This window comes from Pseudomonas sp. BAV 4579, from assembly GCF_009765395.1.
In the GTDB taxonomy this organism is placed as follows: domain Bacteria; phylum Pseudomonadota; class Gammaproteobacteria; order Pseudomonadales; family Pseudomonadaceae; genus Chryseomonas; species Chryseomonas aestiva.
In genome coordinates this window covers 1-55,266 of sequence record NZ_WHOV01000047.1, presented here as the reverse complement: position 1 = coordinate 55,266, position 55,266 = coordinate 1, and the positions used below count along the sequence as shown (strand labels likewise).

Below are 55,266 nucleotides of genomic sequence, written 5' to 3'. Positions count from 1 at the left end.
CACGACCGGAGCGCATCGAGGTCGGGTACTTGAGGTCGTCGTAGTTGACCGGAGCACCTTCCTGACGGGCCGCGGCCAGGGTCTGAGCGGTGTTGTCCACCACCTTGACCGGCTTCTCGATGCGCGCACCCAGGCCGGTGGCGACCACGGTGACGTGCAGCTCGTCGCGCATTTCCGGATCGATCACCGCGCCGACCTTGACGGTGGCGTGTTCGGACGCAAAGTCCTCGATGATCTCGCCGACGGCGGCGTATTCACCCAGGGACAGATCCAGGCCAGCGGTGATGTTGACCAGGATGCCGCGGGCGCCGTGCAGGTTGACGTCTTCCAGCAACGGGTTGCGGATGGCGGCTTCGGTGGCTTCGCGCGCACGGTTCGGACCGCTGGCGTGGCCAGTACCCATCATGGCCATGCCCATCTCGCCCATCACGGTCTTGACGTCGGCGAAGTCGACGTTCATCAGGCCGGGACGCTGCATGATGTCGGAGATACCGCGAACGGCGCCGGCGAGGACGTCGTCAGCCTTGGCGAAGGCGGCCAGCAGGCTGGCGTCCTTGCCCAGGATGGTCAGCAGCTTCTCGTTGGGGATGGTGATCAGCGAGTCGACGCATTCGGACAGGGAGCGAATGCCTTCGTCGGCGACCTGCATGCGCTTGCGGCCTTCGAAGGGGAACGGACGGGTGACCACGGCAACGGTCAGGATACCCATCTCCTTGGCCACCTCGGCGATGATCGGCGCGGCACCGGTACCGGTGCCACCGCCCATGCCGGTGGTGATGAAGACCATGTCGGCGCCTTCGAGGACTTCGGCGATGCGCTCACGATCTTCCATGGCCGCCTGGCGGCCGATTTCCGGATTGGTGCCCGCACCAAGACCCTTGGTGACGCCCGGGCCGAGTTGCAGCACGGTACGGGATGTGACGTTCTTCAGGGCTTGGGCGTCGGTATTTGCACAGATGAATTCGACGCCTTCAACACCGCTTTTGACCATGTGGTTGACGGCATTGCCACCGCCACCGCCCACGCCGATGACTTTGATCACGGCGCTTTGTGGAATGTTGTCTACGAGTTCGAACATGGTCCCCTCTCTTCCTTTCGGATCTTCGCCTACTGCCGCGGTTTAATTGTGAATTACAAGTTGCCCTGGACCCAACGCTTCATGCGTTCCAGGACTGTGGATTTGGTTTCGCTGCTATATCCGCCAGAAACAACCGGCAAGGGATCGGTCTGCTTTTGCAAACCATAGAGCAACAGGCCGACGCCTGTGGAATAGATCGGGTTGCTGATTACGTCAGTCAGACCCTTGACCGTCTGGGGCACCCCCAGGCGTACCGGCATATGGAAAATCTCTTCCGCCAGTTCGACCGCGCCTTCCATCTTCGCGGTACCACCGGTGAGTACGATCCCTGCGGGGATCAGATCCTCGTAACCACTGCGGCGCAGTTCCGCTTGCACCAGTGTGAATAGCTCATCGTAACGGGGCTCGACCACTTCCGCGAGGGCCTGACGCGACAATTCTCGCGGCGGACGGTCACCCACGCTGGGCACCTTGATGGTTTCGCCCGGTCCAGCCAGTTTCGCCAAGGCACAAGCATACCGAATCTTGATTTCTTCGGCATATTGCGTTGGGGTTCTCAAGGCCATGGCAATGTCATTTGTGACTTGGTCGCCAGCAATGGGTATTACCGCCGTATGGCGGATGGCGCCCTCGGTAAAGATGGCTATGTCGGTAGTGCCGCCGCCAACATCCACCAGGCAGACGCCCAGTTCCTTTTCATCGTCGGTCAGCACCGAATAGGCCGACGCCAACTGCTCGAGAATGATGTCGTCGACTTCCAGACCGCAACGACGAACACATTTCTCAATGTTCTGCGCGGCGTTGACGGCGCAGGTAACGACATGGACCTTGGCTTCCAGACGCACGCCGGACATGCCCAGGGGCTCGCGCACCCCTTCCTGGTTGTCGATGACATAGTCCTGGGCCAGGGTGTGCAGCACGCGCTGGTCGGCGGGAATGGCCACCGCCTGGGCGGCATCGAGCACCCGCTCGATGTCCGCAGGGCTCACTTCACGATCGCGGATCGCCACGATGCCGTGGGAATTCAGACTGCGAATGTGATTGCCGGCAATGCCGACGAAGGCCGAATGGATCCGGCAACCGGCCATCAGCTGGGCTTCTTCGATGGCCCGCTGGATGGAGGCGACGGTGGATTCGATGTTGACCACCACGCCCTTCTTGAGCCCGCGCGACGGATGGGTGCCGATCCCGACGATCTCGATCTGACCATCGGAAGACACCTCGCCGACCAGAGCCACGACCTTGGAAGTGCCGATGTCGAGGCCGACGATCATCTTGCCGCTTTGCACGCTTGCCATAGTAAAAAACTTCTCCTCAATGCTTGGCCGGTTCGGTCACGGGGGTGGCGGCGACAGCGGGATCACGCCAGGCCACGGCCAGACCGTTCGGATAACGCAGATCGATCCGCGCGATATTGTCCATCTGTGCCTTGAGCACCTGATCGTACAGGCGCATGAAGCGCCGCATCTTTTCCACCAGCTGGTCGCGGCCGAACACCAGTTCCAGGCCCTGACCGGTGGTGAGGTACCAGCTGCCACGCTCGTGCATTTCCAGGCGCGACACGGTGTAACCGAGCGGCCGGAGCATCTGGCTGAACATCTGGTACTGCTGCATCACCTGCTGCTGGGCCCGTTTGGGGCCGTACAGCCGCGGTAGATTGTCATAGTTGGCCAGATCCTGCGGGGCAAAAGCCTCACCCTGGTTGTTCAGCAGCGCCTCGTCGCCCCAGCGGGCGATGGGCATCTGCTCTTCCAGGCGGATGCTGATCTCGTCCGGCCAGACCCGGCGGACCTCGGCGTGGGCGATCCACGGCATGGTTTCCAGTTCGTGGCGCATGTCGGCCAGGTCCACCTGGAAGAAGGTGGTGCCGACAAAGGGCGCGATCCGCTGCTGCACCGCGGCCTGGCTGATGTAGGAGAGATCGCCCTTGACGCTGACCTTGGCGATCGGCCGGTCGGCATAGGGCAGCAATTTCTGGGCGCCTTCGTAGGTGCCGAAGCCCAGGCCCAGCAGCAGGAACGGCCAGAGGATGCGCTTGAGCAGGCCCAGGCTGGGGCGTGGCAGGCGTGTCGATAGCGGCTCTTCGGCGACCAGGCGACTGGCGCCCCGTTGTTCGACGTTGCGTGACCGACCGAAGCCGGGCTGGTTGTGACGTAGGGTGGCGACCAAGGTTCAGCCCTCCACGTGCGCGCCGGCAACAGTGGTTGCCGGCAAGGGGTTGTACGGATGGCGGCTCATGCCGAACTCCCGGTGGTCGCGGCAGTGGCGAACAGCGGATGGTTGAGCAGTTGCGGCGCCAGCGCGCCGATGTCGCCCGCTCCCTGGCAGAGCAGGATGTCGCCCGGGCGCAGCAGTGGCTTGACCAGCGGCGCGATGTTGCTGCCGCGCTCGACATAGATGGGATCGAGCTGACCGCGCTGGCGGATGCTGTGGCAGAGCTGGCGGCTGTCGGCGCCGGGAATGGGTTCTTCGCCGGCCGGATAGACTTCCATCAGCAAAAGGACGTTGGCATCGGCCAGCACCTGGACGAAGTCTTCGTAGAGATCGCGGGTGCGACTGAAGCGGTGCGGCTGATAGACCATCACCAGCCGGCGCTCGGGCCAACCGCCGCGCACGGCCTTAATCACCGCGGCGACTTCACGGGGATGGTGACCGTAGTCGTCCACCAGCATGACGCTGCCACCGGCGACCGGCAGTTCGCCATAGACCTGGAAGCGCCGCCCTACCCCCTGGAAGCCGGACAGGCCATTGAGGATGGCCTCGTCACTGACGCCTTCGTCGGTGGCGATGGCAATGGTCGCCAGGGCGTTGAGCACGTTGTGCACGCCCGGCATGTTGACCGAGACCGCCAGCGGCGCGCGGCCCTCGCGCAGCACGGTGAAATAGGTGCGCATGCCGTCCTGGCGGATGTCCACGGCACGGACGTCGGCGTCTTCGGCGGTGCCGTAGGTGACGGTGGGCCGGGCGACCTGGGGAATGATCTCGCGCACCACCGGATCGTCGACGCAGAGCACCGCCAGGCCATAGAACGGCAGGTTGTGCAGGAAATCGACGAAGGTGCGCTTGAGCCGGTTGAAGTCACCTTCGTAGGTGCTCATGTGGTCGGCGTCGATATTGGTGACCACGGCAACCATGGGCTGCAGGTGCAGGAAGCTGGCGTCGCTCTCGTCGGCCTCGGCGATCAGGTAGCGGCTGGTGCCGAGCTGGGCATTGGTACCGGCGGCATTGAGGCGACCGCCGATGACGAAGGTCGGGTCCAGGCCTTCGGCGGCGAACACCGAGGCGATCAGACTGGTGGTGGTGGTCTTGCCATGGGTACCGGCGACGGCGATGCCGTGGCGATAGCGCATCAGCTCGGAGAGCATCTCGGCGCGGGGCACCACGGGAATGCGCTGCTCGAGGGCGGCGGAGACTTCCGGATTGGATCTGTTGATGGCACTGGACACAACCAGCACGTCGACCTGATCCAGGTTCTCGGCGCGGTGGCCGATGTAGATGCGCGCGCCGAATTGCTGCAGGCGCGCGGTCACCGCGGATTCCTTGAGGTCCGAACCCGAGACTTCGTAGCCCAGGTTCAGCAGCACCTCGGCGATGCCGCACATACCGACGCCGCCGATACCGACGAAATGGATGCGCCGGATGCTGCGCATGCGCCGAACTTCGGCCTGAATGGCACTTTGCGACTTAACCACGGGCAACCTCCAGACAGGCGTCGACGACTGCACGGGTGGCATCGGGTTTGGCCAGGGCACGGCTGCGAGCGGCCATGCCGGCAAGACGTTCGGGATGCATCAGGACCTCGGTAAGCTGCGCGGCGAGATCCGCCGGGCGAGTGGAATGTTGCGGCAGCACCACACCGGCACCGGCGCGCTCCAGGAAGCGCGCATTGCTGGTCTGGTGGTCGTCGATGGCGTGCGGCAGGGGGATCAGCAGCGCCGGCAGACCGGTGGCGGTCAGCTCGGCGACGGTCAGGGCACCGGCCCGGCAGATCACCAGATCGGCCCAGGCATAGGCGGCGGCCATGTCGGCGATGAAGGGCTGCACATCGGCCTCCACGGCGACGTTGGCGTAGCGCTCGGCCGTCACCTCGGCATGCTGGCGACCGGCCTGGTGGCGCACATTGGGTCGCAGGCCCGCGGGCAGCTGGGCCAGGGCGTCGGGCAGCAGCTTGTTGAGCGGCTCGGCGCCGAGGCTGCCGCCCAGTACCAGCAGATTGGCGGCGCGCTCTTCCAGTGGCGCGCGGGTCACCGGGGCGAAGAGTTCGGCGCGCACCGGATTGCCGGTGGACAGGCGCTTGGCGGACGCCGGGAAGGTGTCGGCGAAGCCTTCGCAGACCCGTGCGGCCATGGGCACCAGCAGGCGGTTGGCAGTGCCGGCATGGGCATTCTGTTCGTGGATCACCAGCGGGATGTTGCACAGCCTGGTGGCCAGGCCACCGGGACCGGTGACGAAGCCGCCCAGGCCCAGCACGCAGACCGGCTTGAGCCGGCGCATGAGACCCATGGCCTGCATGAGCGCTCCGCTGAGTTGCAGCGGCGCCTTCACCAGGGAGCGCACGCCCTTGCCTCTCAGGCCGGTGACCGGAATGTGGTGCAGGGTGATGCCGGCCTTGGGCACCACATCGTTCTCGATGCCGCGCGGGGTACCCAGCCAGTGCACGGTATAGCCGCGGGCTTCGAATTCACGAGCGCAGGCCAGGGCCGGAAAGACGTGCCCGCCGGTACCGCCGGCCATGATGAGGACGTTAGCGGACATCGGCGAAATCCTCTTCGGTGAATTCCACATCCTCGGTATCCACCAGGGTGCGTCTCTCCCACTCGATGCGCAGCAGCAGGCCCATGCTCACGCAGCAGATCACCAGGGAGCTGCCGCCGTAGCTGAGGAACGGCAGGGTCAGGCCCTTGGTCGGCAGCAGGCCGACGTTCACGCCGATGTTGATCAGGAACTGGCCGATCCAGAGCATCGACAGGCCGTAGGCCACATAGGCCGAAAAGAACTGCTTAGACTGCTCGGCCCAGTGACCGATGAACAGCCCGCGCACGCAGACGAAGAGGAACAGGCCGACGGTGGCCATGGCCCCGATCAGGCCGAGTTCTTCGGCCAGCACGGCGAAGAGGAAGTCGGTATGGGCTTCGGGCAGGTAGAACTGCTTCTGGATGCTGTTGCCCAGGCCGAGACCGGTCCAGCCGCCACGACCGAAGGCGATCAGCGCCTGGGTCAGCTGGTAGCCGGAGCCGAACTGGTCGGCCCAGGGATCGGTGAAGGTGATCAGCCGCTGCATCCGGTAGGACTGGGTCTGCACCAGCACGAACACCGCCAGCACGGCCAGGGCGACCATCATCAGGAAGCGGAACAGGCCGACGCCGCCAAGGAACAGCATAGCACCGGCGGCACCCATCATCACCACGGTGGCACCGAAGTCGGGTTCGCGCAGCAGCAGCATGGCCATCGGCAGGAGCACGATGAAGGGCTTGAAGAAGCCGGCCCAGGTGTGGCGCACCTCATGCTGACGACGAACCAGGTAACCGGCCAGATAGAGCACCACGAAGACCTTGGCGATCTCCGAGGGCTGCACGTTGAAGATGCCGAAGCCGATCCAGCGCAGGGAACCGTTCACCTCGCGGCCGATGCCGGGGACCAGCACCGCCACCAGCAGCAGGAAGGCGATGATCAGCAACGGAAAGCCGAAGCGCTGCCAGGTGGCCATGGGGATCAGCATCACCACGCCGCAGGAGACGAAACCGATCGCCAGATAGACCAGATGGCGGTACATGAAGTACAGCGGATTGCCCGACTGGGCGGCGGCCACCTCGGAGGACGCCGAGGTCACCATCACCAGGCCGAGGCCGAGCAGCAGCAGACAGCCCGCCAGCAGCGGGAAGTCCAGGTCGATGCCGTGGCGGCTGGCCAGCGGCGAGGGATAGGGGCGCAGGAAGCTGAGGATCATGCCAAGGCTCCCACGGCCTGGGCGAACAGCCGCCCGCGTTCTTCGAAGTTGCGGAACATGTCGAGACTGGCGCAGGCCGGCGACAGCAGCACGGCGTCGCCTGGCTGGGCTAGCCGGCGGCTCTCGGCCACGGCTTCTTCCAGGGTGGCGACACGCACCTGTTGCACGGTGGCCGGCAGGATCTCGGCGATCCGTGCCGCATCGCGCCCCAGCAGCACCACGGCGCGACAGTGACGCGCGATGGGCTCGCGCAGGGCACTGAAATCGGCGCCCTTGCCGTCGCCACCGGCGATCAGCACCAACTGGCCGGCGATGTCATCACCCAGGCCTTCGACCGCGGCCAGGGCGGCGCCGACGTTGGTCGCCTTGGAATCGTTGTAGTAGTTGACGCCCGCGACCTCGCCGACCCACTGGCAGCGATGCTCCAGACCCGGGAAGGCGCGCAGGGCCTCCAGCATGGGTGCCAGCGGCAGACCGGCGGCCTGGCCCAGGGCCAGCGCGGCCAGGGCATTGCTGTGGTTATGGGTACCGCGGATCTTGAGTTCCTCGACATCCAGCAGGTTGTCGAAGGCCAGCGCCAGATAGCGACGGCCCTCCTCCTCGCGAATGCCGAAGGCACGGAAATCGGGCCGTCCCAGGCCGAAGGTCAGGCGCGGCACGTCATCGCCGATCAGCGGCCGCGACAGGGCATCGTCGCGATTGACCACCACCTGGCGGGCGCCTCGGAAGATGCGGTGCTTGGCCTGGTGATAGGCCGGCATGCCGGTGTAGCGATCCATGTGGTCTTCGCTGAGGTTGAGCACCGTGGCCACCTCGGCGTCGAGTCGCTCGCAGGTCTCCAGCTGGAAGCTCGACAGCTCCAGCACATAGAGTTCGACGTCATCGGCCAGCAGGTCCAGCGCCGGGGTACCGAGGTTGCCCCCCACGGCCACCCGCTTGCCGGCGCGCAGCGCCATGTCACCCACCAGGGTGGTGACGGTGCTCTTGGCGTTGGAACCGGTGATGGCGACGATGGGTGCCCGGGCCTGGCGCGCGAACAGCTCGATATCGCCGGACAGCCGCACGCCACGGGCGGCGGCTTCCTGCAGCGCCAGCGTTTCCAGGGCCAGGCCGGGACTCACATAGAGCTCGGCCGCGCGGGCGAGGAAGTCGACATCCAGCTCGCCGCAGCGCACCTCGACCTGGGGATACTGGGTTCTCAGGGTCGCAAGTTCCGGCGGCTGTTCCCGCGTGTCGGCCACGGCGAAGGGCACGCCCCGGCGCGCGAGAAAGCGCACCAGCGACATGCCACTCTTGCCGAGGCCGACGACGATACGGAACTGGTCGGAAGCGATGAGCACTGCGATTACCTCAGTTTCAGGGTGGCGAGACCGAACAGCACCAGGATCACGGTGATGATCCAGAAGCGCACGATGACCCGCGGTTCGGGCCAGCCCTTCAATTCGAAATGGTGGTGGATCGGCGCCATGCGGAAGACGCGCTTGCCGGTCAGCTTGAAGGAGGCGACCTGGATGACCACCGAGAGGGTCTCCATGACGAAGACGCCACCCATGATGAACAGCACCACTTCCTGGCGGACGATGACGGCGATGGTGCCCAGGGCGGCGCCCAGCGCCAGGGCGCCGACGTCACCCATGAACACCATGGCGGGATAGGTGTTGAACCAGAGGAAGCCCAGGCCCGCCCCGATCAGGGCGCCGCAGAAGACGATCAGTTCGCCGGAGCCTTCCACATAGGGAATCAGCAGGTAGTCGGCGAATTTAACGTTGCCCGACAGGTAGCAGAAGATGCCCAGGGCGCCGCCGACCATCACGGTGGGCATGATCGCCAGGCCGTCGAGGCCATCGGTGAGGTTGACCGCGTTGCTGGAGCCGACGATGACGAAGTAGGTCAGCACAACGAAGAAAATCCCCAGCGGGATCTCGATGTTCTTCAGCAGGGGCAGGATCAGCGTGGTTTCGATCGGCGCCTTGGCCGTGACATAGAGGAAGATCGCCGCCCCCAGGCCGAATACCGATTGCCAGAAGTACTTCCAGCGACTGGGCAGACCGCGGGAATTCTTCTCGATCACCTTGCGATAGTCGTCGACCCAGCCGATGGCGCCGAACAGGAAGGTCACCGCCAGCACGGTCCAGACGTAACGGTTGTGCAGATCGGCCCACAGCAGGGTGCTGATGCCGATAGTGGTCAGGATCAGGGCGCCGCCCATGGTGGGGGTGCCGGATTTGGACAGGTGCGACTGGGGGCCATCGTTGCGCACGGCCTGGCCGATCTGGCGGATCTGCAGGGTGCGGATCATCCAGGGGCCGAGCCACAACGACAGCAACAGGGCGGTCAGAACGCCCAGAATGCCGCGCAGGCTGAGGTATTGGAAGACGGCGAAGCCCTTGTAGAACTGTTGCAGGAACTCCGCCAACAGCAGCAGCATCAGTGTTTCTCCTCGGTGTTGATAGCGCAGAGCGCGGCGACGACCTTGTCCATCGCGGCGCTGCGGGATCCCTTGATCAGCAGGGTGGTTCCGGCCCGGTCCTCGTCCGCCAGGGCCTCGATCAGGTGTTCGCGATCGGCGAAATGCCGAGCCTCGGCGCCATAGGCGCTGGCCGCATGGGCCATCGAGGGACCGACGCTGTAGAAGGCATCCACCTTGCCGCGGGCGTGCTCGCCCACTTCGCGATGGCCCTGCTCGGTCCACTCACCCAGCTCGGCGATGTCGCCCAGGACCACCACCCGGCGGCCCGGCAGGGCACCCAGCAGGTCGATCCCGGCCTTCACCGACGCGGGGTTGGCGTTGTAGCTGTCGTCGATGACCTGGGCGCCGCGCTGGCTGATGCGGGTCAGGGTGCGGCCCTGGACCGGTGCCGCGGCGGCGAGGCCACGGGCGATGGTGGCCAGCTCCAGCCCCAGGCTGAGCGCTGCGGCCGCGGCGGCCAGGGCATTGCCGACGTTGTGGGCACCCAGCAGCTGTAGGGTGACCGGCGCCTCGCCCTGGGCGGTGTGCAAGAGGAAGCTCGGGCGGCCCTGGTCATCCAGGGTCACCTCGCTGGCGCGGACGTCGGCGCGGGCATCCAGGCCGAAGGCGACGACGGTGCGACCGGCCGCGCGGCGCTGCCAGGTCGCGAAGGCGGCGTCATCGCGGTTGAGCACCACGGTGCCCGCCTCGCCCACGCCTTCGATGATCTCGCCCTTGGCCTCGACGATACGATCGACGCCGCCGAACTCGCCCACATGGGCCTGGCCGGCGTTGGTAATGATAACGACATCCGGGCGTGTCAGGCTCACGGTATAGGCGATGTCACCGACGTGGGAAGCACCGAGCTCGATGACGCCATAGGCGTGCTCGGCGGCCAGTTGCAGCAGGGTTAGAGGCGCGCCGAGGTCGTTGTTCAGATTGCCCTGAGTGGCCAGGGTGGCGCCCTGCTGACGCAGGATGGCGGCGAGCAGCTCCTTCACCGTGGTCTTGCCACTGGAGCCGGTCACGGCGGCGAGTCTGCCCTGGAACAGATCCCGATTGAAGGCGCCCAGACGCCCCAGCGCCAGGCGGGTATCGGCCACCACCAGCTGGGGCAGCTGGACCTCGGGCACGGCCCGCTCCACCAGGGCTGCCGCGGCACCCTGGGCGGCCACGTCGGCCAGATAGGCATGACCATCGAAGCGCGGCCCGCTCAGGGCGACGAAGAGCTGCCCGGCCACGGCCTTGCGACTGTCGGTGCCGACGCCGTCGAACAGGGCATCGGAACCCAGCAGGTTGCCGGTCAGGGCCTCGGCCACTTCGGTGAGGGTGAAGGTTCTAAGCATGCTGTCGCTCCCAGGCGGTCAGGGCCCGCTCGGCCTGGTCGAGATCGGAAAAGGGATGACGGACACCGGCGATTTCCTGGTAGGGCTCATGGCCCTTGCCGGCCAGCACCACGATGTCCTGGGCGGTCGCCGCGGCCACGGCCTGGGCGATGGCCGCCTCACGCCGGCCGGCGAAGCTCACCTGCTCGGGATGCGCGAAGCCGGCGCGGATATCGGCAACGATGGCAGCCGGATCTTCCGTACGGGGGTTGTCGTCGGTCACCACCACCTGATCGGCCAGGCGCTCGGCCACCGCGGCCATCTCCGGCCGCTTGCCGCGATCGCGATCGCCACCACAGCCGAACACGCAGACCAGGCGACCCAGGGCACCGACATGGGGCCGCAGGGCGGTGAGCACCTTGTCCAGGGCATCGGGGGAGTGGGCGTAGTCCACCACCACCAGCGGTCGCCCGGCGCCGCCCAGGCGCTGCATGCGTCCGGCCGGGCCCTGCAGCTGCGGGAGGATGGCGAGGATGTCGGCCAGCGCATGACCGAGCCCCAGCAGGGCACCGATGGCGGCAAGCAGGTTGCTCAGGTTGAAGCGTCCGATCAGCTGGCTGCGCAGCTCACCGGTACCCTGGGCGGTGACCAGCCGGGCGCGCACGCCGTGGTCGTCGAACTGGATGGCCTGGCAATGGAGGCTGGCGGCCGGATCGCTCAGGCTGTAGGTCAGGGTCGCGGCCGGGCTGGGGCGAGCCGCCAGCTCGCGGCCAAAGGCGTCATCCAGATTGAGGACGCGGGCGCCGAGCCCCGGCCAGGCGAACAGCTGGGCCTTGGCTTCGCCATAGGCGGCCATGGTCCCGTGATAATCGAGGTGATCGCGAGACAGGTTGGTGAAGACCGCGACCTTGAAGGCCAGCGCCGCCACCCGACCCTGGGCCAGGCCATGGGAAGAGACCTCCATGGCGACGGCGGTGGCGCCGTCCTCGGCCAGTTCCGCCAGGGTCGCCTGCAGCTTGAGGGCATCCGGGGTGGTGTGACGGCCTTCGGCGACGGCGCCATGGAAGCCGCTACCCAGGGTGCCGACGATGCCGCAACGCTGACCGAGCAGGTCACAGGCCTGGGCGATCAACTGGCTGATACTGGTCTTGCCATTGGTACCGGTGATGCCGACCAGCGCCAGGCGCCGGCTCGGCTCGCCATGGAAACGACCGGCGATGGCGGACAGCTGCGCGGCCAGGCCCTCGACGGCGACCAGGGGGATGTCCAGGGCCGGCAGTGCGGGAGCGTCCTTCGTCTCATAGGCAATAGCCGCGGCGCCGCGCTCGGCAGCGCTGGCAATATGGGCGCGGCCGTCGCTGTGCAGACCGGGAATGGCCAGGAACAGCGAGCCCGGGCGGACCTCGCGGCTGTCCAGCGCCAAGCCACCAATGTCGACGGCAGTGGCAGCTTTAGGCAGGAGGTCGGTCAGCAGGCGGCTCATCGATCACGCTCCCCGACCAGCAGCGGCTTGCCCGCCTGGGCCTGCTGCACCGGCAGCGGCTGGAGGTTATCCGGCTGGATGTTCATTAGGCGCAGGGCGCCGGACATCACGCGGCTGAACACCGGGGCCGAGACCACGCCACCGTAGTAGCCGCCCTTGCTCGGACGATCGATCACCACCACCGCGGCCAGGCGCGGATTGCTGGTGGGGCCGAAGCCGGCGAACAGCGAGCGATAGGAATTCTCGGCATAGCCACGGGTGCCGGTGCTGGTCTTGCGCGCGGTCCCGCTCTTGCCGGCGACGTGGTAGCCCGGCACCTGGGCGCGGAAGGCCCCGCCCGGGGCTTCCACGACCTGCTGCAGCATGCCCTGCAAGGTCTTGGCAACGCGCTCTTCCACCGCCTGATCGCTGGCCGGGGCCTTGTCCAGGCGCACCATGGACAGCGGCACCGAGCGACCGTCGTTGGCCAGCACCGAATAGGCATGGGCCAGTTGCACGGCGGTTACCGCCAGGCCATAGCCATAGGACAGGGTCGCGGTCTCGGCCGGACGCCAGTTGCGATGGTTGGGCAGATTGCCGACCCGCTCGCCGGGAAAGCCCAGACCGGTGTCCTGGCCGAGGCCCACGGCGCGCATGGCGTTGTAGATGTTCTCGCCACCGACGTCGAAGGCGATCTTGCTCATGCCGACGTTGCTGGACTTGATGAGGATGCCGGTCAGGTCCAGGGCGCCGTCGCTGTGGGAGACGTCCTTGATGGTGTAGCGACCGATCTGCAGCGAACCGGGATAGACGTTGACCTTGTCGGTGGGCTTCCAGCGACCGCTGGCGAGCGCCGCGGTCATGGAAATCGGCTTCATCACCGAGCCGGGCTCCATGACGTCGATCATCGCCCGGTTGCGCATGGCGGCCGGTTCGAGACTGCGGCGATTGTTGGGGTTGTAGGTGGGCATGTTGACCATCGCCAGGACTTCGCCGGTCTTGACGTCGACGATGGTCAGGCTGCCGGCCTCGGCTTCGAACTGGGTCAGGGCATTGCGCAGTTCGCGCGCGGCGAGATACTGCAGCCGCAGGTCGATGGACAGCGCCAGGGTATTGCCCGGCTTGGCGTTCTTGGCGACCTGGACATCGCGGATCAGCCGACCGCGGCGATCCTTGACCACCTGGCGACGACCCGGCACGCCGGACAGCCACTCGTTGAAGGCCAGTTCGATGCCTTCGCGGCCGTGGTCGTCGATGTCGGTGAAGCCGACCACATGGGCCGCCACCTCACCCGCCGGATAGAAACGCCGAAATTCCTCGATGTCGTAGACCCCGGGAATCTTGTGCGCCTTGACCTGGCTCATCACCGCCTCGCCCTGCTCGGGCGTCAGGCCACGGGCCAGGTAGAGGAATTCCTTGCTGGCGTTCTGCTCGATGCGCTTGGCCAATTCCGCACGCGGCTGGCCGACGGCATCGGCCAGGGTCGCCCAGCGATCCTCGGCGCCCAGCAGTTCCTTGGGATTGATCCACAGGGTGGTGACCGGCGTACTCACGGCCAGGGGCTCGCCGTTGCGATCGGTGATCAGGCCACGGTGCGCGGGAATGGGGATGGTGCGCACGCTGCGCGCATCGCCCTGCCCCTTCAGAAAGGCCCGGTCGATCACGTGCAGATCGACGATGCGCCAGATGATGGTGCCGACCATGACCAGCAACAGCCCGATAATGAGGCTGAAGCGCCATGGCAGGCGCGCGATCAGGCCTTTCACGGATTGACCATCCAGATTTCGGTCGGATCGGGAATGCGCATCTGCAATTGGCCGCTGGCTAGGGCCTCGACGCGACTGTGGGCGGTCCAGGTGCTCTGCTCCAGCAGCAGCCGACCGTATTCGGCCTGGGCCTTGTCGCGGATGGCCATCTCGCCATAGAGGGTGTTGAGCAGTTGGCGATTCCAGTGGGCGCTATAGGCCACGGCTACCGCCGACAGCAGTACACCGACGAACAGCACCAGCATGACGCTGCTGCCCAGGGGCAGTTTCTTGACGAAGAGCCGGCTCATTTCAGCTTCTCGGCAACGCGCATCACGGCGCTGCGGGCGCGGGGATTGGCGGCCAGTTCGGCTTCGCTGGCATAGGCCGGCTTGCCCAGCAGGCGCAGCGAGGGCTCGAAGACCGTGGCGCGGATCGGCAGGTCGCGCGGCAGCTGGTCGGCCTCGCCCTTGGCCAGTCGGCGCATAAATTGTTTGACGATGCGGTCTTCCAGCGAGTGGAAGCTGATCACTACCAGCCGGCCACCCACGGCCAGTTGCTCGTAGGCCGCCTGCAGGCCCTGCTCCAGATCGCTCAGTTCGCGATTGATATAGATACGCAGCCCCTGGAAGGCACGGGTAGCAGGATGCTTGCCCTTTTCCCAGGCCGGATTGGCCTCGGTGAGTACCTTGGCCAGGTCGCCGGTACGTTCGAAGGGCTGGACTTCACGACGCTGCACCACGGCGCGCGCCATGCGCTTGGCAAAACGTTCTTCGCCGAATTCCTTGAATACCTGGGCGATGTCGGCCTCGGGCGCCGTGGCGATCCAGGCGGCGGCGCTCTGCCCCCGACTCGGATCCATGCGCATGTCCAGGGGACCGTCCTGCATGAAGCTGAAACCGCGCTCGGGATCGTCGAGCTGGGGCGAGGACACGCCCAGATCCAGCAGCACGCCATCGACCTGGCCGGACCAGCCACGGCCTGCGAGTTCATCGCCCAGTTCGGCGAAGCTGCGCTGGACGATTTCGAAGCGGTGATCTTCCGCAGCCAGGGCCTGGCCGGCGGCGATCGCCTGGGGATCCTTGTCGAAGCCCAGCAGCCGCCCTTCTCCACCCAGCAGGCGCAGCACGGCCCGGCTGTGTCCGCCGCGGCCGAAGGTGCCGTCCAGATAACGGCCGGCAGGCTGGATCGCCAATGCCTGTACGGCCTCGTCCAGGAGAACGGAGACGTGGTGGAAGACTGGGTTCATGGTCACAGGATCAAATCGCGCATTTCATCCGGCATACCGCCGGGTTCCTTAATCGCCAGGAGATCCGCGTCGCACACGGCACTCCAGGCGTCCTCATCCCATAACTGGAACTTGTTGAGCTGACCGACCAGCATCACGCGCCGGTTCAGCTTGGCGTATTCACGCAGGCGCGGCGGAACCAGGAAACGGCCACTGCCGTCGAGCTCCAGATCCACCGCATTGCCGATCAGCAAGCGCTGCAGGCGGCGAGTCTCCTCACGCAGCGAGGGCAACTGCCGCAGCTTGCTTTCGATGATTTCCCATTCCGGGAGTGGATAGACGCAAAGGCAGGGGTCGACGGCATCGATCGTCACGATGAGCTGGCCGGCACAACGCTCCAGCAGCTCGTCACGATACCGGCTCGGCATCGCGGCGCGCCCCTTGGCGTCGAGACTGATGGCGTTCGCTCCCCGGAACAATTTCGCGTCCTCTAATAGGCTGTCCTTGCCATTAAATCCCACTTCGCCCCACTTCGTACCACCGGCCGCCACTATATTGAGGAGGGCTGCTTTCAGTCAAGGTAAGCGAGGGGGTAGCCAGGCCGCGTGGGACGGGGATTTCGAGCAAATTGCACGAGTTCACGGCCAGGACGAACGACATCGATTTCCGACAAACGGAAATGAAGTCAATTGATTGGCTCAATTGATTAAAGTGATGTCTTAAGAAGAGGTCTCAGACACTGGGCGCAGAGGCCCAGGAGGGAGGGGTGCGAGAGCCGACCTGTAAGCCGGGTTCTGTCGAGGACAGTCATTCCTCTGGGACAACCATCGCTGATTGCCTCTAGCGACCTACCCGAATCCAGCGCGGGCCACGCCTATGGATTCCTATTTGGTCTTGCTCCAGGTGGGGTTTACCTAGCCACGAACTGTTGCCAGCCGTGCGGTGCGCTCTTACCGCACCTTTTCACCCTTACCGGCGCTTGCGCGCTTAGGCGGTTATTTTCTGTGGCACTTTCCGTAGGCTCACGCCTCCCAGGCGTTACCTGGCACCTCGCCCTATGGAGCCCGGACTTTCCTCCCTCGCAACCCTTGCGGATCACGACAGCGACTGCCCGGTCGGCTCTCGCGGCGCAAGGGTATAGAGACTGGGGGCGGATAACAAGGAAAGATGCCCACTAATTCACCCTGACTCAGCCCGGCTCGCCCTTGCGCTCCAGGGCCAGCTGATAGAGCTGGTTCTTGCGCGCGCCGGTGATCTGGGCGGCCAGGGCAGCGGCGCGCTTGATCGGCAGCTCGGCCAGCAGCAGATCGAGGATGCGCAGGGTTTCGGCATCGACCTCCGCGTCCTCCGGCGCCGCCCAGCCACCCACCAGCAGCACGCACTCGCCGCGCTGCTGATCCAGATCCGCGCGAATCCAGGCCAACAGCTCGCCAGCGGGCAAGCCGCGCAGGGTCTCAAAGGTCTTGGTCAGTTCGCGACCAAGAACGATGTGCCGCTCAGGCCCGAAGGTGCTCACCATGTCGGCCACGCAATCCTCGAGCCGGTGGGGCGCCTCGTAGAAGATGAGCGTACGGGGATCTTCGCGCAGCGCCGCCAGGCGTCCCTGCCGGCCTGCCGCCTTGGCCGGCAGGAAGCCTTCGAAGCTGAAGCGATCCGAGGGCAGACCGGCCGCCGACAGCGCCGCGACCAGGGCGCAGGCGCCGGGAATCGGCGAGACCCGGACGCCCTGGGCGCGCGCCGCTCGCACCAGGTGAAAGCCCGGATCGGAAATCAGCGGCGTGCCCGCATCGGAGATCAGGGCGACGTCTTCCCCCGCCAGCAGCCGAGTGATGAAGCGGCCGCCGGCATCGCGTTCGTTGTGGTCGTGACAGGCCGCGAGTGGCGTCTCGATGCCGAAATGACGCAGCAGCCGCGCCGAATGACGGGTGTCTTCGGCGGCGATCAGGGCCACTTCGCGCAGGACCTTGAGCGCGCGGGCGGTGATGTCGTCCAGGTTGCCGATGGGCGTGGCAACCACATAAAGAGTACCCGGCGAAATCATGATGAAACCTGACGGACTGGAAATAGCCCAACAGTGTACGCCGCTCTCGCCCTTGGCGTTCGCAGCGCTTGGGTGCTGTGAGACAATCGCCCCCTTTCCAGACTTTTGCTCAGGAACCACAGCATGAAGTTCCGCCTGCGTCCGCTGCTCTGCGCCACCGCCTTCGCCCTGCTCGCCGCCTGCAGCAGCTCGCCCGTCAACAACGCCCTCGGCGACCTGCCCCAGCCAACCCAGGCCAGCATCGAGCAGCTGCTGAATCAGGCCGGCTCCAGTCAGTCCGAGCAGGCCAATCTGCTGCGCCTGACCGCCGCCGACAAGGCCTATGCCCAGCAGAATTCCCGCGAAGCGCGGCAGATCCTGGGTTCCATCAATCTCGAAGGCCTCAAGCCGGCACAGCAGATGTTCGCCCAGACCCTGCTGGCCCAGCTCGATTTGCTCGACAAGCAGCCGGCCCAGGCGCTCAAGCGTTTCGACCACCCGAGCTTCGCCCAACTGGGCGAACTGCCGGCCCAGCAGCAGATCCGCAGCGGCCTGACCAAGGCCGCGGCCCAGGCCGCCAACGGCCAGCCGCTCGCCGCCGCCCAGGAACGCATCTTCCTCGGTCCGCTGCTGGACGGCGATGCCGCCCATGACAACCGCGAGCAGATCTGGCAGCTGGTGACCAGCCTGCCGGACGCGCAGTTGCGCCAGAGCGTGAAGGACGCCGACCTCAATGGCTGGCTGGCACTGGCCGCCATCGCCCGCGGCAATCTGGCGCTGGATCAGCAGCTCGCCGCCATCGAGGAATGGCAGAAGCAGAACCCCGGCCATCCCGCCGCACGCAATCTGCCCGATGACCTGGAGCACCTGAAGACCCTGGCGCGGGAACCGCTCAATCGCGTCGCCCTGCTGCTGCCCCTGCAGGGCCAGCTCGCCGGCGTCTCGCGCGCACTGCAGGACGGTTTCATGGCCGCTCGCTACGAAGCCCTGGCCGCCGGCCAGAGCGCCCCGGCCGTGACCGTCTACGACAGCACCCAGATGGGTTCGCTGGACGCCTTCTACCGCCAGGCCCAGGCCGCCGGCATCCAGCTGGTGGTCGGCCCGCTGGAGAAGAACTTCGTCAAGCAGCTGGGCGATCGCCCGCAACTGCCGATCAATACCCTGGCGCTGAACTATGGCGACAGCCAGGGCGCCCAGCCGCCGCAGCTCTTCCAGTTCGGCCTGGCCGCCGAGGACGAGGCCCGCGAGGCCGCGCGCCGTGCCTGGGCCGACGGCAAGCGCAGTGCCGGCGCCATGGTGCCCCAGGGTGATTGGGGCGCCCGCGTGCTGGCCGCCTTCCAGAACGAGTGGCAGCAACTGGGCGGGCGCCTGGTCGCCGCCGAGCGCATCGGTCAACCGGTCGAGATCGCCAATCGCATCACCAGCCTGTTGCAGATGCGCCAGGGCATGGACTTCATCTTCCTCGCCTCGACCCCGGCCCAGGCGCGCCAGATCAAGCCGATCCTGGTCTACCAGAACGCCCGCGATCTGCCGGTGTACGCCACCTCCAACCTCAACAGCGGCGTCAACGAACCCGGCGCCAATCAGGATCTCAACGGCATCCTGTTCTGCGAAACCCCCTGGCTGCTCGACCCGAGCAATCCGCTGCGCGCTAAGATCACCGCCCAGTGGCCGCAGGCCGGCACCAGCATCGGTCGGCTCTATGCCATGGGCGCCGATGCCTACCTGCTGGCGCTGCACCTGCAGCAGCTCAAGGCCCTGCCCAACTCCGAGCTGCCCGGCCTGTCCGGCAATCTGAGCGTGGCGCCCGACCAGCGCGTGGTGCGTCACCTGCCCTGGGCGGAATTCCGCAATGGCGTGGCCCAGCCGTTGCCGGCCAACAATGCGCCGCTGCCCACCACCAGCGTGCCGGCTTCGCTCAGCACCCCGTGAAGCAGGCGCCGCATCTCCAGCGCGGCAGGCAAGCCGAGGATCGCGCCCTGCAGTTCCTGCAGACGCGCGGCCTGCGGCTGCTCGCCCGCAACTGGCGCTGGCAGGGTGGCGAGCTCGATCTGGTCATGCTCGACGGCGATACAGTAGTATTCGTCGAGGTACGCGCCCGCAGGCACACCGCCTGGGGCGGCGCCGCGGAAAGCATAGATGCCCGCAAGCGGCAGCGACTGGTCAACAGCGCCGCCCTCTTTCTGCAATCCGAAGCGCGCTGGGCCAAGCGGCCCTGTCGTTTCGACGTGATCGCGATCGGCCCCGGGGCCGACGCGTCCCCTCAGGCACTCGAATGGATCAAACAGGCCTTCGACGCCTGAGGCCCTCCACAGCACAGGTCAAAGATATCGCGATGGACACCCACGCCCGCATCCAGAAACTCTTCCGGGACAGCATCGAAACCAAGCGTCAGGCCATGGAAGTCCTGATTCCGCATATCGATCTGGCCAGCCAGGTCATGGTTGCGGCCCTGCTCAACGAAGGCAAGATTCTCACCTGCGGCAATGGCGGCTCCGCCGGCGACGCCCAGCACTTCTCCTCGGAATTGCTGAATCGCTTCGAGCGAGAGCGGCCCAGCCTGCCGGCCCTGGCCTTGACCACCGACACCTCGACGCTGACCTCCATCGCCAACGACTACAGCTACAACGAGGTGTTCTCCAAGCAGATCCGCGCCCTGGGTCAGCCGGGCGACATCCTCCTGGCCATCTCCACCAGCGGCAATTCGGCCAACGTGATCCAGGCGATCCAGGCTGCTCACGACCGCGAGATGACCGTGGTCGCCCTCACCGGCCGCGACGGCGGCGGCATGGCCTCCCTGCTGCTGCCCGAAGACGTCGAGATTCGCGTGCCTGCCAAGGTCACCGCCCGCATCCAGGAAGTGCACCTGCTGGTGATCCACTGCCTGTGCGACCAGATCGATCAGCAACTGTTTGGAAGCGAAGAATGAAGAAGGCTCCCCTGCTCGCCATCCTGGCGCTGTCCTTTGCGGTCGCCGGCTGCAGCAACGTGGTCACCGCCAGCCGCGACAAGCCCATCGACGACAACCGCGGCACCCGCACCCTGGGCAGTACCGTGGACGACGCCCTGATCGAGACCAAGGCCTCGGTCAACATCTCCAAGGCCAACCCCGATCTGGCCAGTTCGCACATTGTGGTGGTGAGCTACAACGGCGTGGTGCTGATCGCCGGCCAGACGCCGCGCGCCGATCTCAAGGCCCAGGCCGAACAGGCCGTGCGCAGCGTGCAGCGGGTCAAGACGGTGCACAACGAACTGCAGGTGACCGGCAACTCCTCGCTGCTGGCGCGCAGCAACGACTCCTGGCTGACCACCCGCATCAAGACCCAGATGTTCGCCGACGAGGACATCCCCGGTTCGCGCATCAAGGTGGTCACGGAGAACGGCATCGTCTATCTCCTGGGCCTGGTGACCCAGCAGGAAGGCGCCCATGCCGTGCAGCTGATCCAGAGCGTCTCGGGCGTGCAGCGCATCGTCAAGCTGTTCGAATACATCAACTGATCCGTAGTCGCCGCCCATTAAAAAGCCCCGCATCAGCGGGGCTTTTTAATGGGCGGCGTGCCTTAGGCGGCCTGCCACTCGCTTTCAGCCTCGTCCCGGGTCTTGGATAGCCGCACCTGACTGCCATCCACCGACTGGACCCAGTTCAACGGAATATAGTGATGCTTGCCATCGGCATCCTGATCGCGCTTGGTCAGCTTGATGCGATCGGCGCCTTCCATATGGTCGACGGTGCCCACGTGCTGGCCGTCCGAACCGACAACTTCCGCATGCTCTTTGATCTGGGTTGCATCTACCATGGTGGTTCTCCGGCAGGTTAAGAAAAAGGAGGCGCCTCTCTGAGTGCCTGCAGGATAGGAGGCGCAAGACGCCGTCTGGGTTCGGCCCATGCCGACGAAAGGCCATCATGGCGGTCAGAAGCCCACGACCTGTGAAGAGGATCCATTGATGAGCGACGAGCCGAGCAAGCTGACCCGTTCCAAGGAGCGCTGGGCCCAGGAGGGACGCTTCCTTACCGGCCAGGGTGCGCGTGCGGAAAGCGAGCGTCTGCCGCCTGGCCAGCACCGCGTCAGCAACTGGCCGGTCCTGGACCTGGGCATCCGCCCGGAGGTCAGCCGGGAGCGCTGGCAACTGGCGGTGACTGGCGCGGTCCGCAAGACGCTGCGCTGGAACTGGGAGACCTTCGCCGCGCGGGCGACTAACGAGACGGTCAGCGACATGCATTGCGTCACCACCTGGTCACGCTATGACAATCGCTGGATCGGTCTGCCGATAGCAGAATTGCTCGACGAGGTGCAGCCGCGGGACGAGGCGACCCATGTGCTCCTGCACAGCCATGACGGTTACATCACCAATCTGCCGCTGGCCGATTTCGCCGCGCCGGGCGCCATGCTGGTGCACAGCTGGGAAGGCCAGCCGCTGACGGCCGAGCACGGCGGGCCGGTACGGGCCCTGATCCCGCATCTCTATCTGTGGAAAAGCGCCAAGTGGCTCAGGCGCATCGACTTCCGGGTCGGCGACACGCCTGGCTTCTGGGAAATGCGCGGCTATCACGACCGCGGCGATCCCTGGCAGGAGCAGCGCTATCCCGAGGACGCCTGAAGGCGCCTCAGTGCGCCGCCGGGGCCAGTTGCAGCTCTACCGGATCGCCGGGATTGAGGCTGCGGATACGGAATTCGTCGCGGCTGAGGCTGAGGATTTCCGTGGGATAGGTGATGCCTTCCTCGATCATGTTCAGGCCCTTCTCGGTGCGCGTCCAGCGGCCCAGGGAGGGCTGGCTGCTCGGCGACGCCATCACCAGGGTGCCGTCGCTGAGGAAGACGTAGAGCATCCCCGGCTCGATGCTGTTGCTGGTCTTGATCTGCCAGACCTTGTTGACGAAGCCTTCCTGGGCACTGCCCTGCTTGTCGCGCCCGCCCTGACCGTAGCCGATCAGTCCGGCCACGATACAGAGCGCGCCTATCACCAGCACCACCACGCGCCAGTAACGACGCGCCTTGTCTTGCAAACTCATGTCACTCCTTGGGTGTTCTTGAGGCTGGCCAGGTAGGTGCCCAGCGGGGGGCGCTCCTGGAAATAGCCATGCAGGCCGGCAAAGATCGAATCGGCCAGCTGCTTCTGGTGACGACTGTCGAGCAGGCGTCGGCAGTCGCGATCATTGGAAATGAAGCCCGTCTCGACCAGGATCGAGGGGATATCCGGCGATTTGAGCACAGCGAAGCCCGCCTGCTCCACTCGTTTCTGGTGCAGGTTGGTGATGCTCGACAATTGCCCCAGCACCTTGTGGCCCAGGTCCAGGCTCGAGGAGATGGTGGCGTTCATCGACATGTCCAGCAGCACGCCGGCGAGCATGGGATCGCGCCCCTTGAGAATCTCGTTGGCGCCGATCAGGTCGACGTTGTTCTCGCTGTCGGCCAGGAAGCGCGCCGTGGTGGAAGTCGCGCCACCCTCGGACAGGGCATAGACCGAGGCGCCGTAGGCGGTACGCCGCGGCGCGGCATCGGCATGCACCGAGACGAACATGTCGGCGTTGTAGCTGCGGGCGACCTCGACGCGCTTGCGCAGCGGCACGAAGAAGTCGTCGTTGCGCACCAACTTGGCCTTGAAGCCCTTCTGCAGGTTGATGCGGCGCGCCAGATTCTGCGCCACGATCAGGGCGATGTCCTTTTCCCGATCGCCCCGGGCGCTCAGCGCACCCGGGTCCTTGCCGCCGTGACCGGCATCGACCACCACCATGATGTCGCGACCCGTGGCCAGGCCCTTGCCGCGCTTGACCTCCAGTGGCGGCTCGGCGTCGGCCGGCTTGCGGGCAGCCACCACCGGCGCTCCGGCGCGCTTGAGATCGAGCACCAGACGATTGGCCGCGCCTTCGCCCGGACCAAGGATGAAGCTTTCCACCTCTACCGGATGGGCCAGCTCCAGCACCACCCGGGTGTCCTGGGCGCCATAGTGAGCGCTGCGCACGGCGCGCACCGGCGATCCCTGCAGGGCGAGGTGATTGAGCACCGCGGGGGCCTGGGTATCGGCGAGATCGAGAATGATGCGATCCGGCGCGACCAGGGTGAAGGTCTTGTAGCGCACCGGTCCGGTGAGATCGAAGACCAGACGGAGCTTCTCGGCATCCTGCCAGGCCCGGGCACCCTTGAGTTGCTGCCGGGCGGCAAACGCCGGCAACCCGACGGGCAAGGTCATGCCAGCCAGGATCAGATTGAGCAGACGACGGCGATTCATGAGGTCCTCGCGAGAAACGAGAAACGGCTGGGAAGTTACAACATAACGCTAAAGATCGCCTGCCGCCTGGTCTCTGTCAACTGCCATTCGGACAAAATAATCCTTAGAAAACGGGGGCATAGCGTTCGTTTGCAGAATCAGCTTTAGATACAGTCACTTGCCGAGGCCAGCAGCCGGTCCGTCAAAGTGACAAACCGCGAGAAGTGCGACGGAGAGCGAATTTATCGGCGCCGCCATCGTCGAAGTGTCAGGCACTTCCGCCTTTGAAGGGATCACACCATGAACAAGAAGATTGCTGTCGCGACCGCGCTGCTGGCTGGCACCGTACTGGCGGGCTGCTCCTCGGTGAAGAACACCGCCGACTACACCGTGGGCCGCGTCGAATTTCGCGAGCAACCGCTGGTGAAGCAGGTGGACAAGGGTATGAGCAAGGCTGACGTGCTGCGCCTCGGTGGCACCCCGTCGAGCACCTATACCCGCAAGTTCCGTCCCGGCACCTGCAACAACTATGTGCTCAACAAGGATGGCAAGGAGCAGGTCTATTCGATCGGCTTCGACAGCATGAACCGCGTTGACAGCAAGGACTTCGAAACCTGCGAAAGCGCCGACCGCGCCTGAGCCGGGAGCTGACCGGCCGGCCAGGCCGGGTGTCCTGAAGGACGCTGGCGGCGTCTGATGGACAGGATGGGCGAGCGGCAGCACCATGGGCCCTCGCCATTCCCGATCGCTGCGCCAACCTCCTGCACTGTGGATCGACGCAGGCGCGGCCAGCGCCGCCAGGTTCTACCCATCGTTCCAAGGAATTCAGGCATGTCCAGACGTCACCTCATACTCACAGCTGCGGTGCTTTCCCTGACTGGCTGCGGTGGCTATGACTACAGTTGCGATGCGGCCAAGACCGCCGAGCTGGTCCGTCAGCAATACGCCCAGACCATCAACGAGATCTATGCGGACGACATCGCCGCCGGCCAACCCGCGCTGGAAGCCGGCCAGGTCTCGCTGGTCGACATCAAGACCCAGGAAGAACCCTCGGACAGCGGCGAAGCGGGCTTCTATACCTGCAACGCGACCGTCGAGGCCACCTGGCCCAAGGCCGCCCTCGAGCGCCTGGCCCCGGCCGCCGCTCAGCTGGCCAGTGTCGGCGCCATTCTCGAGAACGGCCACCTGCGCCATGCGCTGAGCTACGAGTCCTCGCTGGAAGGCAGCGACAAGCAGCGCGTCGACATCACCCTGCCCGAAGCCGTGGACCTGAGTCTCAAGACCCTGGCCGGCCAGGAGCCCATGGACGAATACCTGGAAGACGCCCCCGACGGCGAGCAGGAAGCGCCCTGATCCGTCCGGCGCCGGCCTGCTGTGCAGTGCTGGCGCCCGGGTGTATGATCCGGATTCCCCTCCGCCAGCATCCTCCGGCGGGTTCGTGAGCCCTGGCAGCCCCTGTGGAGATCCCGCATGGCGTGGCCGCCCTCCGGCCCGGCAACCGTCACTCCGCGTTTGCACCGTGCCTCGTCTGCGCTCACGATGACCAGAACCGTGATCTAGAAAGCCGCCTCGGAGAGACGCTTCATGCCTGACTATCGCTCGAAAACCTCCACCCAGGGCCGCAACATGGCTGGCGCCCGAGCGCTCTGGCGCGCCACCGGGATGAAGGACGAAGACTTCAAGAAGCCCATCATCGCCATCGCCAACTCCTTTACCCAGTTCGTACCGGGCCATGTCCACCTCAAGGACCTTGGCCAACTGGTCGCCCGGGAGATCGAGAAGGCCGGCGGCGTGGCCAAGGAATTCAATACCATCGCCGTGGACGACGGCATCGCCATGGGCCACGACGGCATGCTCTATTCGCTGCCGAGTCGCGAGATCATCGCCGACGCCGTGGAATACATGGTCAATGCCCACTGCGCTGATGCCCTGGTGTGCATCTCCAACTGCGACAAGATCACCCCCGGCATGCTGATGGCCGCCCTGCGCCTGAACATCCCGGTGGTGTTCGTCTCCGGCGGCCCCATGGAAGCCGGCAAGACCAAGTTGGCCAGCCATGGTCTGGACCTGGTGGACGCCATGGTCATCGCCGCCGACAGCTCGGCCAGCGACGAGAAGGTTGCCGAATACGAACGCAGCGCCTGCCCCACCTGTGGCAGCTGTTCGGGCATGTTCACCGCCAACTCCATGAACTGCCTGGTCGAGGCCCTCGGCCTGGCCCTGCCCGGCAACGGCTCGACCCTGGCCACCCACGCCGACCGCAAGGAGCTGTTCCTGCAGGCCGGGCGCACCATCGTCGAGCTGTGCCGTCGCTACTATCAGGAAAACGACGAGTCGGCGCTGCCGCGCAACATCGCCTGCCATGCGGCCTTCGAAAACGCCATGACCCTGGACATCGCCATGGGCGGCTCGACCAACACCATCCTGCACCTGCTGGCCGCCGCCCAGGAAGCCGAGATGGACTTCGATCTGCGCGACATCGATGCCCTGTCGCGCAAGGTGCCGCAGCTGTGCAAGGTGGCGCCGAACATCCAGAAGTACCACATGGAAGACGTGCACCGCGCCGGGGGCATCTTCAGTATCCTCGGCGAACTGGCCCGCGGCGGTCTCCTGCATGCCGATCTGCCTACCGTGCACAGCCGGACCCTGGGCGAAGCCATCGAGCGGTGGGACATCACCCTGACCCAGGACGAGGCGGTGAAGACCTTCTTCCGCGCCGGTCCCGCCGGCATCCCGACCCAGGAAGCCTTCAGTCAGGCGACTCGCTATGACACCCTGGACGACGACCGCGCCGAGGGCTGCATCCGCAGTGTCGCGCATGCCTATTCCCAGGAAGGCGGTCTGGCCGTGCTCTACGGCAACATCGCCCTGGACGGCTGCGTGGTGAAGACCGCCGGCGTGGATGAATCCATCCATGTGTTCGAGGGCAATGCCAAGGTCTTCGAAAGCCAGGACGCGGCGGTGCGCGGCATCCTCGCCGACGAGGTCAAGGCCGGCGACATCGTGATCATCCGCTACGAAGGGCCCAAGGGCGGCCCGGGCATGCAGGAGATGCTCTACCCCACCAGCTACCTGAAGTCCAAGGGCCTGGGCAAGCAGTGCGCCCTGCTCACCGACGGTCGCTTCTCCGGCGGCACCTCGGGCCTGTCCATCGGCCATGCCTCGCCGGAAGCCGCGGCGGGCGGTGCCATCGGCCTGGTGCGCGATGGCGACAAGGTGCTGATCGACATTCCCCAGCGCAGCATCAACCTGCTGGTGAGTGACGAAGAGCTGTCCCACCGCCGCATCGAGCAGGACAAGCTGGGCTGGAAGCCGGCACAACCCCGTGCCCGCCGCGTGACCACCGCGCTCAAGGCCTATGCCCTGCTGGCCACCAGTGCCGACAAGGGCGGCGTACGCGACAAGGCCCTGCTGGGCTGATTCTCAGGCTCCGGGGGACGGCATCCGCCGTCGCCCGGACGCTCCGCCCCACCTTCCCGCCGGCTTTCTCCGCTCTATCTCGCCCTTCCGCTCGCCTCCTTTCCTTTCTGCCGCGCCTGGCTCGTATACAGCAGGAGAAGCCCTCGCCATGACCCCATTCCAGAGGGGTTCCACCGTTGCTTGGCTTGCTATTTTTGCAGAAGCACAACCTGTAATTCAGCTCACATCTCGCTGTAATCGAGCCGCTAGGCCGTTGAGTGATCAAAGGCTACCCTCCGTCTGCCGCTGAATTGATTCAGCGATAGCTTTGTAGTCAGGTTGGTTTCCAATGGTCACACCTATACCGATCTTCCGCTCGAGCACGGCGGATCAGGTGCTGGCCGGGCACTGAGTTACACAACAACAATAAAACAGGGAACATAAATGAATAAGAAAAAGGCTATGCCCTTGGCCAGGGTTTCGGTCGCGTCCTTGATGAGCACTCTTCTCCTGATTCCTGCGGCGCACGCCCTGGAAACCACCGGTTACTTCCGTACCGGTCTTGGTGACTCCTCCGGTTCGGACTCCATGCGCTGCTTCAAGCTGCAGGGCGCGCAGTCCAAATACCGCCTGGGCAACGAGTGCGAGCAGTACGGCGAACTGGCGCTGAAGCAGAACGTCTTCAATCTCGACGACGGCTCGGCAATCGGCGTCTACGGCATGGGCAGCTTCTTCAACAAATACGATCGCACCCCGACCTTCAATGGCGACAACGGCGCGATCCGTGCGGTCCAGGCCTATGCCTACTGGAACAACATCGCCGCGCTGAACGGCGGTAACCTCTGGGCCGGCCGGCGTTACTACAAGCGTAACGACATCCATATCTCCGACTTCTTCTACTGGAACCAGAGCGCCACCGGCGGCGGTATCGAGGACGTCAACATCGGCGGCCTGAAGTACAGCCTGGCGTTCTCGCGCAAGGACAACCAGAACCAGAAGGATTTCCAGAACCGCATCGACTTCAACGTCGCCGGCTTCAACACCAACCCCAATGGTTCGCTGGAAATCGGCGTCAGCTACCTGGACAAGCCCACCAATCAGCCCAACGCCAACAGTGGTGTAGCCGTGACGCTGCAGCACAAGCAGGCCAACTTCATGGGCTGGGGCGGCGTGAACACCTTTGCCGTGCAGCGCGGCCAGGGCCCGGGCACCGCCCTGGGCAGCACCGGCGATCCGACCCTGAGCAGCGCCGACGTCTCCTATCGCGTCGTCGACTTCTTCGACTGGCAGATCAGCCGCTACTGGGGTGGCCAGATCGCCGCGGTCTACCAGAAGGACGAGCGTCCCAATGGCAACGACCTGCGCTGGACCTCGCTGGGCGGGCGTCTGGTGTACGGCATCACCGACCAGTTCAAGTTCTCCACCGAACTGGGCCATGACCAGGTGCAGGCTCCCGGCGGCACCCGCAAGCTGACCAAGCTGACCCTGGCACCGACCTGGTCGCCCAAGGGTCCGGAATTCAAGTCGCGTCCCGAATTCCGCCTGTTCTACACCTATGCCGCCTGGAACCGGGCAGCCCAGCAGGCAGCCGATGAATTCGACGCCGGCTCCGCGCTGTCGAGCACCGGCAGCTTCGGCAACGATCTGCACGGCTCCAACGTCGGCTTCCAGATCGAGCAGTGGTGGTAACAGCTCCACCGCGACCGGCGTTCTGCCGGTCGCGTTCCTGTCTCCGAACCTGAGCGCACAACAATGAAAAGAACCGTCTCCCTCGCGTCCTTCGCCGGTTGCCTGTTGGCTGCCGCCCTCGCCAGCGGCACCGCCCAGGCAGCCCCCGTTTCCGCCTGCCTCATCACCAAGACCGATACCAATCCCTTCTTCGTCAAGATGAAGGAAGGCGCCACCGCCAAGGCCAAGGAGCTGGGGGTGACACTCAAGGCCTACGCCGGCAAGATCGACGGCGACAGCGAAAGCCAGGTGGCCGCCATCGAGACCTGCATCGCCGACGGCGCCAAGGGCATCCTCATCACCGCCTCGGACACCAAGGGCATCGTGCCCAACCTGCAGAAGGCGCGCGAAGCGGGTCTGCTGGTGATCGCCCTGGACACCCCGCTGGATCCGGTGAGCGCCGCCGACATGACCTTCGCCACCGACAACCTGCTGGCCGGCAAGCTGATCGGCCAGTGGGCGCGGGAAACCCTGGGTGACAAGGCCAAGGACGCCCGGGTGGCCTTTCTCGACCTGAACGCCTCCCAGCCCTCGGTGGACGTCCTGCGCGATCAGGGCTTCATGCTCGGCTTCGGCATCGATCCCAAGAACCAGAGCCGTATCGGCGACGAGAGCGATCCGCGCATCGTCGGCCACGACGTGACCAACGGCAACGAAGAAGGCGGTCGCGCAGCGATGGAGAATCTGCTGCAGAAGGACCCGACCATCAACGTGGTGTACACCATCAACGAACCGGCCGCCGCGGGTGCCTACGAGGCGCTCAAGGCCGTGGGTCGCGAGAAGGACGTGCTGATCGTCTCCATCGACGGCGGCTGTCCGGGCGTGCACAACGTCGCCGACGGCGTCATCGGCGCCACCTCCCAGCAGTATCCGCTGCAGATGGCGGCGCTGGGCATCGAGGCGATCAAGACCTTTGCCGACACCGGCAAGAAGCCGACGCCCACCGAAGGCAAGAGCTTCGTCGACACCGGCGTGAAGCTGGTGACGAACAAGCCGGTCCCCGGCATCCAGTCCATCGACAGCAAGACCGCCCTGCAGAAATGCTGGGGCTGATGGCCTCTCGTCCAGGCTAGAGCAGATCGATCGCCCCGCCTGAGCGCCTGCCGCGCCAGCGTGGGTGATCGACTCTCGGCCGCTTTCCCGCTCTCAGGAGATTGCCATGAGCGATCCGACCTCGCCCTCCCCGTCCGGCCAGCCCTTCGAACAGGTGCTCAAGCACAGCGCCACGGAGGTCGCCTCCTTCGCCCGTGACGAGCGCAGCCCGTTGGTCAAATTCCGTCACTTTCTGCATTCGCGGCCCTCGGCGGTCTCGTTGCTGGTGCTGCTGCTGTCGCTGTCCATCTTCGGTGCCCTGCTGGGCGGCAAGTTCTTTTCCGCCTTCGCCCTCACCCTGATCCTGCAACAGGTCGCCATCACCGGCATCGTCGGCGCGGCCCAGACCCTGGTAGTGATCACCGCCGGCATCGACCTCTCGGTGGGCGCCATCATGGTGCTGTCCTCGGTGGTCATGGGCCAGTTCACCTTCCGCTACGGCCTGCCGGTGGAGCTGTCGATCCTCTGCGGCCTGGCGGTGGGCACCCTGTGCGGCATGGCCAACGGCTGGCTGATCGCCCGCATCAAGCTGCCGCCCTTCATCGTCACCCTGGGCATGTGGCAGATCGTGCTCGCGGCCAACTTCCTCTATCCGCGCAACGAGACCATCCGCGCCCAGGAAATCGGCGCGACCGCGCCGCTGCTGCAGGTGTTCGGCGACAACTTCCGTCTGGGGGGCGCGGTCTTCACCTATGGCGTGATCGCCCTGGTGGTGCTGGTCGCCCTGCTCTGGTACGTGCTCAACCACACCGCCTGGGGTCGGCACCTCTATGCCGTGGGCGACGATCCCGAGGCCGCGGCGCTGGCCGGGGTCAACGTCCGCCGCATGCTGATCACCGTATACGGGCTGTCGGGGCTCATCTGCGCCTTCGCCGGCTGGGTGCTGATCGGCCGCATCGGCTCGGTCTCGCCCACCGCTGGCCAGTTCGCCAACATCGAGTCCATCACCGCCGTGGTGATCGGCGGCATCTCGCTGTTCGGCGGCCGCGGCTCCATCCTCGGCATGCTGTTCGGCGCCCTGATCGTCGGCGTCTTCGCCCTCGGCCTGCGGCTGCTGGGCACCGATGTGCAATGGACCTATCTGCTGATCGGCACGCTCATCATCGCGGCCGTGGCTATCGACCAATGGATCAGAAAGGCGGCCAGCTGATGACTACCGAACCCCTGCTCATGGCCCGTGGCCTGGTGAAGCGCTACGGCCGCGTCACCGCCCTCGACCACGCCGACTTCGACCTGCTGCCCGGCGAGATCCTCGCCGTGATCGGCGACAACGGCGCCGGCAAGTCCTCGCTGATCAAGGCCATCTCCGGTGCCCTGCGGCCCGATGAAGGCGAGATCCGCTTCGAGGGTCAGCCGGTGCAATTCGCCTCGCCCATCGCGGCGCGGCGGGCCGGCATCGAGACGGTCTACCAGAACCTGGCGCTGTCGCCGGCGCTGTCCATCGCCGACAACCTCTTCCTGGGGCGCGAATTGCGCAAGCCGGGGCTGCTGGGCACCCTCTGCCGCACCCTGGACCGCAAGGAAATGGAGCGCATCGCCCGGGAAAAGCTCTCCGAACTGGGGCTGATGACCATCCAGAACATCAACCAGGCGGTGGAAACCCTGTCCGGTGGCCAGCGCCAGGGCGTCGCCGTGGCGCGGGCGGCGGCCTTCGGTTCCAAGGTGATCATCCTTGACGAACCCACGGCGGCGCTGGGGGTGAAGGAGTCGCGCAAGGTGCTGGAGCTGATCCTCGACGTGCGCGCCCGCGGCATCGCCATCGTGCTGATCTCGCACAACATGCCCCATGTGTTCGAGATCGCCGATCGCATCCATATCCATCGCCTGGGTCGCCGGCTGACGGTGATAGATCCGCGCCAGCACTCCATGGCCGACGCCGTGGCGCTGATGACCGGCGCCCAGACGGTCGCCGCCTAGGCGCAGGCCAGGCCCCGGGTCTCCCAGGCCACGGGTGAGCGGGAGACTGGCCATCGCCGAGCGTAGCGTCGGCGACGTGCCCGCTTCATCCTGTAATCCCTCAAATACAGCCGCCGCCCTCGGGCCGGCGGCTGTGTCCTGGCCGAAGACCCTGCGCCAGGGGGCGGGCATCCGGTAAGATCGGCGCTTTTTCCGCGACGACTCCGCCCATGTCCCAGCCTTCCCGCTCCGAACTGCTCTATGGTCCCCAGGACCGACCGCGCCCGCTGATCGCCCTGCTCGCGGCCATCCAGCACCTGCTGGCGATCATCGTGCCCATCGTCACCCCCGGTCTGCTGATCTGTCAGGCCCTGGGCGTCTCGCCGCGCGACACCAACCTGATCATGTCCATGTCGCTGGTGATCTCCGGCATCGCCACCTTCGTCCAGTGTCGCCGCTTCGGGCCCTTTGGCGCCGGCTTGCTGATCGTCCAGGGCACCAGCTTCAACTTCGTCGGTCCGCTGATCGCCGGTGGCGCCCTGATGGTCAAGAACGGCACCCCGGTGGAAGCCGTGATGGCGGCCATCTTCGGCGTGGTCATGGCCGGTTCCTTCGTCGAGATGGGGGTGTCGCGGGTGTTGCCCTTCGTCAAGCGCCTCATCACCCCGCTGGTGACCGGCATCGTGGTCCTCATGATCGGCCTGACGCTGATCAAGGTCGGCCTGATCAGCATGGGCGGCGGCTTCGCGGCGCTGGGCAACGGCACCTTCGCCAACGGCGAGAACCTGCTGCTGTCGGGCACCGTACTGGCCACCATCGTGGTGCTCAATCGCCTTCCGTTGCGCGGTCTGCGCGGCAGCGCCATCGTCGTCGCCCTGCTGCTGGGCTACGCCCTGGCGGCCTGGCTGGGCCGGCTGAATTTCACCGGCATGCACGAGGCCGCCTGGGTGCAGATCCCCCTGCCGCTGCACTTCGGCCTGGGCTTTTCCTGGTCGCTGTTCGTGCCCCTGCTGGTGATCTACCTGGTGACCTCGCTGGAGGCCATCGGCGACATCACCGCCACCAGCAAGATCTCCCGCGAACCGGTGGAAGGTCCGCTGTGGATGCAGCGGATCAAGGGCGGGGTGCTGGTCAACGGCGCCAACTCGCTGCTGGCCGGGCTGTTCAACACCTTTCCCAGTTCGGTGTTCGCCCAGAACAACGGGGTGATCCAGCTGACCGGCATCGCCAGTCGCCATGTCGGCCTGTGGATCGCCGCCATCCTGGTCCTGCTGGGGCTGTTCCCGGCGGTGGCCGGGGTGATCCAGGCAGTGCCCGAGCCGGTGCTCGGCGGCGCGGCCATGGTGATGTTCGGCGCGGTCGCCGCCTCGGGGATCAACATCCTCGCCAGTGTCGAGCTGGACCGCCGCGCACTGCTAATCATCGCCGTGTCCCTGGCGCTGGGCCTGGGCATTTCCCAGGTACCGGAATTTCTCGCCCATATGCCGGCCGGCCTGAGAGCGGTGCTGGAATCCGGCGTCGCCACCGGCGGCCTGTGCGCCCTGCTGATGAACTGGTTCCTGCCGGAGACGCCCAGAGTCGCCGACTAGAGCGAGCTTTTTAATCGGCGGGCTGAAGTTCCGCGCAGGGGTGCCGATAAGCCTGGCAAGTCACCTGTGGGCTTGCCGCGATCGTCGTTTCGATCGTGGGCGACCCACCCAGCAGAGCGCCCATGATCAGCCCGGATGTTCCTGTCGTTAAGGTCCCGCTGCGCGAATATGCCGTCCTGGCGCGTGCCATGGGCGCCACCGTCTTTGCCCAGAACCTCGAAAAGCAGCCGGGCGAACTGGTCGGCTGGCGCTTTCCCAAGGGCTGCTTCGTGCAGAAGGCACATTTCCAGAGCCTGCTGGGTCGCCAGCCGGAGACCCTCTAGGCGTTGCCTTCCAGCGCCGCGAGCAGGCGCTGCGCCCCTTGCAGTTCGGTCTCGTTGAAGACGGCGACGCCCGCGCGCTTCAGCGCCGCCGCCGTGACGCCCTCGCCCGCCACCCGGGTGCCGCTGAAGCTGCCGTCGTAGTTTTCCACATTGCCGCAGGACGGACTGCGCGCCTTGAGCACCGCCAGGCGGATGCCATGGCGCGCGATCAGTTCGAGCGCGGCCGCGGCCCCGGCGACGAAGGCCCGGGTCACGTCCGCACCGCTATCGGTCACCACCGGCAGCCGACCGTCCAGTACCGCGCCGCCCTGGCCGCCGGGAATTTCCGCCGGCGGACGGGGCGTGGGCAGGCCACCGGCCACTTCCGGACAGAGCGGCACGATGCGGCCCTGGGCCTGCCAGACCGCCAGCAGGTCGAAGGGGCCGTGGGCGCCGCCGTCATAGCGCACCCGATGCCCCAGCAGGCAGCGACTCACCAGTATCTTTTCCATTCACCCTCCCCGGTCAGCCGCCAGTCTACGCCCTAGGCCTGCAGCGGATTGTCGCCACGCCGGCGGAACCAACCGGTCAGCGACAACCGCTCGCGGGTGGCCGGCAGCACCTCGTGGGGCAACTGGCCGGAGAGAAAGCACACCAGGCTGCCGCCCAGGGGCAGGACATCCTGCTGGCGCCGCTCGTCCAGATAGAGCCGCAGCTCGCCGCCCTGCTCCGGCAACCAGGCGTCGTTGAGATAGAGCACCAGGGAGACCATGCGCCGGTCATCGTCGCGGAAGCGATCGAGGTGCCGGGCATAGAAGGCGCCGGGCGGATAAAGGGCGAAGTGGCTCTCGTAGTCTTCCAGCCCGAGGAACAGGGAGCGGTTGAAGGCCTCACGCAGGGTATCCATGAGTTGCAGATAACGCTGCACGCCGGGATGGGCATCGTCCGGCTCCAGCCAGGCGATATGGTCGCCTCGTACCCCTTCGCGGATCAGCGGGCTTTCGCCGCGACCGATGCCAGCGCGCTCCAGCTCACCGCGGGCGTGGCGCAACCGGCACTCGGCGGCCAGCTCGGTGGTGAGGTCCAGGGGCAGGAAGATGCTCTGCCGCGACCAGCCGTGCTCGGCGAGATCGTCGACGATACGTTGCAGCAGGGAATGCTCGGGGTGCAGAGCCATCGCGGAAACCGTCAGAACCGGGCCAGGCCGGCGGGATGCCGAGTGTAAGAGAAGTCGGCCACGGCTGCGCGCCTGCCTTGACCAGGCGACGAATGCCCGGGATGAGCGCCTCGACAGCCAGCCTGGGGTTGCCGACAATGGCGGACTTTCCGGCTCTGCGCCGCTGCCCGAGGTGTCCATGCGCGTTCTGTTCGCTTCCCTGCTTTTCGCCATCAGCCTGCCCGCCCTGGCCGACGATACGGTCAGTCTCTATCAGGCCGCAGGTTGGCCCGAGCAGCGCGGACACTTCCGCGACGCCCTGCAGGCTGCCCAGCAGCGCTACCAGAACAGCCTGCCGCCGGCGCTCTACCAGAGCCTGGTGGACAACAGCAACAAGCGCTACACCGCCGCGGCCATCGATCAGCGCGCCCTGGCCGCCTTGCGCCAGAGCCTGCCGGCCGAAGGCCCCGCCCTGCAGTTCTTCCAGTCGCCGGTGGGACGCAAGGTGGTCGCCGCGGAAATCGCCGCCACGCGCAGCGATCAACTGGCCAAGAACGCCAATGGCGTACCCCAGATGCAGGCCAGTCCGGCCCGGCGTGCCCAGGCCAAGCGCCTGGCCACTGCCCTGCCCGTGCGCGAAGCCGGGGCCGAGGTCAGCGTGGCCCTGGCGGGCCTCGCCGCCGACAGCCTCAGTTCGATGCTGCCGGGCCTGCTGGGCCAGCAGCAATCCGGCGGCATGATCGAGCAGCAGCGCCAGAGATTCATCCAGCAGATGAATGCCGGTGACCTGGAAAACACCCTGCTCTATGTCTATCGCCCCCTGAACGACAGCGAACTCGGCCAGTTCGCCGACTTCGCCAGTTCGCCAAATGGCAGCGCCTACTACCGTGCCGCCGTGGCGGCCCTGCGCGCCGGCCTGGGTGGCGGCGGCCAGTAAGGCGACTCAGGCGAGACGCTCGTCCAGCCAGCGGAAATAGCGCTGGCGCAGGGCTGCGGTCTCGTTGACCAGATGGTGCCGCGCCTCCGGCAGGCGCAGCACCTCGGGCCGCGCGAACTTGGCCTCCAGCACGCCCAGGTTGTGCCGCCAGTCGACGGTGAAATCCTGTTCGCCCTGGATCACCAGCAGGCTCCGGGTACTGGCCGGCGCCCTCTCCAGTTGCGGAATCCAGCGCGCCAGGGCGCCGACCCACTGCGCCGGCAACTCGCGTGGCTGCAGACCGTCCTGCTGCAGGAAGTCGAGAAAGGCCGGATCCCCGGAATTCACCGAGAAGCGTCGCGGCAAGGCGCGCACGAAGGGCTTCACCAGGCGATAGGTCCACAGGCCCTGGCGCCAGGCGTGGGGCCTGACCAGGGGCGCCAGCAGGATCGTCTCGCCCAGTTCGGGGGCGGGCTCACCGCGCAGCAGATAGTCCAGCAGGATGGCGCCGCCGGTGCTCTGGCCGAGCAGGTGCCAGGGCCGCGGCAGGTCCAGGCGCCGGGCCTCGGCGATCAGGGCCGTCAGGGCGGTCTGGTATTCGGCGAAGTCGTTGATGCTGGCGCGGGCCCCACTCGACAGGCCATGCCCGGGCAGATCGCAGGCCAGCACCGCCAACCGCCGTGACAGAGCCCAGTCCACCACGTGGCCATAGAGGCCCATATGGTCGTAATAGCCATGCAGCAGCAGCAGGCTGCCCCGCGGCTCGCGCGGCCACCAGCCCTGCACCGCGAGCTGGTAGCCGCCGGCGGTAAGTGCGCCCAGGGCCACCGTCACCTCCGGCCGCGCAAGGCTGTCTGGCAGGCGGTAGTGGCGGCGATAGGCCTGGTGGTCGAGATCCGCCGGCAGGTCGCGATGCAAGGGCACCAGGGCCTGGCGGAGGCGGTCTAGATCGAAGGGAGGCGTCATGGCTCGGTTCACGGCGAAGTTGCCCCCATGATCGGTGTCCGAACCGCCACAGGACAAGGCTTCGCCAACAGACTTTTCCAATTGTTTCAAAATGCGCAACTCTCCCCTGCGCAAAGGCGTCTGAATATTTCACTGCCTAGGCAGTATTCTGGATCCGCTTCATTGCCTGGGCAGATACTGCAATGTCACATTTCGACTGTAGCAACTTTCCCCTGCGCTATTCCGTAGGTCATCTGATCCACCTGGCGAATCAGTACAAGGATCGCCTGCTGGACAGTCACCTGGTGCCCTACGACATCACTGCTGCCCAGTTCAAGGTGCTGCTGCTGCTCGCCCGCGACCTGACCGACACCCCGGCCGAACTCAGCCGCTGCCTGTCGCTGGACAGCGGCGCCATGACCCGCATGCTCGATCGTCTGGAAGCCAAGGGGCTGCTGCGCCGCGTGCGCAGCCTGAGCGACCGCCGCCAGGTGCGCCTGGAACTGACCGAACAGGGCAAGGCCCTGAGCAGTGAACTCATGCAGATCGGCGTCGACGCCCTCAACGACCTCACCCAGTGCCTGGACCGCCAGGAGCTGGACGACCTCGAACGCCTGCTCCGCCGCCTGCTCAGCCCCTCCGGCCTGTTGCCGGAGACCTCTGGAGACCTCTGACCCATGACCTTTCGCCTGCCATTGACCGCCCTCTGCGCCGCCCTGCTGCTGGCCGGCTGCGTGTCGTCCGAGGGGTTGCATACCCAGGGGCGCGCTGTGGATCCGGCGACGCTCAAGGGCGAAGCCACCTTTGCAAGCGATCGCCTCTCCCCCGCCCAGTGGCCGAGCGCCGACTGGTGGACCCGGCTGGGCGATCCGCAACTCGACAGCCTGATCCGCGAGGCCTTGCGTGACAGCCCCTCGCTGCAGGAAGCCGATGCGCGCAGTCGCCAGGCCGATGCTGCGGTACTCGCCGCCGACGCCGATCGCTATCCGCAGATCGACGCCAGCGGCGGCGTGACCCGCTCGCGCCTGGCACGGCCGGACGACCCCCTCGGCCAGGGTGACCGCTACAGTACCCTGCGTCAGTTCGATGTGAGCGGCAGCTACAGCTTCGACCTCTGGGGTGGCCAGCGCGCCGCCTGGGAAGCCGCCCTGGGTCGTGCCCGCGCCGGCGAGGTGGATCGCCAGGCCGCACGCCTGACCCTGGCGGCCAACGTCAGCCGCGCCTACAACCAGCTCGGCCTGGCCTATGCCAGCCTGGACGTCGCCCAGCAGGACCTGGAACGCACCCGCGGCATGCTCGACCTGGCCCAGCGCCGGGTCGACGCCGGTCTCGACAGCGACTACCAGCTGCAGCAGACCCAGAGTCTGGAAGCCAGCTCCGCCGCGGCCCACACCGCCGCCGAGCAGCAGGTGCGTACGGCGCAGATCCGTCTTGCCGTGCTGCTGGGCAAGGGCCCCGACCGCGGCGCCGATATCCCGCGGCCGAAGCTGATCGCCCCCGCTGCGGTGAATCTGCCGGCCCAGCTGCCCGCCGAACTGGCCGGTCGTCGCCCGGACCTGATCGCCGCCCGCTGGCGGGTGGAGGCCGCGAGCAAGGACATCGTCGCCAGCAAGACCAACTTCTATCCCAACCTCAACCTGACGGTGGCTGCCGGCAGCAAGGCCATCCTGGGCGATGCCCTGTTCGGCGGTCCGGCGCGCTTCTTCAACGTCGGCCCGGCGCTGTCGCTGCCGATCTTCGACGGCGGTCGCCGCCGTTCCGATCTCGCCAGCCGGGACGCCGACTACGACTTGGCCGTGGCCCAGTACAACCAGACCCTGGTGCAGGCGCTGGGCGACATCGCCGACGCCATTACCCGCCAGCGTTCGCTGGATCAGCAGATCGTCGAGCAGCAACGGGCCCGCGACATCGCCAAGAGCTCCTTCGACATCGCCATGCAGCGCTATGGCGCCGGCATCGGCAACTACCTCGACGCCCTGACCGTCGAGCAGCAACTGCTGCAGGCGGAGCGCCAGCTGGCCAGTCTCCGGGCCGATCGCATCGACAGCGGCGTGCTGCTGATGCAGGCCCTGGGTGGCGGCTTCCAACCGTCCAACCTGCCGCCGGCACCCGCCGCCGCGGCCACACACTGATACCGAGAGCCCGACCATGGCCGATTCCGCCGCAACCCCCAACGACAATGCCCAGGAGCAGAAACCGCAGCGCTCCGGCAAACGCAAAGTCCTCCTGCTGCTCCTGCTGCTGGTGGTGATCCTGGCCGGCGTGGGCGTCTACTGCTACCACCTGTTCTATGGCCGCTTCCATGCCAGCACCGACGATGCCTACGTCAACGGCAACCTGGTGCAGATCACGCCTCAGGTCGTCGGCACCGTGACCCGCATCGCCGTGGACGATGGCGACTTCGTCCGCCAGGGCCAGCCGCTGGTGGAGTTCGATCCCAGCGACACCGCCGTGGCCCAGCAGAGCGCCGAAGCCAACCTGGCCAAGACCGTACGCCAGGTGCGCGGCCTGTACAGCAACGTCGACAGCTACAAGGCCCAGGTGGCCGCCCGGCGCGTCGAGGTCGAACGGGTCCGCGCCGACTACGCCCGCCGCCAGCAACTGGCCAAGGGCGGCGCCATCTCCAAGGAAGAACTGGCCCATGCCCGGGACACCCTGGTGGCGGCGCAGAGCTCCCTGACCTCCGCCCAGCAGCAACTGGATACCAACCAGGCGCTGGTGGACGACACCGAGATCGCCTCGCACCCGGACGTCAAGGCCGCCGCCGCCCAGTTGCGCCAGGCCTATCTGAACCATGCCCGCAGCACCCTGGTGGCGCCGGTCAGCGGCTACGTCGCCAAGCGCTCGGTGCAGGTCGGCAGCCGCGTGCAGCCCGGCGCGGCGCTGATGGCCGTGGTGCCCCTGGACCAGATCTGGATCGACGCCAACTTCAAGGAAACCCAGCTCGCCGAGATGCGGATCGGCCAGCCGGTGGAAATCCATTCCGATCTCTATGGCGACGACGTACGCTATCGCGGCGTGGTGGAAAGCCTGGGGGTGGGTACCGGCAGCGCCTTCTCGCTGCTGCCGGCGCAGAACGCCACCGGCAACTGGATCAAGATCGTCCAGCGCCTGCCCGTGCGGATCCGCCTGGAAGGCGACAACCTGGACAAGCACCCGCTGCGCATCGGCCTGTCGACCGTGGTCGACGTCGACCTGCACGACCAGGACGGCGCCCGCCTGCCCACCACCACGCCGCAGCAGCCGCGCTACAGCACCGACGTCTACGACCATCAGCTGGCCGATGCCGACCAGCTGATCCAGCAGATCGTCCACAACAACGGTCCGGCGGCGCGTGCCGCGGGCGTCGCCAAGCGCTGACAGCCAAGGAGGCTCCCTGCGAGCCTCCCCGTCCACCCCTTCTGGTAATCCGTCATGAGCGATAACGCCTTTCGCCCGGCGAGCCTGGTGCTCGCCACGGTGGGCCTGTCCCTGGCCACCTTCATGCAGGTGCTCGACACCACCATCGCCAACGTCGCCCTGACCACCATTTCCGGCAACCTCGGGGTGAGTTCGGAACAAGGCACCTGGGTCATCACCGCCTTTGCCGTGAGCAACGCCATCGCCCTGCCGCTGACCGGCTGGATGGCGCGGCGCTTCGGCGAGGTCAAGCTGTTCATGGCCGCCGTTGTGCTCTTCGTCATCACCTCCTTTCTCTGCGGCATCGCCACCTCCATGCCGGAACTGGTGATCTTCCGCGCCATGCAGGGCTTCGTCGCCGGCCCGCTCTATCCCATGGCCCAGACCCTGCTGCTGGCGATCTTTCCGGCGGCCAAGCGCGGCATGGCGCTGGCACTGTTGGCCATGGTGACGGTGGTGGCGCCCATCATCGGCCCCATCGCCGGCGGCTGGATCACCGACAACTACAGCTGGCCGTGGATCTTCTTCATCAACATCCCCATCGGCATCTTTGCCACCCTGGTGGTCTGGAGCCAGCTGGGCAAGAAGCCGGAAAAGCTGGTGCACCAGCCCATCGACTATGTCGGCCTGATCCTCCTGGTGCTGGGTGTGGGCATGTTGCAGGTGGTGCTGGACAAGGGCAACGACCTGGACTGGTTCGAATCCAACCTGATCTGCCTGGGCGCGGCCTTTTCCGCCGTGGCCCTGACCGCCCTGGTGATCTGGGAGCTGACCGACAAGCATCCCATCGTCAACCTGCGGCTGTTCCGCTATCGCAACTTCAGCTTCGGCACCCTGGCGCTGGTGCTGGGCTATTCGGGCTTCTTCGGCATCAACCTGCTGCTGCCCCAGTGGCTGCAGACCCAGCTCGGCTACACCCCGGTGTGGGCAGGTCTGGCCGCGGCGCCCGTCGGCATCCTGCCGGTGATCCTCTCGCCGCTGGTGGGCAAGTTCGCGCACAAGACCGACCTGCGGCTGCTGGCCGGCGGCTCCTTCCTGGTGATAGGGGCGTCCTGCTTCATGCGCGCCACCTTCAACAACGAGGTGGACTATCGCCACATCGCCGAGGTGCAGACCTTCATGGGCCTGGGCGTGGCGCTGTTCTTCATGCCGACCACCAGCATCCTGCTGTCCAGCCTCAAGCCGTCGGAGCTGGCGGATGGCGGCGGTCTGGCGACCTTCCTGCGGGTGCTGGGGGGCAGCTTCGCCTCGTCCCTGACCACCTGGCTGTGGCAGCGCCGCGCCATCCATCACCATGCCCAGCTGACCGAGGACGTCACCGTCTACAGCCCGGCCACCCAGCATTACCTGGACGCCCTCGGCGGGCCGTCGCAGCAGGCCTATGCGCAGCTGGACAAGGTGGTGGAGAGCCAGGCCTACATGCTCTCCACGGTGGACTACTTCACCCTGCTCGGCTGGATCTTCATGGGCCTGTTCCTGATCATCTGGCTGGCCAAACCGCCCTTCGCGGCCAAGCCGGGGGCCGGTGGCGGCGACCACTAGCCCGGCATTCAGGGAGTGCCGGGCTGGGTCTCCAGGTAGTCGGCGATGTCGCGCAGGTCCTCGGCGTCGCCGATGCCCCAGAATCTCATCTTGGTACCCGGCACCTTCCGCTCGGGATCGCGCAGAAAGGCCGCCAGGGCCTCACGATCCCAGGCGAAGCCGGCCTGGCGCATGGCTTCGGAGTAGTGGTAGCCCGGGAGGCTCCCGGCCTGGCGACCGAAGAGGTCGTTGAGCTGGGGGCCGAAACCGGACTGGGCGCCCGGTCCCACCGAATGGCAGTTGTGGCAACGGCGCAGGAAGAGATTGCGGCCATTGTCGGCATCGGCCCAGGCCAGTTCACCGCTGAGCAATGCCAGCACGGCCAGCCCGGCCAAGCCCTTCATCGCTGGCACTTCCGGCAATAGACGCTGGCGCGCTGGCCGAGGCGGATCTCCTGCAGGCCCGTCCCGCAGACCTTGCAGAATTCGCCCTTGCGCCCGTAGACGAACAGCTCCTGCTTGAAATAGCCCGGCGCCCCGTCACCACCGATGAAGTCGCGCAGGGTGGTGCCACCGCTTTCGATGGAACGCGCCAGGACCTTCTTGATCTCGACGGCCAAGCGCTCGTAGCGCGCCCGGGAAACGCTGCCGGCGGCCCGGCGGGGATCGATGCCGGCGGCGAACAGCGCCTCGGCGGCGTAGATGTTGCCCACCCCCACCACCACGGCGTTGTCCATGATGAAGGGCTTGACCGCCATGCTGCGCCCGCGCGACAGCTCGAACAGCCGACCGCCGTCGAAGGCCTCGGTCAGCGGTTCGGGCCCCAGCTTGCTCAGCAGCACATGGGCATGGGGGTCCTGGGTCCAGAGCAGCGCACCGAAGCGCCGTGGATCGGTGTAGCGCAACGACAGCCCGAATTCCAGCTCGATGTCGACGTGCTCGTGCTTGGCCGGCGGCTGGTCGGCGGGCACCAGGCGCAGACTGCCGGACATGCCCAGGTGACCGATCAGGGTGCCGCTCTCGGCGCGGATCAACAGGTACTTGGCCCGTCGCTCGACGGCCTCGATGCGCTGCCCGGAGAGGCGCACGTCCAGGTCCTCGGGTACCGGCCAGCGCAGCCGGCCATCGCGGACGATGACCCGGCGCACACGCTGACCGACGACATGGGGCTCTATGCCCCGGCGAGTGGTTTCGACTTCAGGTAGTTCGGGCATGAGGATCCAGGAGGATTGCGGACGCCTTAGTAATTGATCCGACCGCTGCCCATTTCAAGGATGGTTTCCTTGAGCGACTCGAAGTCGTATTCGGACAGGCCGACGTGATCCAGCACCCGCGGCGCGATGGCCTGCCATTCGTTGTCCTCGTCCTGGCCACCCAGGGCGCGATAGCAGCGGCAGATGTGCTCGGCCATCTTCAGCAGCGCCAGCAGATTCTTGATCTGGATGTCGGTGGTTGAGTCCTCGTCGAAGACCGACTGGGCGTTGTGGTGATTGGCGATGGCCTGGCCGACGTGTTCCGGCAGGCGCCAGGAGCGGGAGATGAAATAGCCCACCACGGCGTGATTGGTGTTGAAGATGCGGTTCTCCACATCCACCACCCGCACCTGCTCGTTGACGCTGGCATAGGCCTCTTCCAGCACCGCCATGTAATTGGGGAAGCGCTTGAGCATCAGCGGGATGCCACAGTTGTGGAACAGACCCAGGGCATAGGCCTCGTCCGGGGTCGGATAGCCGGTCTTCTTGGCCAGGCTCAAGCAGGTCTCGGCGACGTCCTGGGCGGTGTCCCAGAAGCGATTGAGGATGACGATGGTCTCGTCGGTGAGCTCGCCCTTGATCGACTGGGCGTTGATCAGGTTGATGACCGACTGGCTGCCCAGCAGATTGACCGCCCGCTGGATCGAGGTGATGCGATTGCTGAGACCGAAGTACGGCGAGTTCACCAGCTTGAGCAGGGCGCCCGAGAGCCCCGGGTCCTGGCCGATCAGGCGGGAGATGACCTTGAGATCGGCACTGGGCATGAGTTGTTCGAGTTGCAGATCCACCATGATCTGCGGCTGCGGCGGAATGCTGATGCCTTGCAGGGCCTGACGGATCTGCTCCTCGGACAGCTGAGGGGACGCTTGGGACATGGGGACTACTCTGCGATGGATGTCGCAAATTTACTCCGCGCCGTGCGCCGATGCCATCGGGCGCGACGAAGGAACTTCAGAGGGGTAAAGCGAGACGGATTTAGGAGCGCTGGCAAAAGGCTAGCCCGACCGAATTCCAATCGAGGTATCCGCAACCATGGCTACATCCCTGAACGGCAAGAAAATCGCCATCCTGGTCACCGACGGCTTCGAACAGGCCGAACTCACCGGCCCCAAGCAGGCCCTGGAACAGGCGGGCGCCCAGACCCACATCATCTCCGCCGAGAGCGGTGAGGTACGCGGCTGGGACGGCACCGAGCCGGCCGACAGCTTTCCGGTGGACCTCACCTTCGCCGCAGCGAACGCCGGCGACTATGACGCCGTGCTGCTGCCCGGCGGCGTGGTCAACGCCGACACCATCCGCATCGACGCGCAGGCCCAACAGCTGACCAAGCAGATCGCCGACGCCGGCAAGCCGGTCGCCGTCATCTGCCACGGTGCCTGGTTGCTGATCTCCGCCGGCCTGGTGCAGGGCAAGACCCTGACCAGTTGGCCCTCGCTGACCGACGACCTCAAGAACGCTGGCGCCACCTGGCAGGACCAGGAAGTCATCGTCGACGGTCAGTTGGTGAGCAGCCGCAAGCCAGACGACATTCCGGCCTTCAATCGCGAGTTCATCAAGCTGCTGGCAGGTTGAGTCATCAAGACTGGCACTTTGATCTCATAAGACTGAACTTATGGCAAAGTGCCAGAGTCTTATCGAGTGCCCCCAAAACACTTTTAGCCCGCCCTGCCCGGCGGGCTTTCTTTTGCCCGACGTTTGGCGTCAGGCCTGGAAATCACCCTGCAGATCCACCAGATGGCGCTCGATGTCGGCCAGGCGTTGGCCCTGATCGCTCATGCCCAGCCAATCCAGCTTGAGGTGCGCCTCGAACGGCAGCAGATAGGCCAGCTGGCAGCCCAGGGCTTGGCGATCGCCAACCTCGCCACCCATGTCCAGGCTGGCCACCATGGGATGCTGGGCCAGGGCCGCCAGCAGCGCCAGCAGGTCGGCGTCGCCATCGCGTAGCGGCTGGGGAGCGGGTTCCGGGAGCCACTCCACCTCACCCACCACCAGGTGATCGGGTTGCTCTTCCTGGCTCAGCAGGCGAAAGCGCCGTCCGCCTTCGATGCGAATACCCAGCAGGCCGTTGCTCTGCTGCTGCCAGTCGCGGATCAGCGCCTCGCAGCCGTAGGCGCCCAGACGATTCGGCGCGCCACCGGTCTCGCGGCCTTCGAGGATGGTCACCACGCCAAAGCTGCTGCCTTGCTTGAGGCAGCGACCGAGCATGTCCAGATAGCGGGCTTCGAACAGCTGCAGATCAAGGCGGCAACCGGGAAACAGGGTGGTGTTGAGCGGAAACAGGGGCAGCGTCATGAAACCTCCGGGGGCTTGAGGGTCCGGCTGGATAGCGCATCGAGCGCCGCCGAAGGCTCCCGCGCGGCGACGCGCGGGGCCTGGTCGGGTCAGAAGCGATAGACCTCAGCGCCGGTGCGGATGGGCACCACGGCCGGTAGCGTTGGCCGTGCCTGGGCCTCTTCAACAAGTTTCTTCGGCTCCTTGCGCGCCATCTCGGTCTCGCGTCGGCCGCGCTGGGCGACCTTGGTGAGATCGGTGGCCAGCCGCGCCGACAATTGTTGCAGCAATTCGCCCTGGGCCCGTACCTGGGCCGCGCGATCGCCCGCGTGCCGGGTCTGCAGGTGGATCACCTCGGTGTCCAGCAGCCGGCCCCGGCCGTCGCGCAACTGCCAGCTGGCATCGAGGGTGGCAGGCGCCTGGTCACCGGCATCGAGCCGGGTCACTACCAGCTCCACCCGGTACTGCGGATCGAAGCCTGCGGGTTGCTCCCCCACCACCACCCGACCGCTATTGAGGCGGCCGGTGAGCTGGCGCTGCAGCAACTGACGCACGTTGGCGTCCAGCGGTCCGGCCCAGTGATCGCGGGTGGTCTTGAGACTGCCGTCGGGCTGGCGCTCCAGCAGCACGTCGCGCTGCAGGTAGTCGGCCAGTTGCAGGCTTTCGATCCACACCGCAAGGCCACGCTCACTGCTCGCCGGCGCACGCGCATTGCCGCCATCGAGCTGGTAGTAGTGGCTGGGGCCGAGGCTGGCGCAGCCACCCAGGCCGGCCAGTAGGCCAACCAGCGCCAGCCTGGCAAGACACATCCGTTTCATCGAGGCTCTCTCTCGGCGGGCAGCGAGGCCCGGCGAGTCCTGGTCGAAAAAATCCGGGCTATGCTAACGGCTGACCGCGGGCGGCTCAAGTTTCCACCTGCAGCGAGTCTACCCGCTGGAAGCCCCGAGGCAGCTTGTTGCCCCGCCGGCCGCGCTCGGCACGGTAGTGCTCCAGATCGCTGCCCTTGAGGGTATAGGGCCGCTTGCCGGCCTGCAGCGTAAGGGAAGCGCCGGCCGGCACCACGGCCAGGTCGACCACGTATTCCTCGCGCTTGGCGACCCGCTCGCCGGGAATGGAGATCAGCTTGTTGCCCTTGCCCTTGGCCAGTTGCGGCAGCTCGGTGATGGCGAACACCAGCAGCCGCCCTTCGTTGGTGACCACCGCGAGGGAGGTGTCCTCCAGGGAGGCCACCGGTTTCGGAGACAGTACCCTGGCGCCATTGGGCAGGCTGATCAGGGCCTTGCCGGCCTTGTTCTTGGCCTGCAAGTCCTCACCCTTGACCACGAAACCGTAGCCGGCGTCCGAGGCCAGGACATAGAGGCCACTGTCATCCGGCAGCAGCAGGCATTCGAAGCTGGCCCCCGGCGGCGGCGTCAGGCGTCCGGTCAGGGGCTCGCCCTGGCCACGCGCCGACGGCAGTGAATGGGCGGCGACGGAATAGCTGCGGCCGGTGGAGTCGATGAAGACGGCGAACTGGTTGGAACGACCCAGGGCCGCCGCCTTGAAGCCGTCGCCGGCCTTGTAGGACAGCCCGGTCGGATCGACGTCATGGCCCTTGGCCTGACGCACCCAGCCCTTCTCGGACAGCACCACGGTCACCGGCTCGGTCGGCATGAGCTCGGTTTCGGACAGCGCCTTGGCCTCGGCCCGGGCGACGATGGGCGAGCGGCGGGCGTCGCCATAGGTCTCGGCATCCTTGATCAGTTCGTCACGGACCAGATTGCGCAGCTTCTTGTCGCTGCACAGCAGGGTCTGCAGGCGCTTCTGCTCCTTGAGCAGATCGGCCTGTTCGCCGCGGATCTTCATCTCTTCCAGGCGCGCCAGCTGGCGCAGGCGGGTCTCGAGGATGTAGTCGGCCTGGTCCTCGGAGAGTTCGAAGCGGGCCATCAGCGCCTGCCTGGGATGCTCTTCGGTGCGGATGATGTGGATCACCTCATCCAGGTTAAGGAAGGCGATCAGCAGGCCATCCAGCAGGTGCAGGCGGCGCTCGACCTTGTCCAGACGGAACTGCAGGCGGCGGCGCACCGTGCCGATGCGGTAGATCAGCCACTCCTGGAGGATCTGCCGGAGGTCCTTGACCTGGGGCTTGCCGTCCAGGCCGATGACGTTGAGGTTGACCCGGTAGCTGGATTCGAGATCGGTGGTGGCGAACAGGTGCTGCATCAGCTCGTCGGCATCGATGCGGTTGGAGCGCGGCACGATGACGATGCGGGTCGGATTCTCGTGGTCCGACTCGTCGCGCAGGTCGGCCACCATGGGCAGCTTCTTGGCCTGCATCTGGGCGGCGATCTGCTCCAGCACCTTGGAACCTGAGACCTGGTGCGGCAGCGCGGTGATCACCACGTCGCCATCTTCGCGGCGGTAGACGGCGCGCATGCGCACCGAGCCGCGACCGGTCTCGTAGATTTTGCGCAGATCGGCGTGGGGCGTGATGATCTCGGCTTCGGTGGGGAAGTCCGGGCCCGGCACGTGTTCGAGCAGTTCGGGGATCCCGGCGATGGGATCGTCCAGCAGGCGTATGCAGGCGGCCGCCACCTCGCGCAGATTGTGCGGCGGGATGTCGGTGGCCATGCCCACGGCGATGCCGGTGGTGCCGTTGAGCAGCAGGTTGGGCAGCCGTGCCGGCAACACCGCCGGCTCGTTCAGGGTGCCGTCGAAGTTGGGCACCCAGTCCACGGTACCCTGACCCAGTTCGTTGAGCAGCACCTCGGAATAGCGCGACAGCCGCGCCTCGGTGTAACGCATGGCGGCGAAGGACTTGGGATCGTCCGGCGCACCCCAGTTGCCCTGGCCATCCACCAGCGGATAGCGATAGGAGAACGGCTGGGCCATGAGCACCATGGCTTCGTAACAGGCCGAGTCGCCGTGGGGATGGTATTTGCCGAGCACGTCACCCACGGTACGGGCGGATTTCTTGTGCTTGGCGTCGGCATCCAGGCCCAATTCGCTCATGGCGTAGATGATGCGGCGCTGGACCGGCTTGAGGCCGTCGCCGATGTGCGGCAGGGCGCGGTCCATGATGACGTACATGGAGTAGTTCAGGTACGCCTGCTCGGTGAAGTCGGCCAGCGAACGGCGTTCGACGCCATCCAGGCTCAGGTCGAGGGGTGCACTCATGGGAATCCTTTGGTGTTACGTCGGTAATCGGGGTGTTGTGTCCATCGCGGCCATGGGCCGCTCCTACAGGCGCTCGATACACCTGTAGGAGCGGTCGCTGCGGCGAACCGCCATGGCCGCGATAAGCGCAGCCAACATATTTAGAGCAGCACTTCGGCGCGATCGCCCTTGGACTCCAGCCAGCTCTTGCGATCGCCGGATCTCTTCTTGGCCAGCAGCATGTCCATCATCTCGAGGGTGCCGGGCACGTCCTCCAGGGTCAGCTGCACCAGGCGCCGGGTATTGGGGTCCATGGTGGTCTCGCGCAGCTGCAGCGGATTCATCTCGCCCAGGCCCTTGAAGCGGGTCACCTGGGGCTTGCCACGCTTCTTTTCCGCCGCCAGGCGATCCAGGACACCGTCGCGCTCGGCTTCGTCGAGGGCGTAGTGCACCTCCTTGCCCAGGTCGATGCGGTACAGCGGCGGCATGGCCACATAGACGTGGCCGGCATCCACCAGCGGCCGGAAGTGCTGCACGAACAGCGCGCACAGCAAGGTGGCGATGTGCAGCCCGTCGGAGTCGGCGTCGGCGAGGATGCAGATCTTGCCGTATCTCAGGCCGCTGAGGTCGGCGCTGCCCGGGTCAATACCGATGGCCACGGCGATGTCGTGTACCTCCTGGCTGCCCAGCACCTCGCTGCCATCCACTTCCCAGGTGTTCAGGATCTTGCCGCGCAGCGGCATGATGGCCTGGAATTCCTTGCTGCGCGCCTGCTTGGCGCTGCCGCCCGCAGAGTCGCCCTCCACCAGGAACAGCTCGGATCTCATCGGATCCTGACCGGCGCAATCGGCCAGCTTGCCGGGCAGTGCCGGCCCCTGGGTGATCTTCTTGCGCTCGACCTTCTTGCCCGCCTTGAGGCGGCGGCCGGCATTGTTGATGGCCAGCTCGGCGATCTGCTGACCCAGCTCCGGATGGGCGTTGAGCCAGAGGCTGAAGGCGTCCTTGACCACCCCGGAAACGAAGGCCGCGGCCTCGCGGGAGGACAGGCGCTCCTTGGTCTGGCCGGAGAATTGCGGCTCCTGCATCTTCATCGAGAGGACGAAGGCGATGCGCTCCCAGACGTCTTCCGGGGCCAGCTTGAGGCCGCGCGGCAGCAGGTTGCGGAATTCGCAGAATTCGCGGATGGCGTCCAGCAGGCCCTGGCGCAGGCCGTTCACATGGGTGCCGCCCTGGGCGGTGGGAATCAGGTTGACGTAACTTTCCTGCACCGACTCCCCGCCTTCGGGCAGCCAGAACAGCGCCCAGTCCACCGCTTCCCGGGCCGAGGCCAGGCTGCCGTGGAAGGGCGCCTCGGGCAGCCGCAGGGCGTCGCCCACGGTGTCGATCAGATAGGATCTCAGGCCGTCTTCGTAATGCCATTCGCTGCGCTCGCCACTGGCTTCGTCGAGGAAGCTCACCGCCAGGCCCGGGCAGAGTACCGCCTTGGCCTTGAGCACGTGCTTCAGGCGGCTGACGGAAAACTTGGGCGCATCGAAGTACTTGGGGTCCGGCCAGAAATGCACGCTGGTGCCGGTATTGCGCTTGCCGACGCTGCCGACCACGGCCAGTTCGCTGGCCTTGAAGCCGTCGGCGAAGGCCATGCCGTATTCATTGCCCTCGCGTTTGACGCGCACCTCGACCCGGGTCGACAGGGCGTTCACCACCGAGATGCCCACGCCGTGCAGACCGCCGGAAAACTGGTAGTTCTTGTTGGAGAACTTGCCACCGGCGTGCAGCTTGGTAAGGATCAGCTCGACGCCGGAGACGCCCTCTTCCGGATGAATGTCCACCGGCATGCCGCGACCGTCATCGATGACTTCGAGGGAGTTGTCGGCGTGCAGGATCACCTGCACCTGGCGCGCATGACCGGCCAGGGCCTCGTCCACGCTGTTGTCGATGACTTCCTGGGCCAGGTGATTGGGCCGCGAGGTGTCGGTGTACATGCCAGGGCGCTTGCGCACCGGATCGAGTCCGGAGAGGACTTCGATGGCGTCGGCGTTATAGGCGTTCTGCGTGGCCATGGGGTCTCTATTCGAAGGTGTTGAAATCCAGCTCGCGCCAGAGCGCCGGGTCGAAGCCGGCCAGCTCCAGCAGCAGCGGCAGCTGGCGATGGAAGCCCTGGAAGCCGTGGTCGCCACCCTGTTCGATACGCAGGGTGCAGCCGCCGTAGTAGCGTTCGGCGTCGCGGTAGTCGAGGGTCTCGTCGCCGGTCTGCAGCCAGACGTGGAAGCGCTCGGGATCCGCCGGTGCCGCGACTTCCAGCGCACGCATGGCCTCGACATGGGCCTCGGTAAGGGTCCAGCTCTCGCCGGTATGGTGATTGCGCTGGGGCCCCAGGTAATGCTCCATGAAGCGCCAGGGCCGGACCGCCGGGTTGATCAGCACGGCCTTGAGCCCGTGGCGCTCGGCCAGGACGGTGGCATAGTAGCCGCCCAGGGAGCTGCCGACCAGCAAGGGGGCGTCCAGCTCGGCCAGTTCGCGCTCCAGTAAAGCGAAGGCAGCGTCGGCATCATTGGGCAGCGCCGGCGCGCGCAAGCGGTCCGCCAGGCCGAGACGGGTCATGCAGGCGGTGAGCTGCCGCGCCTTCAGGGACGCGGGTGAGCTGTTGAAACCATGGATATAGAGGATCGACGGCATCGGGCCGCTCCTACTGGATAAATAAACAGGTAAAGAATAACCCGTTTCGACCCTCGCGACCAAGGCAGCCGACCGGCGTCAGCCCGGGCGACCCTAGTAGCCGGCGGCGCTGTGATCCACGGTGAAGGCATGCTGTTGCAGACGCGAGACACCGGTCTCCAGACTGCCGTCGGGCAACAGGCGCAACCAGCGATAGCCCGGGGCCTGATCACCCGCCTTGAAGTCCTGGCTGCCCGGCTCGAATTGCAGACCGGTGGACGGCGAGGCCAGCAGGCGCACGCCATTGCGCAGCTGATCGAACTCCTGGTGGATGTGCCCCCAGAGCACCACCCTGACCTGAGGATGGCGATCCAGCACGGCAAACAGCTCGTCCGCCCGGTGCAGGCCCAGGGGCTCCATCCAGCCACAGCCCACCGGGACCGGGTGATGGTGCAGACAGATCAGCGCCGGACGCTCGGGCGCGGCACTCAGGGCCTCGTCCAGGGCCACCAGCTGCGCCTGCTCCAGCTCACCGAACACGCAGCCGCGCACGGTACTGTCGAGCAGGATGAGCCGCCAGGCGCCCAGGTCGGTGACGGTTTCCAGGAAATCGCGATCGCCACAGGCCTTGGCCATGGGCGCATTCTCGTCATGGTTGCCGGCCAACCAGCGCATGGGCGCAGCCAGGGGTTCGGTCAGCTCGCAAAAGCGTTGATAGGAGGCCACGGAGCCGTCCTGGGAGAGATCACCGCTGGCCAGCAGCAGATCGATATGTGGCTGCTCCCGGACCACCTGGGCCACCACCTGTTGCAGGCTGGCTGCCGTATCGATACCCAACAACCGACCGTTGGCGCGCGCAAACAGATGACTATCGGTCAATTGGACGACGAGGGGAGCGTTGACACTATCCGGCAAACTCACCAAAGCCTCCTAGGCATAAGGGAACAACTAGCGCAGGCAGGGTGCAGAAAAGTTCCCGGGAACTTACGTGCATGCTTCACATTTTCGCAGCTTGCACTGCGCGAGGGAAGCTACGGCTATCAGCGTTGCGCTCCAATGCTCATCGCTGCAGGATAGGTTCAGCTTCGTGGCCACAGGCCAGGCAGTGACTCAGCCACTCACCGAGAAACAGATTGAGCTGACTCTTTTCGTCAGGCTGATACATGGCCTGATTGGGATAGGGATAGCGTCCAAGCAGGTGCCGAGAGGCCCCGGCCGACACCACTTCCGCCATCCGCGCATCGTGATAGACGCGCACTTCCAGTTCGGGCACCGGCAACCAGGGCAGGCCCAGTTCCTGACGCACCCGCAAGACCGTCGTATAGGGACAGGCCTCGGTGACCTCCAGGGCAAGCACGCCCAGTGGGCGCTCGCCTTGCGACAACATGACGCGGCGCGATACCACGGCTTCGCGCATCTTGGGCAGAAGCCGCATCAGCCGCACGTAGTTGGCCTCGCACGTGGCCTGCAGGCCCGGCAGGTCAACTCGATAGCGATCTCGCAGTTTCAGCCCCATAACCCCCGTACCTCGGCGCGATTGAGCGCCAGCCATTGCAGGGCGATGATAGCCGCTGCGTTATTGATTCGACCGTCGCGAACCCCGGCCAGTGCCTCGTCCAGCGACCAGACATGGACGCGAATGTCCTCGCCCTCCTCTTCCAGGCCATGGACGCCACCGGCATCCACGGTGCTGCAGCGACCCAGGTAGAGATAGACCTGTTCGTCGCTGCCGCCAGGCGAGGGGAAGTAGGTGGAGATGGGCCAGAGCGATTGCAAGGTCAGCCCGGCTTCTTCCTCGGCTTCCCGATGAGCGACCGCCTCGACGGCCTCGCCCTGCTTGTCCACCAAGCCCGCCACCGGCTCAAGCAGCCAGGGATGAGCGGTCTTTTCCATGACGCCGACGCGAAACTGCTCGATCAGCACCACTTCGTCACGCACGGCGTCGTAAGGCAGCACGCAGACGGCATCGGGACGCACGAAGACCTCGCGCTCCAGTTCCGGGCCCAGGGCACCGGAGAACTGGCGATGGCGCAGCCGGAAACGGGCCATGCGATAGAAGCCCTGAAAGCAGATCTCGCGGCTCAGGATTTCAACGGCGGGCGCCTGGGATTCGTTGGCTTCGGTCATGGGCGCTCCAGCGCTGAATGAAGGTGATCAGCTCATCCTAGCGTGCCGCCTGCACTCGTGCAGCCCCTGGCGCGCCAAGTCGCGAAAAGGACAACAAGCCGGGAAACCTCCGTCCGCCCCTGGCAAACTTATCGAGCCAGACGGGTTCGAAAGCCGTCGTTCTCTGTTCAAATGACAAGGAATCCCATGCGTATCCGCCCACTCCTCCTGCTCGCCGGCCTGCTGCTCGGTGGTTGCCAAAGCGTCTTCGGCCCCAACCTCGACAAACCCCTCGCGCCTCGCCACCAGGCCTGGGAGCACCGCCCGGCCGGTTGCCAGGGCGAAGACTGCCCGCTGATCAACATCGACTACGTGGAATTCGGCGACCCGGCCCTGGACGCCCTGGTGCAGCGGCACCTGCTGGGCCTGGCCCGCGCCGAGCCGGGTGCGCCCATCCCGGCTTCGCTGGAGAGCTACGAGCGGGATTTCCTCGCCAAGGCGCAGCCACGCTGGAGCAGCTATCTGCAGGCCAAGGTGCGTGAACAGCATGACGGCCTGGTGATCATCGAGTTCTCCAGCTACCTGGCCAATGGCGGTGCCCATGGTCTGGCCGGCCGCGACTTCGTCACCTGGGATCGCCATCTCGACCGGCAGATCACCCTGGGCGACATGCTGGTGCCGGGGCAGGAAGCCGAGTTCTGGCGGCTGGCGCAGCTGTCGCGCGAGGCCTGGATGGTCAGCAACAACGTCGGCGATGCCGACTTCCGCCAGCAGTGGCCCTTTCTCAAGACCAACAACGTGGCCCTGGACTTCGGCGCCCTGACGCTCAAGTACGACATCGGCAGCATCGCCCCCTACGCCATGGGCCATCCGGAGCTGAAGATCCCCTATCCCAAGCTCAATGGCATCCTCAAGGGCGAGTATTTCCCGGGGCGGGGCAAGGCGCGGCAGCCGTAGGACCTGGTCAACCGAAATCATCTGCTGCAAGCGGGCTTGATCGCGGCCATGGGCCGCTCCTACAGCGGACTAGATCTTCTGTAGGAGCGGCCGCATCGCCGCATCCATGGCCGCGATACCCCCACCCCAACCCTCCCCGCACGCGGGAGAGGGGCAGTCAGGCGTAGGTTGGGTTGAGCGCAGCGAAGCCCAACGGGCCGGCCCCTAAACCCGCTTCAATCCCAACAGCGCCTGCGCGGTGCCGGCCACCACGATGGCTGGCAGGGTCGCGCCCCAGGCGGGGAGCAGGGTCGGCAGCAGGTGGTAGACGGCCACGCCCAGGGCCCAGGCGATCAGGGATTCCAGGCGCAGCGCCCGCACCCGCTGCGGAGCCTTGCGGCGGCGCAGCAGGAAGTGATCCACCAGCACCACGCCGAACAGCGGGGCGAACACCGAGCCGATCAGCAGCAGGAAGTGTTCGTACTGGGCCAGGGGTACCAGCAGCGCCAGCAGGGTGCAGAGGATGCCGATGGCCAGGGTCAGCTGCCAGATCTTCACCTGGGCCAGGAAACCCGTCGCCACCGCCGCCGAGTGATAGGCGGCAAAGGCGTTTTCCGATTCGTCCAGCAGGATCAGCAGCAGCGGCAGGCCCAGGCCGGCCACGGCCAGGGCGCGCAGCAGGGCGTCGGCTTCACCGCCGCTGGCGAAAGCCAGGGTATAGGCGAAGCCCAGGCCCATCAGCCAGAGGTTGCCACAGAAGTAGCCCAGCAGGACGCCGCGCCCGGCGCTGCGGCCGGTGCGGGCGAAGCGGGTGTAGTCGGCGATCACCGGCAGCCAGGACAGTGGCATGGCCACCACCAGATCGAAGCCCAGCGCCTGGGTCAGGGAGCCGTCGCCCGGGCGTTGCCAGAGCGCGCTCAGGTCGGCGCGCAGGAAGAGATCCAGGGTCAGCCAGGTGCAGGCCCCCAGCAGCAGCCAGATACCCCAGCGGCTGAGGAAACGGCGCACGAAGGTCAGCGGACCGGCCACCGCCAGGGCCGTCGCCAGGGCGCCGAACACCAGGGTCCAGAGCACCGGCGAGGACCAGGCCTGCTGGCCCCAGCTGCCCAGCAGCACACTGGCCGCCTCGCGCATCACCACCAGTTCGAAGGCGCCCCAGCCGATCAGCTGGGTGATGTTGAGCACCGCCGGCAACAGCGCGCCGCGCTGGCCGAGGCTCTGGCCCAGGGCGCTCATGCCGGCCAGGCCGGTGTCGCTGCCCACCAGGCCGGCAGCCGCCAGCAGCAGCACCCCGACCCCGGTGCCGAGCACCAGCACCAGCAGGCCATCGGCCAGGCCGAGGCCGGGTGCCAGCAGCGCGCCGGCCTGGGCGACCATGAGGCCGATGCCCAGGGAGAACCAGAGGGTGAAGAGATCGCGCCCGCCAAGGACGCGACGGTCCGCCGGAACGGGGACGGTGGGGGTATAGAGGCCGGGGGCCTGGGCCATGATGGGTCTCGTGAGCAAG

At 66.2% G+C, this 55,266-nt stretch carries 54 protein-coding genes and 1 other RNA gene (1 of these 55 only partly in view); 21 read left to right on the top strand and 34 right to left on the bottom strand.

The features are described from left to right. The 16 genes from ftsZ to rsmI all read right to left on the bottom strand — a co-directional run. Positions 1-1,078, bottom strand: partial view of a cell division protein FtsZ gene (gene ftsZ, locus GSQ95_RS11655; RefSeq protein WP_158893301.1) — the 5' portion only. It extends 104 nt beyond the left edge of the window; 1,078 of the gene's 1,182 nt are visible here — the first part of the coding sequence; its start codon is at positions 1,076-1,078; its stop codon lies off the left edge, out of view. A 53-nt stretch (positions 1,079-1,131) separates the two neighbouring features. Beyond that, positions 1,132-2,376 (bottom strand): cell division protein FtsA, encoded by a 1,245-nt coding sequence (gene ftsA / locus GSQ95_RS11650; RefSeq protein ID WP_017640704.1) that lies wholly within the window; start codon positions 2,374-2,376, stop codon positions 1,132-1,134. 16 nt (positions 2,377-2,392) lie between these two features. Next, positions 2,393-3,247 carry a cell division protein FtsQ/DivIB gene (locus GSQ95_RS11645; protein ID WP_133862549.1) on the bottom strand — a complete coding sequence of 285 codons (855 nt, stop codon included), beginning with the start codon at positions 3,245-3,247 and terminating at the stop codon, positions 2,393-2,395. A gap of 65 nt (positions 3,248-3,312) precedes the next feature. Beyond that, entirely contained in the window at positions 3,313-4,728 is a 1,416-nt protein-coding gene (murC, locus tag GSQ95_RS11640) for a UDP-N-acetylmuramate--L-alanine ligase (protein WP_218580205.1), read from the bottom strand. Between the two features lie 34 nt (positions 4,729-4,762). Then, positions 4,763-5,833 (bottom strand): undecaprenyldiphospho-muramoylpentapeptide beta-N-acetylglucosaminyltransferase, encoded by a 1,071-nt coding sequence (murG, locus tag GSQ95_RS11635; RefSeq protein WP_158893305.1) that lies wholly within the window; start codon positions 5,831-5,833, stop codon positions 4,763-4,765. After that, positions 5,823-7,022, bottom strand: coding sequence for a putative lipid II flippase FtsW (gene ftsW / locus GSQ95_RS11630; protein WP_158893372.1), 1,200 nt, complete (start codon positions 7,020-7,022; stop codon positions 5,823-5,825). The genes murG and ftsW overlap by 11 nt, the downstream gene beginning before the upstream one ends. After that, positions 7,022-8,365 (bottom strand): UDP-N-acetylmuramoyl-L-alanine--D-glutamate ligase, encoded by a 1,344-nt coding sequence (gene murD, locus GSQ95_RS11625; protein ID WP_158893307.1) that lies wholly within the window; start codon positions 8,363-8,365, stop codon positions 7,022-7,024. The genes ftsW and murD overlap by 1 nt, the downstream gene beginning before the upstream one ends. Before the next feature lie 5 nt (positions 8,366-8,370). Next, complete coding sequence (mraY, locus tag GSQ95_RS11620) at positions 8,371-9,453, bottom strand: phospho-N-acetylmuramoyl-pentapeptide-transferase (RefSeq protein WP_007162057.1); 1,083 nt, start codon at positions 9,451-9,453, stop codon at positions 8,371-8,373. Further along, a complete protein-coding gene (gene murF / locus GSQ95_RS11615; protein ID WP_158893309.1) occupies positions 9,453-10,820 on the bottom strand; it encodes a UDP-N-acetylmuramoyl-tripeptide--D-alanyl-D-alanine ligase in 1,368 nt (455 codons plus the stop codon). Before murF ends, mraY begins: the two co-directional genes overlap by 1 nt. Further along, positions 10,813-12,282 (bottom strand): UDP-N-acetylmuramoyl-L-alanyl-D-glutamate--2,6-diaminopimelate ligase, encoded by a 1,470-nt coding sequence (locus GSQ95_RS11610; protein ID WP_158893311.1) that lies wholly within the window; start codon positions 12,280-12,282, stop codon positions 10,813-10,815. The genes murF and GSQ95_RS11610 overlap by 8 nt, the downstream gene beginning before the upstream one ends. Further along, positions 12,279-13,964: a peptidoglycan D,D-transpeptidase FtsI family protein gene (locus tag GSQ95_RS11605; protein ID WP_372240063.1), complete on the bottom strand. Its 1,686-nt coding sequence runs from the start codon at positions 13,962-13,964 to the stop codon at positions 12,279-12,281. Before GSQ95_RS11605 ends, GSQ95_RS11610 begins: the two co-directional genes overlap by 4 nt. Before the next feature lie 59 nt (positions 13,965-14,023). Then, a complete protein-coding gene (ftsL, locus tag GSQ95_RS11600; RefSeq protein WP_158893315.1) occupies positions 14,024-14,317 on the bottom strand; it encodes a cell division protein FtsL in 294 nt (97 codons plus the stop codon). Beyond that, positions 14,314-15,255: a 16S rRNA (cytosine(1402)-N(4))-methyltransferase RsmH gene (rsmH, locus tag GSQ95_RS11595; protein WP_158893316.1), complete on the bottom strand. Its 942-nt coding sequence runs from the start codon at positions 15,253-15,255 to the stop codon at positions 14,314-14,316. The genes ftsL and rsmH overlap by 4 nt, the downstream gene beginning before the upstream one ends. A 2-nt stretch (positions 15,256-15,257) precedes the next feature. Next, the gene (gene mraZ / locus GSQ95_RS11590) at positions 15,258-15,713 is read right to left on the bottom strand and encodes a division/cell wall cluster transcriptional repressor MraZ (protein ID WP_158893374.1); all 456 of its coding nucleotides are present in this window, start codon (positions 15,711-15,713) and stop codon (positions 15,258-15,260) included. A 288-nt stretch (positions 15,714-16,001) separates the two neighbouring features. Next, positions 16,002-16,357, bottom strand: an RNA gene (gene rnpB, locus GSQ95_RS11585) — RNase P RNA component class A. A 66-nt stretch (positions 16,358-16,423) separates the two neighbouring features. Continuing rightward, positions 16,424-17,275, bottom strand: a complete 852-nt coding sequence (rsmI, locus tag GSQ95_RS11580) for a 16S rRNA (cytidine(1402)-2'-O)-methyltransferase (RefSeq protein WP_158893319.1) — start codon at positions 17,273-17,275, stop codon at positions 16,424-16,426. A gap of 123 nt (positions 17,276-17,398) precedes the next feature. Between rsmI and GSQ95_RS11575 the strand changes: the two genes are divergently transcribed. From GSQ95_RS11575 to GSQ95_RS11560, 4 genes are read left to right on the top strand one after another with little or no spacing between them, the layout of a single operon-like run. Then, complete coding sequence (locus GSQ95_RS11575; protein WP_158893321.1) at positions 17,399-19,186, top strand: penicillin-binding protein activator; 1,788 nt, start codon at positions 17,399-17,401, stop codon at positions 19,184-19,186. Then, positions 19,183-19,557 carry a YraN family protein gene (locus GSQ95_RS11570; protein WP_158893323.1) on the top strand — a complete coding sequence of 125 codons (375 nt, stop codon included), beginning with the start codon at positions 19,183-19,185 and terminating at the stop codon, positions 19,555-19,557. The genes GSQ95_RS11575 and GSQ95_RS11570 overlap by 4 nt, the downstream gene beginning before the upstream one ends. Positions 19,558-19,589: 32 nt before the next feature. Then, positions 19,590-20,183, top strand: coding sequence for a phosphoheptose isomerase (locus tag GSQ95_RS11565; RefSeq protein ID WP_007162067.1), 594 nt, complete (start codon positions 19,590-19,592; stop codon positions 20,181-20,183). Further along, positions 20,180-20,752, top strand: a complete 573-nt coding sequence (locus GSQ95_RS11560) for a BON domain-containing protein (protein WP_133862560.1) — start codon at positions 20,180-20,182, stop codon at positions 20,750-20,752. The genes GSQ95_RS11565 and GSQ95_RS11560 overlap by 4 nt, the downstream gene beginning before the upstream one ends. Positions 20,753-20,814: 62 nt before the next feature. Here the strand turns inward: GSQ95_RS11560 and GSQ95_RS11555 are convergent, their stop codons facing one another. After that, positions 20,815-21,051, bottom strand: a complete 237-nt coding sequence (locus tag GSQ95_RS11555) for a DUF2171 domain-containing protein (RefSeq protein WP_158893326.1) — start codon at positions 21,049-21,051, stop codon at positions 20,815-20,817. A gap of 148 nt (positions 21,052-21,199) precedes the next feature. On the opposite strand from GSQ95_RS11555, the gene GSQ95_RS11550 reads away from it, so the two are divergent. Continuing rightward, a complete protein-coding gene (locus GSQ95_RS11550) occupies positions 21,200-21,853 on the top strand; it encodes a sulfite oxidase-like oxidoreductase (RefSeq protein WP_158893328.1) in 654 nt (217 codons plus the stop codon). Between the two features lie 7 nt (positions 21,854-21,860). Here the strand turns inward: GSQ95_RS11550 and GSQ95_RS11545 are convergent, their stop codons facing one another. Then, positions 21,861-22,265 carry a hypothetical protein gene (locus GSQ95_RS11545; protein ID WP_133862563.1) on the bottom strand — a complete coding sequence of 135 codons (405 nt, stop codon included), beginning with the start codon at positions 22,263-22,265 and terminating at the stop codon, positions 21,861-21,863. Next, positions 22,262-23,482 (bottom strand): N-acetylmuramoyl-L-alanine amidase, encoded by a 1,221-nt coding sequence (locus GSQ95_RS11540; RefSeq protein WP_133862564.1) that lies wholly within the window; start codon positions 23,480-23,482, stop codon positions 22,262-22,264. The genes GSQ95_RS11545 and GSQ95_RS11540 overlap by 4 nt, the downstream gene beginning before the upstream one ends. Before the next feature lie 279 nt (positions 23,483-23,761). Here GSQ95_RS11540 and osmE point away from each other — a divergent pair, with 279 nt between their 5' ends. From osmE to GSQ95_RS11495, 9 genes are all read left to right on the top strand, one after another. Continuing rightward, positions 23,762-24,100 carry an osmotically-inducible lipoprotein OsmE gene (gene osmE, locus GSQ95_RS11535; RefSeq protein WP_133862565.1) on the top strand — a complete coding sequence of 113 codons (339 nt, stop codon included), beginning with the start codon at positions 23,762-23,764 and terminating at the stop codon, positions 24,098-24,100. A gap of 192 nt (positions 24,101-24,292) precedes the next feature. Beyond that, positions 24,293-24,814, top strand: a complete 522-nt coding sequence (locus GSQ95_RS11530; RefSeq protein WP_132832850.1) for a hypothetical protein — start codon at positions 24,293-24,295, stop codon at positions 24,812-24,814. Between the two features lie 231 nt (positions 24,815-25,045). Next, positions 25,046-26,881 (top strand): dihydroxy-acid dehydratase, encoded by a 1,836-nt coding sequence (gene ilvD, locus GSQ95_RS11525; protein ID WP_158893330.1) that lies wholly within the window; start codon positions 25,046-25,048, stop codon positions 26,879-26,881. Positions 26,882-27,355: 474 nt separating this feature from the next. Further along, positions 27,356-28,549: a carbohydrate porin gene (locus tag GSQ95_RS11520; RefSeq protein WP_256664555.1), complete on the top strand. Its 1,194-nt coding sequence runs from the start codon at positions 27,356-27,358 to the stop codon at positions 28,547-28,549. A gap of 63 nt (positions 28,550-28,612) precedes the next feature. Beyond that, positions 28,613-29,641: a sugar ABC transporter substrate-binding protein gene (locus GSQ95_RS11515; protein ID WP_158893332.1), complete on the top strand. Its 1,029-nt coding sequence runs from the start codon at positions 28,613-28,615 to the stop codon at positions 29,639-29,641. A gap of 106 nt (positions 29,642-29,747) precedes the next feature. After that, positions 29,748-30,830, top strand: a complete 1,083-nt coding sequence (locus tag GSQ95_RS11510; protein ID WP_158893334.1) for an ABC transporter permease — start codon at positions 29,748-29,750, stop codon at positions 30,828-30,830. Further along, positions 30,830-31,597, top strand: coding sequence for an ATP-binding cassette domain-containing protein (locus tag GSQ95_RS11505; RefSeq protein ID WP_042137188.1), 768 nt, complete (start codon positions 30,830-30,832; stop codon positions 31,595-31,597). The genes GSQ95_RS11510 and GSQ95_RS11505 overlap by 1 nt, the downstream gene beginning before the upstream one ends. A 209-nt stretch (positions 31,598-31,806) precedes the next feature. After that, a complete protein-coding gene (locus GSQ95_RS11500) occupies positions 31,807-33,165 on the top strand; it encodes a nucleobase:cation symporter-2 family protein (RefSeq protein WP_158893336.1) in 1,359 nt (452 codons plus the stop codon). 122 nt (positions 33,166-33,287) lie between these two features. Continuing rightward, the gene (locus GSQ95_RS11495; RefSeq protein WP_007162082.1) at positions 33,288-33,488 is read left to right on the top strand and encodes a hypothetical protein; all 201 of its coding nucleotides are present in this window, start codon (positions 33,288-33,290) and stop codon (positions 33,486-33,488) included. On the opposite strand, the gene GSQ95_RS11490 is transcribed toward GSQ95_RS11495, so the two are convergent. Continuing rightward, positions 33,485-33,979, bottom strand: coding sequence for a DUF523 domain-containing protein (locus GSQ95_RS11490; protein WP_158893338.1), 495 nt, complete (start codon positions 33,977-33,979; stop codon positions 33,485-33,487). The genes GSQ95_RS11495 and GSQ95_RS11490 overlap by 4 nt on opposite strands. A 32-nt stretch (positions 33,980-34,011) precedes the next feature. Next, positions 34,012-34,644, bottom strand: coding sequence for a 2OG-Fe(II) oxygenase (locus GSQ95_RS11485; RefSeq protein WP_158893340.1), 633 nt, complete (start codon positions 34,642-34,644; stop codon positions 34,012-34,014). A 178-nt stretch (positions 34,645-34,822) separates the two neighbouring features. Here GSQ95_RS11485 and GSQ95_RS11480 point away from each other — a divergent pair, with 178 nt between their 5' ends. Beyond that, positions 34,823-35,560, top strand: a complete 738-nt coding sequence (locus tag GSQ95_RS11480) for a DUF2059 domain-containing protein (RefSeq protein ID WP_158893342.1) — start codon at positions 34,823-34,825, stop codon at positions 35,558-35,560. Positions 35,561-35,566: 6 nt separating this feature from the next. Here GSQ95_RS11480 and GSQ95_RS11475 read toward each other — a convergent pair whose 3' ends face one another. After that, positions 35,567-36,505: an alpha/beta hydrolase gene (locus GSQ95_RS11475; RefSeq protein WP_158893344.1), complete on the bottom strand. Its 939-nt coding sequence runs from the start codon at positions 36,503-36,505 to the stop codon at positions 35,567-35,569. Positions 36,506-36,687: 182 nt separating this feature from the next. On the opposite strand from GSQ95_RS11475, the gene GSQ95_RS11470 reads away from it, so the two are divergent. The 4 genes from GSQ95_RS11470 to GSQ95_RS11455 are packed head-to-tail and all read left to right on the top strand — an operon-like array spanning position 36,688 to position 41,425. After that, positions 36,688-37,158, top strand: coding sequence for a MarR family transcriptional regulator (locus GSQ95_RS11470; RefSeq protein ID WP_158893346.1), 471 nt, complete (start codon positions 36,688-36,690; stop codon positions 37,156-37,158). 3 nt (positions 37,159-37,161) lie between these two features. Next, positions 37,162-38,616: an efflux transporter outer membrane subunit gene (locus GSQ95_RS11465; RefSeq protein ID WP_158893348.1), complete on the top strand. Its 1,455-nt coding sequence runs from the start codon at positions 37,162-37,164 to the stop codon at positions 38,614-38,616. Positions 38,617-38,632: 16 nt separating this feature from the next. Beyond that, positions 38,633-39,844 carry an efflux RND transporter periplasmic adaptor subunit gene (locus GSQ95_RS11460; RefSeq protein WP_158893350.1) on the top strand — a complete coding sequence of 404 codons (1,212 nt, stop codon included), beginning with the start codon at positions 38,633-38,635 and terminating at the stop codon, positions 39,842-39,844. A 54-nt stretch (positions 39,845-39,898) separates the two neighbouring features. Then, a complete protein-coding gene (locus GSQ95_RS11455; protein WP_158893352.1) occupies positions 39,899-41,425 on the top strand; it encodes a DHA2 family efflux MFS transporter permease subunit in 1,527 nt (508 codons plus the stop codon). An 8-nt stretch (positions 41,426-41,433) separates the two neighbouring features. Here GSQ95_RS11455 and GSQ95_RS11450 read toward each other — a convergent pair whose 3' ends face one another. From GSQ95_RS11450 to GSQ95_RS11440, 3 genes are read right to left on the bottom strand one after another with little or no spacing between them, the layout of a single operon-like run. Continuing rightward, the gene (locus tag GSQ95_RS11450; protein ID WP_158893354.1) at positions 41,434-41,808 is read right to left on the bottom strand and encodes a cytochrome c family protein; all 375 of its coding nucleotides are present in this window, start codon (positions 41,806-41,808) and stop codon (positions 41,434-41,436) included. Continuing rightward, positions 41,805-42,617, bottom strand: a complete 813-nt coding sequence (gene mutM / locus GSQ95_RS11445; protein WP_158893356.1) for a bifunctional DNA-formamidopyrimidine glycosylase/DNA-(apurinic or apyrimidinic site) lyase — start codon at positions 42,615-42,617, stop codon at positions 41,805-41,807. Before mutM ends, GSQ95_RS11450 begins: the two co-directional genes overlap by 4 nt. Before the next feature lie 26 nt (positions 42,618-42,643). Beyond that, positions 42,644-43,531, bottom strand: coding sequence for an HDOD domain-containing protein (locus GSQ95_RS11440; protein WP_158893358.1), 888 nt, complete (start codon positions 43,529-43,531; stop codon positions 42,644-42,646). A 157-nt stretch (positions 43,532-43,688) separates the two neighbouring features. Here GSQ95_RS11440 and GSQ95_RS11435 point away from each other — a divergent pair, with 157 nt between their 5' ends. Continuing rightward, a complete protein-coding gene (locus tag GSQ95_RS11435) occupies positions 43,689-44,228 on the top strand; it encodes a type 1 glutamine amidotransferase domain-containing protein (protein ID WP_017640748.1) in 540 nt (179 codons plus the stop codon). A gap of 129 nt (positions 44,229-44,357) precedes the next feature. On the opposite strand, the gene GSQ95_RS11430 is transcribed toward GSQ95_RS11435, so the two are convergent. From GSQ95_RS11430 to GSQ95_RS11395, 8 genes are all read right to left on the bottom strand, one after another. Beyond that, positions 44,358-44,948, bottom strand: coding sequence for an LON peptidase substrate-binding domain-containing protein (locus GSQ95_RS11430; RefSeq protein WP_158893360.1), 591 nt, complete (start codon positions 44,946-44,948; stop codon positions 44,358-44,360). Between the two features lie 89 nt (positions 44,949-45,037). Next, positions 45,038-45,745 carry a membrane integrity-associated transporter subunit PqiC gene (locus GSQ95_RS11425; protein WP_158893362.1) on the bottom strand — a complete coding sequence of 236 codons (708 nt, stop codon included), beginning with the start codon at positions 45,743-45,745 and terminating at the stop codon, positions 45,038-45,040. An 85-nt stretch (positions 45,746-45,830) separates the two neighbouring features. Continuing rightward, positions 45,831-48,083 carry a DNA topoisomerase IV subunit A gene (gene parC / locus GSQ95_RS11420; protein ID WP_158893364.1) on the bottom strand — a complete coding sequence of 751 codons (2,253 nt, stop codon included), beginning with the start codon at positions 48,081-48,083 and terminating at the stop codon, positions 45,831-45,833. Between the two features lie 140 nt (positions 48,084-48,223). Then, complete coding sequence (gene parE / locus GSQ95_RS11415; RefSeq protein ID WP_158893366.1) at positions 48,224-50,122, bottom strand: DNA topoisomerase IV subunit B; 1,899 nt, start codon at positions 50,120-50,122, stop codon at positions 48,224-48,226. Positions 50,123-50,129: 7 nt separating this feature from the next. Beyond that, entirely contained in the window at positions 50,130-50,738 is a 609-nt protein-coding gene (locus tag GSQ95_RS11410; RefSeq protein ID WP_133862585.1) for a YqiA/YcfP family alpha/beta fold hydrolase, read from the bottom strand. 93 nt (positions 50,739-50,831) lie between these two features. Further along, positions 50,832-51,638 carry a 3',5'-cyclic-AMP phosphodiesterase gene (cpdA, locus tag GSQ95_RS11405; protein ID WP_158893368.1) on the bottom strand — a complete coding sequence of 269 codons (807 nt, stop codon included), beginning with the start codon at positions 51,636-51,638 and terminating at the stop codon, positions 50,832-50,834. 139 nt (positions 51,639-51,777) lie between these two features. Beyond that, complete coding sequence (locus GSQ95_RS11400; RefSeq protein ID WP_132832828.1) at positions 51,778-52,233, bottom strand: DUF1249 domain-containing protein; 456 nt, start codon at positions 52,231-52,233, stop codon at positions 51,778-51,780. Further along, positions 52,224-52,844, bottom strand: a complete 621-nt coding sequence (locus tag GSQ95_RS11395; RefSeq protein WP_044342438.1) for an NUDIX domain-containing protein — start codon at positions 52,842-52,844, stop codon at positions 52,224-52,226. The genes GSQ95_RS11400 and GSQ95_RS11395 overlap by 10 nt, the downstream gene beginning before the upstream one ends. Before the next feature lie 186 nt (positions 52,845-53,030). Here GSQ95_RS11395 and GSQ95_RS11390 point away from each other — a divergent pair, with 186 nt between their 5' ends. Beyond that, positions 53,031-53,780, top strand: a complete 750-nt coding sequence (locus tag GSQ95_RS11390) for an RsiV family protein (RefSeq protein WP_158893370.1) — start codon at positions 53,031-53,033, stop codon at positions 53,778-53,780. A 204-nt stretch (positions 53,781-53,984) separates the two neighbouring features. On the opposite strand, the gene cytX is transcribed toward GSQ95_RS11390, so the two are convergent. Further along, the gene (gene cytX / locus GSQ95_RS11385; RefSeq protein WP_158893378.1) at positions 53,985-55,247 is read right to left on the bottom strand and encodes a putative hydroxymethylpyrimidine transporter CytX; all 1,263 of its coding nucleotides are present in this window, start codon (positions 55,245-55,247) and stop codon (positions 53,985-53,987) included. Between the last annotated feature and the right edge of the window lie 19 nt (positions 55,248-55,266).

Bases quoted from the DNA above. Each gene is read 5' to 3' on its own strand.
- GSQ95_RS11505 (WP_042137188.1), top strand. From the start codon at position 30,830: ATGACTACCGAACCCCTGCTCATGGCCCGTGGCCTGGTGAAGCGCTAC.
- parE (WP_158893366.1), bottom strand. From the start codon at position 50,122: ATGGCCACGCAGAACGCCTATAACGCCGACGCCATCGAAGTCCTCTCC.
- GSQ95_RS11475 (WP_158893344.1), bottom strand. From the start codon at position 36,505: ATGACGCCTCCCTTCGATCTAGACCGCCTCCGCCAGGCCCTGGTGCCC.
- GSQ95_RS11410 (WP_133862585.1), bottom strand. From the start codon at position 50,738: ATGCCGTCGATCCTCTATATCCATGGTTTCAACAGCTCACCCGCGTCC.
- osmE (WP_133862565.1), top strand. From the start codon at position 23,762: ATGAACAAGAAGATTGCTGTCGCGACCGCGCTGCTGGCTGGCACCGTA.
- GSQ95_RS11605 (WP_372240063.1), bottom strand. From the start codon at position 13,964: ATGGTCGGCACCATCATCTGGCGCATCGTCGATCTGCACGTGATCGAC.
- GSQ95_RS11515 (WP_158893332.1), top strand. From the start codon at position 28,613: ATGAAAAGAACCGTCTCCCTCGCGTCCTTCGCCGGTTGCCTGTTGGCT.
- GSQ95_RS11455 (WP_158893352.1), top strand. From the start codon at position 39,899: ATGAGCGATAACGCCTTTCGCCCGGCGAGCCTGGTGCTCGCCACGGTG.
- GSQ95_RS11460 (WP_158893350.1), top strand. From the start codon at position 38,633: ATGGCCGATTCCGCCGCAACCCCCAACGACAATGCCCAGGAGCAGAAA.
- GSQ95_RS11575 (WP_158893321.1), top strand. From the start codon at position 17,399: ATGAAGTTCCGCCTGCGTCCGCTGCTCTGCGCCACCGCCTTCGCCCTG.
- GSQ95_RS11440 (WP_158893358.1), bottom strand. From the start codon at position 43,531: ATGTCCCAAGCGTCCCCTCAGCTGTCCGAGGAGCAGATCCGTCAGGCC.
- GSQ95_RS11450 (WP_158893354.1), bottom strand. From the start codon at position 41,808: ATGAAGGGCTTGGCCGGGCTGGCCGTGCTGGCATTGCTCAGCGGTGAA.
- murF (WP_158893309.1), bottom strand. From the start codon at position 10,820: ATGCTTAGAACCTTCACCCTCACCGAAGTGGCCGAGGCCCTGACCGGC.
- GSQ95_RS11500 (WP_158893336.1), top strand. From the start codon at position 31,807: ATGTCCCAGCCTTCCCGCTCCGAACTGCTCTATGGTCCCCAGGACCGA.
- GSQ95_RS11395 (WP_044342438.1), bottom strand. From the start codon at position 52,844: ATGACCGAAGCCAACGAATCCCAGGCGCCCGCCGTTGAAATCCTGAGC.
- GSQ95_RS11430 (WP_158893360.1), bottom strand. From the start codon at position 44,948: ATGACGCTGCCCCTGTTTCCGCTCAACACCACCCTGTTTCCCGGTTGC.
- GSQ95_RS11390 (WP_158893370.1), top strand. From the start codon at position 53,031: ATGCGTATCCGCCCACTCCTCCTGCTCGCCGGCCTGCTGCTCGGTGGT.
- GSQ95_RS11480 (WP_158893342.1), top strand. From the start codon at position 34,823: ATGCGCGTTCTGTTCGCTTCCCTGCTTTTCGCCATCAGCCTGCCCGCC.
- murG (WP_158893305.1), bottom strand. From the start codon at position 5,833: ATGTCCGCTAACGTCCTCATCATGGCCGGCGGTACCGGCGGGCACGTC.
- ftsL (WP_158893315.1), bottom strand. From the start codon at position 14,317: ATGAGCCGGCTCTTCGTCAAGAAACTGCCCCTGGGCAGCAGCGTCATG.
- GSQ95_RS11610 (WP_158893311.1), bottom strand. From the start codon at position 12,282: ATGAGCCGCCTGCTGACCGACCTCCTGCCTAAAGCTGCCACTGCCGTC.
- GSQ95_RS11435 (WP_017640748.1), top strand. From the start codon at position 43,689: ATGGCTACATCCCTGAACGGCAAGAAAATCGCCATCCTGGTCACCGAC.
- murC (WP_218580205.1), bottom strand. From the start codon at position 4,728: ATGCGCAGCATCCGGCGCATCCATTTCGTCGGTATCGGCGGCGTCGGT.
- GSQ95_RS11510 (WP_158893334.1), top strand. From the start codon at position 29,748: ATGAGCGATCCGACCTCGCCCTCCCCGTCCGGCCAGCCCTTCGAACAG.
- rsmH (WP_158893316.1), bottom strand. From the start codon at position 15,255: ATGAACCCAGTCTTCCACCACGTCTCCGTTCTCCTGGACGAGGCCGTA.
- GSQ95_RS11565 (WP_007162067.1), top strand. From the start codon at position 19,590: ATGGACACCCACGCCCGCATCCAGAAACTCTTCCGGGACAGCATCGAA.
- GSQ95_RS11495 (WP_007162082.1), top strand. From the start codon at position 33,288: ATGATCAGCCCGGATGTTCCTGTCGTTAAGGTCCCGCTGCGCGAATAT.
- GSQ95_RS11520 (WP_256664555.1), top strand. From the start codon at position 27,356: ATGAGCACTCTTCTCCTGATTCCTGCGGCGCACGCCCTGGAAACCACC.
- GSQ95_RS11560 (WP_133862560.1), top strand. From the start codon at position 20,180: ATGAAGAAGGCTCCCCTGCTCGCCATCCTGGCGCTGTCCTTTGCGGTC.
- ftsA (WP_017640704.1), bottom strand. From the start codon at position 2,376: ATGGCAAGCGTGCAAAGCGGCAAGATGATCGTCGGCCTCGACATCGGC.
- GSQ95_RS11545 (WP_133862563.1), bottom strand. From the start codon at position 22,265: ATGAGTTTGCAAGACAAGGCGCGTCGTTACTGGCGCGTGGTGGTGCTG.
- GSQ95_RS11530 (WP_132832850.1), top strand. From the start codon at position 24,293: ATGTCCAGACGTCACCTCATACTCACAGCTGCGGTGCTTTCCCTGACT.
- GSQ95_RS11490 (WP_158893338.1), bottom strand. From the start codon at position 33,979: ATGGAAAAGATACTGGTGAGTCGCTGCCTGCTGGGGCATCGGGTGCGC.
- parC (WP_158893364.1), bottom strand. From the start codon at position 48,083: ATGAGTGCACCCCTCGACCTGAGCCTGGATGGCGTCGAACGCCGTTCG.
- GSQ95_RS11425 (WP_158893362.1), bottom strand. From the start codon at position 45,745: ATGAAACGGATGTGTCTTGCCAGGCTGGCGCTGGTTGGCCTACTGGCC.
- GSQ95_RS11540 (WP_133862564.1), bottom strand. From the start codon at position 23,482: ATGAATCGCCGTCGTCTGCTCAATCTGATCCTGGCTGGCATGACCTTG.
- GSQ95_RS11555 (WP_158893326.1), bottom strand. From the start codon at position 21,051: ATGGTAGATGCAACCCAGATCAAAGAGCATGCGGAAGTTGTCGGTTCG.
- mutM (WP_158893356.1), bottom strand. From the start codon at position 42,617: ATGCCCGAACTACCTGAAGTCGAAACCACTCGCCGGGGCATAGAGCCC.
- ilvD (WP_158893330.1), top strand. From the start codon at position 25,046: ATGCCTGACTATCGCTCGAAAACCTCCACCCAGGGCCGCAACATGGCT.
- cytX (WP_158893378.1), bottom strand. From the start codon at position 55,247: ATGGCCCAGGCCCCCGGCCTCTATACCCCCACCGTCCCCGTTCCGGCG.
- GSQ95_RS11550 (WP_158893328.1), top strand. From the start codon at position 21,200: ATGAGCGACGAGCCGAGCAAGCTGACCCGTTCCAAGGAGCGCTGGGCC.
- GSQ95_RS11465 (WP_158893348.1), top strand. From the start codon at position 37,162: ATGACCTTTCGCCTGCCATTGACCGCCCTCTGCGCCGCCCTGCTGCTG.
- GSQ95_RS11485 (WP_158893340.1), bottom strand. From the start codon at position 34,644: ATGGCTCTGCACCCCGAGCATTCCCTGCTGCAACGTATCGTCGACGAT.
- mraY (WP_007162057.1), bottom strand. From the start codon at position 9,453: ATGCTGCTGCTGTTGGCGGAGTTCCTGCAACAGTTCTACAAGGGCTTC.
- rsmI (WP_158893319.1), bottom strand. From the start codon at position 17,275: ATGATTTCGCCGGGTACTCTTTATGTGGTTGCCACGCCCATCGGCAAC.
- GSQ95_RS11470 (WP_158893346.1), top strand. From the start codon at position 36,688: ATGTCACATTTCGACTGTAGCAACTTTCCCCTGCGCTATTCCGTAGGT.
- GSQ95_RS11400 (WP_132832828.1), bottom strand. From the start codon at position 52,233: ATGGGGCTGAAACTGCGAGATCGCTATCGAGTTGACCTGCCGGGCCTG.